The sequence below is a fragment of the Lactobacillus jensenii DSM 20557 genome (assembly GCF_001436455.1).
In the GTDB taxonomy this organism is placed as follows: domain Bacteria; phylum Bacillota; class Bacilli; order Lactobacillales; family Lactobacillaceae; genus Lactobacillus; species Lactobacillus jensenii.
Genome location: NZ_AYYU01000004.1, coordinates 57,672 through 99,591, shown reverse-complemented (window position 1 = coordinate 99,591; position 41,920 = coordinate 57,672). Strand labels below are relative to the sequence as shown.

The following is a 41,920-nucleotide window of genomic DNA, read 5'->3' as shown; positions in this document are numbered from 1 at the left end:
CATCCTTACACAAACTATTTTACGGTCTCAAGTTATCAAAATCGTTGTCAAAATATGTCATAAAGTTTCAACCCCTTGTGTATCAATATATTAGATTAATTATTAGCACTCTCACTCATCGAGTGCTAATCTTTAATCATCTTTAGTATAGCATCTTTTCCACAAGGTGCAAGATAAACGCTTAACTTTTTCCACATTTTTTTGGCTCTTGTGAATAAATAAAAAAGATGGCTATTTAGCCATCTTTTTATCTTCACAAACTATCTGCTTTTTCTAATCATTCTCCGATTCTGATTATCCTTTTGGAGGACGTATTGCTTAATCAGTTCAACTACTTGCTTATTTTGTGGCAAACTTGAATGCTGTGCGTCAAGTCCTGTAACTGTCATAGCCGTAAAATGAGCAACTTGTTTTTGGAAGACATATTTCGCCGCTTCCACACTATTTTCAGGAACTAAACCATCTGACTCATAATTTTCTCCACCAGAAATTGAATAAACCGTTAAGCTCTTAGGAATTTTAGACTTATATTTAATAAAGTCTGTTAACATTTGCGTTTTATTTTTTATATTACTTTCGCTAAAATTATACGGACTACCTAGGGTCATCAAAACTTTAATATTTATAATACTTGAATACTCACTATAGTAATGCTCTAACCAATAAGTCCAAATAAGGCCTCCATTGGAATGTCCAAATGCCTTAAAATTATTAAACTTGTATTGCTTTGATAAGGCGTTAAAGGCTATATTCAGCCATTTAGCTTGCTTTTTGATATTACTATAGCCATCATGATTATTTTTAAATCCCACTACAATAATTGGCTCCTGATCTTGTTTGCTGATGGAGCCAGAATATGTCAAGCTTCCATCCGTACCAACATTTACTTTTAACAAACTATGCTTACGATCGGTTTTTTGATTTAGTAATTTAACTAATTGATTAAAACGTTCCGTTGTTGCACTAGAGCCGGGCACCATAATTACTGGAGACACTTGAGAATTATGCCGCTGAGCTCGAATTTTATTAGCTGAATTCACCCAAATTATCGTTGGAATAGCTGTTGCTATTACCACTATTAGAGCAGACAATATCCAGCAATAATCTTTATTTAGTCGCATTTTTTGCATAAGTCTTTTCATTATTACCTAGCTCCTCTTTGATAATCTTTTTCCGTCCCTTAAAGCTGATTACCCGGCTATCTTGCAAAGCATCAATTTCGGCAATTCGCTTTTGCACATTCATATTTATTTTATAAAACGGCATGATGATATAAACATCCAAAATCACTAAGATAATTGTCATTAGTAATGCTTGCCATGAACCGTTAGTTCCAATATAGGGAATTAATACTCCTGGCGTTCCAGCTAAGACTGGATAAACGCTAACCGGAATTAAATGTAAGGCAATTGCTAATGAAGAAATTACAATATTAACTAATGGAATAACTAAGACTGGCAAGACTAAGAGTGGATTCAAATAAACTGGAAAGGCAACCCAAAGGCCGTTAAATACCCCAAACAGTGCTGGAAAAATCGAGGCCTTTGCTACTAACTTATTTTGCTTATTACGGTCTAGTAACAAAATCGCAATAATCAAACTAACAGTAAAAGCTGCACCTGACAAAGTTCCATATGATTGCACTAAGTTTGAACCTAAGTATTTAAAGGGCACGTTCCAACTAGAGCCATGAGTCAAAGCATAATTAAAATTAGCAGTTGCTGCACCACCATTTTGACCCGACATTGCTAGTTCCAGTGGTGTACCGATTCCTAGCCAATGCAAAAAAATTGCTAATAAAACTAAAGGAACGTTAATTAACAAGTTATTACTAGTAATAATCTTATCTGCAATTGTAGTAACAAGATCTGAATTAAAAATTTTAACCTGTAAAACATAAATAAAACTCGCTACTACAACCGCCATAAATAAAGAAGCAACAACTGGCTTTACCGCCGCAAAAGCACGATCCTTAATATCAAAAACGTGCTCAATTCTTTTTATAGCATGATCTTGCCCTAAGAAGCGAAATACTTGTCCAACCAAATATCCGATAAAAAGTGTGGTGAACATCCTTTTAATCGACAATAGTTGCAAATCAACGGCGCTAAAGCCATTATTCATACTTAAATTTGGACTTCTAATCAAAAAGACCGCAATAATAGCCGTAATTCCGGCAAGTTTTGAATCTTTGTTATAAATTCTGGCAGTATAAAGGGCCATAAAATAGGCAGCATAAACACCAAAAAGGCCAAAAATAGCGAAAATTACTCCACCACTAATAAAGCGAGCTATTTGGAAAACAATTTGTGGAAATACTTTGCTCAGATTTAAGATGTTAAAAAATAAACTATCACGACTTAACAAGATTTTTGAGAACATTTGAAAAAATGCCCCAATTAAAGCAAAAGGCATAATCATAGCAAATGTTCTTTGAGCTGCTCTGAAAAAGACACGCTCACGCATCCTTAAAAGAAGCTTTACTAGTTTTTGTTCCATTTATATCACTCCTAGATTTTATACACTGTAATTTTATCATTACTAGTGCCATAAGGCAGGTTCAAACGATTGATGTTATAATAAAAAATAAAAGGAGTGGGGCTTTATGACGAAAAAGATAGAATTAGACCCTGAAACTGAACGCTTAGTATCAACTTATTGCGAAAAGATGCACGTAGATTTTAATACTTTGACTAATAAAGCATTGAAATATTATATTGTTAATAAGTTAAGTTCAAAAGAAGTTCGTCAGGCAAAAAGAAAAAATGAAACTGACACTAAACTTATCAATGACTTATTCCAAAGCAACTATAGTCCTTGGATGAATGATTAAACTGCCTTTATTGACAGTTTTTTTTATGGATTTTTAGAAATTGAGGTGAAATTTTGGAGAAACGAATCGATCCTGTTAAATTACAATATTTACTCCTAGGAAGTTTAATCGCAAATACTGGCATTAGCTTTATTTGGCCATTAACTACAATATATTTGACTACTTATCTTCATGAAAGTCTAACAATGGCAGGGATTGTTCTCTTTTTAAACTCTGCTTTTACTTTATTAGGAAATTTATTAGGCGGCTTTTTATTTGATCGTTGGCATCCCTATCAAACAATAGCTAGCGGTGTATTTATTGCTGCAGCTTCTTCGCTTGCCTTAATATTTTGGCATGGTTGGCCTTTTTATGCGATTTTCCTACTAACACTAGGAATTGGAAATGGCATCCTTGTTACTTCACTTAACTCTATCGCTACTTTTATGAAGAGCCATAATCCTAGTTATATTTTTAATTGTCTTTACTTTACTCAAAATTTAGGTTTGGTTTTTGGATCATTAATTGTGGGTTTTGTTTTGCCGTTTGGTATAACTTACCTATTTATTTTAGCTTTTTTAATGTTTACAAGTTTTGAAGTAATTGTAATAACAAAATATCATGGCCTAAACTTAGTCCATGGTCATAATAATCAAACTAAATTAAACAAAGTTGCTAAAAATCATATGAATAAGGCTCAATTTTATCAAATTTTGGCAATATTAAATTGTGTGTTATGTGTTTGGATTGCTTATGAACAATGGAATTCTAACATTTCAACTTATATGCTGAGTATTAATTTATCAGTTCAATCATACTCTTTACTATGGACTTTAAATGCACTTTTAATTGTAATTTTTCAACCATTTTTAACCCACTTTGATGATTTTCTCACAGAACATCTTAAAGGGCGGTTATATTTAGGCTTCACATTATTTGCTGGTGCATTCTTATTATTGCTGTTTGCACGCTCATGGACAATTTTTGCTATATCAATGGCCTTATTAACTACAGGTGAAGTTTTATGTCTACCAGCTGTTTCAACATACGTTAATGACCGTGCTGATGACTCAGAAAAAGGATATTACCAAGGAATAGTCCAATCTGTTACATCAGCTGGTAGAGCCTTTGGCCCTTTAATTGGCGCCTTAATTATTGATAATTCAAGTTATTTAATTTTATTTATCTTTTGTACATTTATCGTTATAATATCTATCATTATATTTATGTTGAGTAATCAGTTAAAACTAACTCATCAAAGACGAAATGAGGTTTCAGATGGAACAAACTAAACAAGATCCTGTAAAAATTCGATTTTTACTTTTAGGATCCCTTATTTACAATATTGGGATTAGCTTTATTTGGCCATTAACCACAATTTATATGCACCAATATCTCCATCAAACTCTTACAGTAGCTGCTATTGTTCTTCTTTTATACTATGGCACTACTTTATTAGGAAATGCTATTGGTGGTGCTATTTTTGATAAAATCACACCATTCAAAACAATTTTACTTGGTGCAATAATAACTAGTTTTTGTGCACTTGCAATGTTTTTAATCCCTTCATGGCCATTTTATCCAATTTTTTTAGTTATTTATGGGATTGGTGACGGAGTTGTTACAACTGCAATTAACTCAATTGCGACTACAATGAAAACCCATGCTTCTTCGTTCTTCTTTAACTTGCTATATATGACACGAAACTTAGGATTAGTAATTGGTTCATTATTAGTTGGTATCATTACTTTTTTAGGTCCCCAAGCTTGGTTTGCATCAGCTTTTACTTTTTTTGTAGTATTTACTGGATTATTATTACTTTTCTTCAGAAAGCTAGATCAGGCTAATCTGGTACAGGCTGCACCAACACCTATCCAACGAAATTTTTCTAGTAAAAAGAACTTTTGGACTATCATTAGTCTTGTTATCTGCATGTTCTTCTGCTGGCTCGCATACGAACAATGGGATTCCAACTTATCAGTTCATATGCTCAACCACGGTATTTCGACAGCTGAATATAGTTTTTGCTGGACATTAAATTCTGCTTTAATCACAATTTCTCAACCTATCTTGACCTATTTCGATAGTTATTTAAGCAAAAAAATCAATGCAAGACTCTATATTGGCTTTACCTTATTTGCAAGTTCATTTCTTATTTTGATTGGTGCTAATAACTATTCGAATTATTTATTAGCAATGTTCATTCTTACTTGTGGTGAAGCATTAGCTTTTCCTGCCGTAAGTGCCTATGTTCACGCTCATGCACCTAAAAACCAAGCTGGCCGTTATCAAGGCTTAGTTTTGGCTGGCACATCCGCTGGTAGGGCTTTAGCAGCTTTATTTGGGGCAATTCTATTAAATCATATGACTATGCCTGTATTATTACTTATTTTGGCAAGTTTAATTATTATTTCTTTAATCAACTTTATTTTATTCAATAGCTTAAAACAAAAGGACGCTTAATGCGTCCTTTTGTTTCATTCAAAATTATATGAAGAAAAAAGCCCAATTCCACCAACATCGGAACCGGGCTCACACAGTGTTTATATACTGCTAAATTGACCACATAATCTCAATTTCGCTACCGAAGAAATAGAGAACAATATCTAGCAGTATATATAGATATTAGCATAGCTAGCTAGCTTTCTCAATGCTTGAGATATAATTTAAAGTATAAATTATTTATATTATTAAATTATTTGTTATACTAAGGTTAATTATTAATATGGAAAGAAGTTTTTGATTATGCGTGTTTTAGTAACTGGAGGAGCTGGATATATCGGCTCTCATACTGTTAATGCTTTACTTGAAGATGGAAATGATGTTGTTGTCTTAGATAATTTATATACTGGGCACAGACAAGCTGTTAATAAAAAAGCTAAGTTTTATCATGGAGATGTATTAGATACTAGCCTTGTAACTAATATTTTAATGGATGAAAAAATTGATGCAGTTATTCACTTTGCAGCATATTTATTAGTAGGTGAATCTGTTCAAGAACCACTTAAATATTACCACAATAATGTTTCTGGTATGATTAGCTTGCTTAAAGCTATGAAGACTGCAGGTGTTAAGAATTTAGTATTTTCTTCAAGTGCTGCAACATATGGCATTCCTAAAGATTTACCTATTAAAGAAACAGCTCCAACTAATCCAATTAACCCATATGGTGAAACAAAACTCATGATGGAAAAGATTATGCGTTGGACCGACAAAGCTGACGGCATTAAATCTATTGCATTACGTTACTTTAATGTAGCTGGAGCTAGCTTAGATGCTTCAATTGGTGAAGATCATGCCCCTGAAACCCACTTGGTTCCAAATATTCTTTTAGCTGCTAAAAATGGTACTGGTAACTTTACTATTTTTGGTAATGATTACAACACTCCTGATGGTACTAATGTACGTGATTATGTTCATGTAGTAGACTTAGCCCAAGCTCATGTTCTTGCATTACATTACGTTGTTAAGAACCAAAAGAGCGATGTATTTAACTTAGGTAGTGCAAATGGATTCTCTAATTTAGAAATTTTGCAAAGTGCTATTAAAGTTACTGGAGAAGATATTCCTTATACAATGGGTCCACGTCGTGGCGGTGACCCAGATTCACTTGTAGCTGACTCTACCAAGGCCAGAACCATTTTAAATTGGCATCCTCAACACGATAATATTGATGATATCATTTCCAGTGCTTGGAAATGGGTTCAAACACATCCAAATGGCTTTTCTGAATAATTATTACAGCTTTAATACTTTATATAAAAAAGGTCTAGGAAAAATCCTAGACCTTTATTTTTGTAGGGCAACCATCAATTGATCCATTACACTACGTAATTCATAAAAGTTACCTCTAACTTTATTTGTTTGTGCAATTATGACAGTTTTTGCATCTTTACTTGTCCTTAGAAAAGTGTAATACCCGTTATCTCCACCATTACTTCCAAAATAAGTATTATGAATATAAAAACCACCACTATAACTAATGTTAGCTGAATTATCCAAATTATATAAAGCTTTTATACTAGATTTTGATAAATAATTTCCAGCCAAAATATATTTAACACATTTGGATAAATCTTTATTATCCATTAATAATGAACCTGCTCCTAGTTCACCATGTATTTCATTTAAATCTAATTTTTGGGTAACAAATTTTCCATTCGAACTAAGTTGTTGCTGTCCCAAAACAAAATCAATCTTCTTTAAAGTCTTATTATTTGCCCAAGAAAAGGCTGTATGTCTCAATTTGAGTTTATTGATAAAACTTTTAGTAATTAATTTTTGATAAGACATATGATATACATCACTTAGAATATTACTCAAAAATACATAATTTAAAGTTGAATATGAAGCTTTACCTAACATTTTTTCATCAAATTTAGTATTTTTTATTGCATATTCTAGATTTTTTTTATCACTAATAAAAGGCTTAGTTCCCAATGCCTTATCTATCGTTAAACCAGATGTCATTTGTAATAAGTTTAAAATTGTCACTTGATTTGCACCTGGCACAGTTGGATAAAATTTGGCTAAGCTATCATTAAGACTTAGCTTTCCTTCTTGAACAGCTTTCATTATAGCTGCCCCAGTAATAAATTTTTGGACAGAGTTAATTAAATAACTAGTGTCAGTCTTATTAGCAGTTGCATAATTTAAATATGTTTTACCATTTTTAATGACTAAAACTGATCCTTCAAATCCAACATTATCAAGAGACTGGCGCACTATTTTTTTTTTGACCCTGTTGAAGGTACTACTGTCTTATTACTTAATTTAACAGTTTTTATACTTTCTACTTTAGTTCTATTTTGCCAATTCCTAGTAAAGAAATAGTTATCAATTCTATAATTTGTATTAGAATATGACTTCTGCATAAATGGCTTAACAGCTTTATCAACAGCAATCCAACCATTCCAACCTAGGTGAATAGTGTCTTGCATAAAGTATTTCTTTCCACCATCTTTAGATAAATCAGTTATATTACTAAACCCTTGGCTAGCAAGTTGGTACTTAATTTTCTTAACTGATTTTTGATACATCTTATTAGATAAGTGGGTGTACTTTGCCCATTTTGCGTTGATTGGAGGAATAATGAATAATACATCTGTATGTTCATGAGCAAATTGCTTAAGCATTAACTCAAAGTCAGAATATTCAACAGACTTAGTATAATCAAAATGTTTTTGACTTCCCTTTAACTTCTTCAATTCTTTTTCATTAAGACGTGTCTTGAAGAATGTATTATCAATCGCAAATTTATTATTAGTTGTGTGCAAGCTACCTTCTGCATCAGAAACCTTAGTCAAACCATTAATCGTATATTTATCTGGTAAAAGTTTTGCCTGAGCTTTAATCTTATTTACACGATCAGGTAATTGGAAAGTACTAAAGAATGTATCCTCATTAACTAACATTCTTCTCCGTGTTTGAAGTACTAGCTTTTGACTCTCTGATAGCGGTTGTCCTGACGCGACAGTCATCAAAGCATACTTAACTGTTTCACTAGACTTGCCACTTGGCATCTGCAAAAGACGGCGAGCAGCATATCTTGTAGCTATCGAATCTTTCGCATCTAATAAAAAGTTGATTGCTTGCAAATTAGAATAGTACAAGCTAAATGCATTTTTATCCTGCCCTTTTTTGGTAAACCATTGTGGTGAAATAATCACAACAGCCTTTTTATTTGTTAATTGCGATTTAATGCCTTGCATTCCATAAAAATGGGCTAAAGACTGACTTCCCTCGCCACCAAGTAAGAATGGAGTATAGTTTCTATTATATTTATACGCCAACACACTAGGGTGCAATGAATCCATTCGTGATAATTCACTGGAGCCAAAAAATGGAACATACTTACCTGCCAAGGCTTCTTGCTTCATTCTTTGCCCTTTGAAAATACGGTCAGATTGCGAAGTAGCTGCTTCAAAAATACTATTTGCACTATAAGTTCTATCCCAAGGGAAGAGCAATACTGCAATTAATAGTAATACCGCACAGATGACAGGGCCAAAGATTTGCCACAGTCTTCTTCTATTACTCATTTTCTAAACTTTCTACCTTTGCCACAATCTTGTTTGGAGTATCCCATTCTTCACGGTTAAATTCTGATACTGGAACTTGAATACCAGTTTCTTCTTGTAAGTTCAAAAGCATTTGAACTGTTGCTAATGAATCAAGCAAACCATTTTCAAAGATATTTTCATCCATTTGGTCACTTAAATCTTCACCAGTTAAATCTTCTAAAACGTTTAAAACAACTTCTTTTGTATCCATAATTAAATCTATCCCTTTCTAGTTACTTCCTAATGGTGCATTGGATGGAACCATAAGGTGTCTAAAAATCCTGAGAAAATCAAGAAACTAAAACAAATAACATTAAATGTAATAAAAATTGCTAATGCCTTAGTATATTTGTTACTTGGCAATTGCTTTTTATGCTTACGCTTAAATCTTAACCAATAATCATTGATAATAATAGCGCACGCATGGAAAATACCGTAAACAACGTAATACCAAGTTACCCCATGCCAAAAGCCCATAATTAAAAAGTTAATTAAATAGGCTACTTGTGAAAGGCGAATTCGATTTTTGAACAACTTTTTCTTCATAGCAAAGAAAGTAAAACGCATGAAGATAAAGTCTCTAAACCAAAATGATAAAGTCATGTGCCATCTATTCCAAAATTCCTTAATATTAGGCGAACTAAACGGCTTGTTAAAGTTCATAGGTGTTCTTATACCCATGAAACGTGAAATTGATACTGCAAATAATGAATAACCTGCAAAATCAAAGAATAAATACATACTATAGCAGTACATATATCCTACTAGAGCCCATGATAAGTGTAGACCACCATTAATTTTTCCATTAATGATAGCTGCTTGTGAAAGCTGAGGTAGCCAATAACTACCAAATAGCCATCCTAAAACAAACTTATACAAAAAGCCTTGGAAAAGATATTTAACAGCTACTGATAAATCATCTAAATACTTTTCTCGACTTGGAGCTTCATTATAATCCTTAACAAATCTTCGATAACGGTCAATTGGTCCAGATGAAATCACTGGGAAAAATAGTAAGAAGCGAGCATACATAATTGGATCCACTTCTTTTATTGTTCCATCACGTAATTCCATAATTACCTGAACTGTCTTAAACGTTAAATAAGAAATACCCAAAAAACCAATTGTAATCGGTTCGTTAGCTGGAATCACCGGTGCAACCTTAACCATAGTTAACGGAATTATGGCTAAAATAACAAATAAACTAAATATTTCTGTTTTTTTGCCACCATTTTTAACATACTTTTGGAAGCCAAAAGTTACTAAAAACTGATAAATGATATATCCTAACAAGGTTACACCTTGTTGCCACTTATCTCCTCCAAAAGTTAATACTAAGAAAACAATTGAAAAAATTGCTTCATAGACTTTAAAACGCCGGCCAAAATACAAACCAATAATTAATGGTAACAGTAAACCTATCAATAAAATAAAATATTGCGGATTACTGTATGGTTGTAAATTTATCAAGCGTTTACCTCCTTAATCACAGCCTTAATGTCAACTTTACCGTTTTGTGAGATTGGCATATCATCACGATAAACAAAACGTTGTGGAATCATGTATGGCATTATATTCTTAGCTAAATCTTCACGAATTAACTTAGTAATTTCAGCTTCTGAATATTTATCTTGAACGCCTTCATTTAATTCAATTTGAGCAATTAACTGTTTTACTTTATGTTCCTTATCATATTTAGGAGCTACAACACCGTAACGTACTAAATTGTTCTTACTTAGATAGAAATTAATTTCTTCAAGTTCAATTCGATAACCATTAAATTTAATTTGGAAATCAATTCTACCTCGATAAAAGAGCATGTCTCCATCAAAGAAACCAGCATCACCAGTACGATAACTGGCCTTCTTGTCATTATTAAAGAAAGCTGCTGCTGTTTTTTCTGGATTATGTAAATATCCCTTTGAAACACTTGGACCTGAAATTATTAATTCACCTTGACCCGGCTTTTCACCTTTACTTTCATCAATGGTAATTTCAGTATCTTCTTTTACTTTACCAATTGGTAAACGATCATACTTACTTAAGATTTCATCATTAATTTCAACTTGTGTTACAGCAACTGTCGCTTCAGTTGGCCCATAAGTGTTAAAAATCTTACTATTAGGAAATTTCTTTCGTAAAGTTTCAGCACATTTATGTGTCAACTCTTCACCACAGAATAAGAAGTGTGTTAAATCATCATGGTGATTACCATTAAAAGTAGGATCTAAAAAACACATTTGAGCAAATGATGGAGTTGAAACCCAAACATTAAATTTCATCTTAGGCAAGGTAGTAAATAATTGGCCTAAGTTTTCTGTAACATCATGTGGCAATATTACTAATTTTCCAGCACTTACTAAAGCAGGATATAAGCTCATTACTGATAAATCAAATGAATATGGTGCTTGCGCTAAAAAGCTAGGATTTTCAGGCAAATTATAATCAGCTAATTCCCAATTAACAAAACTCAATAGGTTTTTATGGCTAATTTGCACACCTTTAGGTTTACCTGTTGTACCTGAAGTGAAAATAATGTAATAGTTTTCCTCATCTTTAACAAACTTATCTTCATCAATTGAAAACTTCCCATTTTCAACTTCATCAGGCTTAAGAACTGCTAAATTCCCCAAATCAACATTTGGCAATTCATCAATTGCTATTACTAATGGTGATTGGGAAACTTCTTGAATCATAGTCAAACGTTCCGCATTAGAATAACTAGCAATTGGAATATAAGCATGTCCCGCCTTTACACATCCCAAAAAGCAAGCAATCATTTCAAAAGTTTGACCACCCCAAATCATAATTGGAGCATTTTCTTCTAGTTTTAAACTATCAATTTTATGAGCCCAATCATCGGAACGTTGCTTCAGCTCACCATAAGTATTTGTCTTACCCAAGTAGTCATAAGCAATTCTTTCAGGCTCATTGATTGCTATTTGATCAATTCTTTTAATAATATTAGTAATCACTGCTAAATCCTCTAACTAAAATTCATTATAAATAAAGTGCACTGAATCAATTCCGCTATATTCGTATAAATAAATCAATGCTAATAAAACTACAAAATAAAAAATAGTTTTCAACATAAAACTAGCTATAGCTTTACCTTTAGATGGCTTCTTTTCTGTTTCTTCTATTTTTTTCATCAGTTCACCCCTAACATTCTGTATGTTATATTACAACAATTTTACAAAGCATAGCAATATCTACAGCCTTCTTTACAAATATTTAGTATCTGTTACTTTTTAGGAAGTTTTTTCATTGCAAAGTAAAGTGGGATTGCTACAATAACCGATACAAAAAAGACTGAAAATATTACCCATCTTCGCATTCGACTCCTATTATAGCAAAGTTCGGTTATATCACTTAGCAAAAGAGACAAAGCAAAAGCAAAGATAATAGCCATCATCCCTAGTAAAAACAACTTAGGTTGATATCCTAATAAATATAATTCCCAGAAAATAGCTATTGGCCCAAAACATAACCAGCCAGCAAGTTTAGTTAAAAAGAGCACTTTTTTCTTAACAGTTTTATCCATTTTTTCTTACTTTCTATAATTATTAAATTCTAGTAACTAGAAAACAAAGCGTTAATATTTAATGATAATGTTCGGTCCATAATCATAATTTGTGAACGAGCATAATTTTTTGAACCCGATTCAAATATGCAAATTAGCTGACCATTTTCAACAGTAATTTGTTCTAAATATGGTGGTAATTCAATTACCCTCTCTGCATTCTTTTCATCAAGTGAATTTAATGCAGATACTGGAAAAATATAGAGCTTGGAGTTTTGACTACCATATGACTGACTTAAAAATATCTTATCTTGATAGAAAGCTATCCCCTGAATTTGCTTATCCATACTTGTTGAGCCTGTTGCTGTTGACCAAGCAGCAGAACCTGTACTTGCTTTAATCTCATCAGTAGTAATTGACCCTTTAAAATTGCCACTTCTAGCAATTGTATATCCCGAAACTGTTCCCTTTTCATACATATTGAAAAAGCCAACAAATAATTGATTATCAAAATAAGTAACTGTTGAAGCCCGCGATATTCCCGGTAAATTCATTTGATTGTTATACTTAATTGGCTTTTTACCTTTATTGCTTTTCAATTCCTCTAATGAAAAAGAAGCTAAAGCAGATTCTCCATTAAGTGAACTAGTTATCCAGATATTTTTAGCAACTGGATCATATGCAACTCCACCTAAATGTGGCTTACCTTTTATTTGTAATGTTTTGATATATTTACCTGTTTGTTTGTTTAGTACCCAGATAACTGAATTATGTTTATGCAAACCATCATAAGCTGTAATTAACATATATTTATCAGCAAAAGTTATCCCTTGTGGCGTCATATTAGTAGCTACATCTATTTTCTTTTTTGAAAAATTATAAGCTTTAGTAGAAACTAATCCTGGAATAGGTATATTTCTTCCTACATATGTTAAAGCGGGTGTATCAAATGAAAGAGTGTAAATCCATGGATATTGTTTGGATAACTTCTTTTCAAATTCTTTTTCCTTATACCAAGCCGCACTAATACTTGTGCCATCTTGAGCCTTTTTTAAAGTTGGCCTTTTAGCTAATAAAGTTTCATAAGTTTTATAATGTTCATATCTTTGATATAAATAATATGCTCCATAAAAAGTTGCCAATAGAAATAGACACAAAAAGCAAACTCGAAAAACTTTTTTGAGCCACTTCCCCACGAATATCACGTCCTCATCATGTATTAGTGTCTATTATACCTGAATATAAGAAAAAAGATTCCCGAATTAAGTTCGAGAATCTTTTTAGGCGTTTAATTCTAGTATTTAGCTTCCCACTTAATTGCCCTAATTGCAGCTTCAGCATCCTTAACACTGTCATCAGCTAGACCTTGCTTAATAGCAGTTTCGCAAACAGCTTTAGCGACTGTTTGAGTAAAGGTATGAATTTGTTTTACTGGTGGTAAAACAGCTGCGCCCGGCTTAGTAGTATCAACTAAACCACCGAGTGAATGAGCTGCAGCAGAAATCATTTCATCACTAACAAGTTTTGCCTTAGCAGCTAAGACACCCAAACCTACACCTGGGTAAATTAAAGCGTTGTTAGCTTGACCAATTTCGTAATTTACACCCTTGTATTCAGTTGCTTGAACTGGAATACCAGTAGCAATTAATGCGCGGCCATCAGTCCACTTAAGTAGGTCATTTGGCATAGCTTCAATCAACTTAGTTGGGTTTGAAATTGGGAAAATAATTGGTCTTTCAGTATTAGCAGCCATTGCTTTGATTGCACCTTCAGTAAAGGCACCTGGAGTAGTTGAAGTACCGATCATCACGCTTGGCTTAACTGCCTTAATGATAGCTTCAAGATCAGTTAATTCTTCACTGTTTTCAAATTCACTACGTTTTCTGACAAATGGCTTTTGTTCTGGAGTTAAACCTTCAGTATCTTCAAATAATAAGCCTTGCTTATCAACTAAGTAGAAGTGCTTTCTAGCTTCTTCATCACTTAAGCCTTGAAGTTTTAATTCCTTAAAGAGTAAGTTAGCAATTCCCATACCGGCAGTTCCGGCACCGAAAGTTAAGAACTTTTGATCAGTCAACTTTTGACCAGAAATTTCAAGTGCACCTAAAACACCAGCTAAGCAGACAATTCCTGTACCTTGAACGTCATCATTGAAGACAGGAATATCATTACGGTACTTATCTAAAATCTTGGTTGCATTGTCACGACCGAAGTCTTCAAAGTGAATGTATACTTCTGGGAAAAGCTTACGTGCGCTCTTAACGAACTTATCAACCATGTCATAGTACTTTTCACCAGTAACACGCTTATGCTTAAGACCTAAGTAAAGTGGATCGTTTAATAAAGTTTCGTTATTAGTACCAACATCAAGTGAAACAGGTAAAACTTGGCTTGGATCAATTCCTGCGGCAGCAGTATAAATCATTAACTTACCAACAGAAATGTTAACTCCGTTAGCACCCCAGTCACCGATACCTAAAATACCTTCTGCATCAGTAACAACGATTAAACGAATGTCACGACCATCAGCGGCATTCTTTAAACTTTCTTCAATTTCATCAGTATCATCGATTGAAAGGAATGCTGCTTCTTGTGGTAACATAAAGATTTCACTGTATTGTTCAATAGCAGGTGCAATTACTGGATCATAGACAATAGGAAGTAATTCTTCGATATGGTGACTCAATACGTAGTAAAATAAAGTACGGTTAGTATTAAATACTTCCATTAAAAACTTACGCTTTTGCATACCATCTGGTCTAATCTTATATTGGTCGTAGACTCTCTTGGCTTGTTGTTCAATAGTTTGAACATCACTAGGCAAGGTACCAATTAGGCCTAATTTTTTACGTTCTTCTTTAGTAAAAGCTGTTCCTTTGTTTTTAAATGGGTTGTGAATAATATCAATAGCTTTCATAAAACTCCACCTTTCTGACAATTTAGTCATATTTATCGCGTTTACAAGATGAGTTTATTATCCCCGATAATTTATTGTCAAAGACTATTCTTACCATAAATTTTATTTATATGAGGTACAAAATGAACTTACAAGACTTAAAATACTTTCATGAATTAGTAACGCAAAAAAGCTTTACTCGAACCGCTGAACGCTTTAACGTGAGTCAGCCAACTATCACTGCTGCAATTAAACGTCTAGAAGCACAATTTGGTAGCCATTTATTAATTCGGGACCAATCCCATAAAAAAATTATTATCACTAAAGCTGGTATGCAACTAGAACAACATGCTCAAGCCGTTATCAAAGAGATGGCAGTTGCCGAAACTGAACTAAAGCAGAATGCTGAAGAAGATATTTTATTTGGTTTACCACCTATTATAGGGGATCATTTCTTCCCACCTTTTGCAGGCAAACTATTAAAAGAAGATATTCTAAATCATTTAAATGTACTAGAATTCGGCTCAAATGAACTACTAAAAATGCTCTTAGCTGGTAAGATTAATCTAGCTTTGTTAGGCCTAGTTAACATTCATAGAAGTACCGATGTTAAACTAAACGTTTTAGCCAAATATCCTTTTAAAGTGATTGTTTCTAAAGATCACCCCTGGGCTAAGAAAAAAGGTGTTTACTTCAATGAATTAGCTGGCCATAATTTCATTAACTTAACAGAAGACTTCGTTCAAAATCGCGCTCTTCGCTATTTGCAAGAGCAAAATAAGGTTACATTAAAAACAATTTATCGCTCTCCTGATGTTGCAATTATTAAATCTTTAGTTGCCCAAAACCTAGGAATTTCAGTTTTAACTTCACTTGCAATTGATAATACTCGAGACTTAGTAGCTCTGCCTCTACTTGATGACAACACCCCTAACTTTAATGTCGTTATTGCAACTAGAAACAACTATCTTCTCAGCAAAAAAGAAGAACAATTATGGAACATTTTAGCCCTATCATAAAATAAAAATATTTTCTTTACATTTATTGATATATTTCATCAAAGTTTTTTCACAATTTGCTTCTATTATATGAACCATAGCAAACAGGAAATAATTCTTATTGCTATATTCCAACTTTTTCATTCTCCTCCAAAATATGAAAATCAACTTTAATCTATTCTATCCCCCAAAAAATAGATTACACATATTCCCCAAGGTATTGCTAATTAGCAATACCTTTTATTGTGAAGTAAACTATAAAATCATATTTTGGATATAAATAATTTACATTTTTTCAAATTTTAAATCACATTTTATTCACAAATATGCTCTAATATATAAACCATAGCAAGAGGAAGTAATCCTCCAAGCTATAACACCCCCAACTTTTTCATTCATTCTCCTCCAAAGTAATGAAAATCAACTTTAATCTATTTCCCTAAATAGATATTTCATATAATATATTCCTCAATGTCCCCGTCTATTAAGACGGGGTTTCTTTGTCTATCACGAACAAATGAGTTTAAAGATTATAAAGCTTTTCTTTAGCTTTTCTTAAATGTTTTGGCAAAATTTGTTCACAATTAATCTATATTATATAAACCATAGCAAGCAGGTAGACTTGCTATACTCCCACTTTTTATTTCATTCATTCTTACTCCTCCAAAGTAGATTGAAACCCTATAAGGTCCGCCTTCCCAGCGGACCTTTTTTATTGTCTTTAATATTTAATTTCAATACTTGGTACTATTAATTATAATGTTTTTCATCTATTATGTAAGAAAACGCTTTAAATTATTATAGAGGAGTTACTTATGTTCTCACCAACAATTCAACATTTAGTCGAGCAAAAATCTGGGGCTTTTTTAATTCCTGCTTCAAAAATAGCTTTTGTTCAGGAAGATGCACCTTTATATCATGCATTTTTAATTCTCACTAAAGTTAAATATGCAAAAATTCCTGTTTTAAACCATAAGCAACAAGTAGTAGGGCTACTTTCTTTATCTATGATTACTGAACAAATGTTAACCGAGTCAGATATTTCAATTGATCCATTATCTAATATGAAAGTTAGCGAAGTTATGCAAACAAAATTTACAACAATCAATTTTGTTAATACAACCATGGAAGCTCAGTTGCACTTGCTAATTGATAATCCCTTTATTCCAGTGGTGAATGATTCCGGAGTTTTTCAAGGACTTTTAACTAGAAGAGAATGGATAAAAGCCTTTAATTATATAAGCCATGAAATAGAGAAAAAATATGATATTACCAAAAAGTAGTCTATCTCGACTGCTTTTTATTTTATAATGATTATAATTTGAAATTTATAATCATTATAGTTTACATGTTAATGATTTGGTGTTACATTTTAAACAAGATATGATTGCAAGCAAAATTGGGGGTTTATTCATGAAACATCAATGGAAATTAATCGTTGCTCTAATTCTTGGAGTTGTAGGTGCAATTTTAGACTTTGCACTTCATATGCCTCATCTTACAGCCATTATTATTGATATTGCAGCATTATTAATGGCACTATCTATGCTTAGAGAAATGGTCATGGACTTAAAAGCTGGTCATTGGGGCGTTGATATATTAGCAATTATCGCCGTTATAAGTACGGTTGCTGTCAATGAATTTTGGGCTGCTTGGATGATTTTAGTCATGTTAACAGGTGGGGAATCCCTTGAAGATTATGCGACTAGTCAAGCTGATAAGGAATTGCGTAGTCTGCTTTCCAACAATCCACGCCTAGCTAGTAAATTAGTTGATGGAGTTGTTACTGAAGTTAAAGTTGATGATTTAAAAATTGGCGATCAAGTTTTAGTAAAGCCAGGTAGTCAAGTCCCTGTTGATGGTATAATCCTTACTGGTGATTCTAGTTTTGATGAATCATCTTTAACAGGTGAATCAGTTCCAGTTGAAAAAAATGTCGGTGACACTATAATGTCTGGTTCAATCAATGGCGATGCTGCTATAACAATGCAAGTTACTAAATTGGCTAAAGATTCCGAATACCAAACAATCGTCGCTTTAGTGCAGTCATCTGAAGCGGCCCCTGCTAAATTTGTTAAAATGGCGGACCGTTATGCTGTTCCTTTTACCATTATTTCTTTAATTATTGGTATTTCAGCTTGGATTAGTTCAGGCGATCCAACTCGCTTCGCTCAAGTAATGGTTGTCGCTTCACCTTGTCCTTTATTAATCGCTGCTCCTGTAGCATTAGTATCTGGCATGAGTTCTATGTCCAAAAACCACATCATAATAAAAAGTGGGACTGTTCTTGAAAAGCTTTCACGTGCTAAGACTTTTGCCTTTGATAAAACTGGAACTTTGACAAGAAATCAATTAGTTATCGACCGCATTGTTCCTGAAACAGGTATTGATAAAGATGAATTACAAATTTTAGCAGCAAGTGTTGAACAAGCTTCTAGTCATATCATTGCTACAAGTTTAGTTAAAGCTACACCAAAAGCAAAATTGCATTCTGTAACAGATTTAGAAGAAGTTACAGGCCAAGGTGTCCGTGGAAAAGTAGCGGGTAAAGTTGTCTGTGTAGGTAAGTTATCCTTTGTAGCTCCTGATAAAAAGTTAGAAAATATCAATTCAACTGCGATTTATATTTCTATAGATAATAAGTTTGCTGGATATATTACATTTGCAGACCAAATCAGACCTGAAACTCCTGACACAATTTCTTCTTTAAGAACCCAAGGTGCTCAACATATTATGATGTTGACGGGTGATAATTCTAAAGTTGCTCAAAAAGTAGCCGCAATTGCAGGCGTTGATGACGTCCGCTCTTCACTTTTACCAGCTGAAAAAATTGCTGCTGTAAAAGGTATTAAAGCTGAAAATAGACCTGTTGTTATGACTGGCGATGGGGTAAACGACGCACCTAGTCTAATGGCTGCAGATGGCGGTATTGCTATGGGAGCTAAAGGAGCAACCGCTGCTAGTGAGAGTGCCGACGCAGTAATTATGGTTAATGATTTATCAAAAGTTAGTGATGCTGTAGCGATTGCAAAACATACTATGAAAGTAGCTAACATTGATGTTTTAACTGCAATTAGTATTGTTATCTTAATTGAAATTGTCGCATTTACAGGTATTATTCCAGCAATGGCGGGGGCTATTTTACAAGAAGTTGTCGATTTAATTACTATTTGTCTGGCTCTTTTAGCAAAAACCACCCCTAAAATTATGCGTAATAAAAAGACCACTAATTTGCAAAAAAAGACAGAACTGCGTAAAATATTTAGCTAGTTAAATAGATTTTAGTGGTTGGAGTTTAAAAGCTTTCAAGATTTGCTTCTTTGGGTCAAGAAGCCCCTTGAAAGCTTTTTTCTTTACCATAGAAAGGTTAATATATGCATTTTATTGGTGAATTAATTTTAATCCTATTAATTACGACCTTGTTAGGCCAGCTGTTTACTCGGCTTAATTTACCAGCAGTCATCGGACAATTATTGTCAGGTATCTTATTAGGACCCGCAATTTTAGGATTAATTAAAACAAATAATACAATTACTTTGTTTTCTGAATTAGGTGTTATATTTTTAATGTTTTTAGCTGGATTAGAGAGTGACTTAGAGTTATTAAAAAAATATTTTAAACTTAGTTTTTCTGTTGCTTTTATTGGTGTTATCTTACCAGTTATCTTCATGACAATTGCCAGTCAATTATTTGGTATGAAATTTTTAGAAGCCTTGTTTATCGGAATAGTATTTGCAGCAACCAGTGTTTCTATTTCAGTTGAAGTATTGCATGATGCTAATCAACTCCATACTAAGGCTGGTACCGCTATTTTAGGAGCAGCTGTTGTTGATGATATTTTGGCAGTTGTCGTTTTAAGCTTATTTACTTCTTTCTCACATGAAGGTGGTAGTAACGGCTTAACCAGTAACTTAGCTTTAAATTTAGTAATTGAAGCAATTTATTTCGTAATTGTATGGATGATTTTTAAATTTATTGCTCCATATTTCATGAAATATGCTGAACAAATCGAAGTTAATTATTCCGTAGTCATTGCCTCACTAATCCTAGCTCTTGGATTAGCTTGGGTGGCCGATTTTACTGGTCTAAGCGCAGTAGTAGGAGCCTTTTTTGGTGGTTTAGCAATCAGACAAACTCCACAACATAAAGAAGTCAGTTCCGCAGTTAGTGCGATTGGATATTCTGTATTCATTCCTGTATTTTTTGCGGATATTGGACTTTCAATGACTTTTTCAAGTTTTACACAAGATTTAATCTTTATTATAGTAATGACTGTTTTAGCACTATTATCTAAGTTTTGGGCTGGAAAATATACCTGCGAATTATTCGGATTTAACAAAATTGATGCCAATATAGTAGGCGCAGGTATGATTTCACGCGGGGAAGTAGCATTAATTGTGGCTCAAATTGGTATTGCCCATAAACTTTTCCCTGAAGATATCTATTCTAGTTTAATCTTAGTAATAATCGTCACTACAATCTTGTCACCGTTCATTTTGAATCATTATCTAAAACAAAAAGCAACTGTTTAGTTGCTTTTTTCATACACTTTTATTCATTTTCTGCTATCTTAATCTTAATAAGATATATAGGAGGAAAAATATATGTCTATCGTAGATCATTTAGTAGACAAGCTTAATAATAACCCCGCCTTCGTTTTTACTTCCGTTATTTTAGTTATTATATCTACTCTTTTTCTTTATTTATGGATTAAAGAACCCCGGAGATTAATTACTGGCAATATTTTTGCATTAGTTGTCTTAATTTGGGGCTTTTGGTTAAGTATTTTAATTTTTAAACTAACTCCTCCAGTTATTCGCTATCTTTGGTCAGTAGCATTTGTAGTTGGTATTTTATTAATCTTATTACTATCATCATTTGCTTGGCTATTTTTACTATGGAACGCTTATTTTATCTGGAAATACGAAAGCCACACTCTGCCCAATATGTTAACCCTGCTTATGGGATTTGCCTTGATAGGATTATGGCTTTATCAAAAATTTACTCACTGGCTTCATCTTCCACCCTATTTAGCTCCTATCTTGGGTCTAGCTCCTACAATTGCAACCTATCTAATTATTGTAATGTTAAGTTTCATCATAAATGTTTTTCTTTATCAGTTTTATCCAAAAAAGTATTGTGAAAATTATTTAATCGTACTGGGCGCTGGGTTAATTAACGGGACAAAAGTTTCAACTCTGTTAGCAAATAGAATTAACGCAAGTATTAATTATGCTAAAAAAGTTAAAAAGAAAACCGGAAACTGGCCAAAAATAATAATGTCTGGTGGACAAGGTCCTGATGAAGAATTGTCAGAAGCTGCTGCAATGGCTGAATATGCAATTAAAGCAGGAATTCCCCGGGAAATAATAATTTTAGAAAACCAATCCACAACAACCTTAGAAAACATGACCTTTTCTAAAAAAATAATTGAAAAAGACACTAAAACTAAACCATACACATGCAAATTCTTTAGTAATAATTACCATATTTTTAGAGCTGCCATATTGGCAAAAAAAGCCAATTTAAGTGCTAATGGTGTTGGTGCTCCAACCCGCTTATATTACTTGCCTAATGCATTACTGCGTGAGTTTGCTGCTATCTTTGTTTTAAATAAAAAGAGACACATAATCGTTATTAGTTTATTAACTTTGATTAGTGTTATAAGTTTAGTAATCCAATTGATTTTTCACTAATGTTCGTATTTTAAAGGTATAAAGTCTATTATTTGAATAAAAAATAAAAATAGTTCGTTTTTCTTGTTGACGAACTATTTTTTTCTTGGTAAAACTAATACATAAGCTCAAAAAACATTTGAGTGAAGTTGGAGGTAAATATGAAGTTTAAGAAGATTGTTGTTGGGGCATTGGCTCTTCTTACAGCTACTGTAGCTACTGCTTGTTCAAGTAATAATAGTTCAAAAACTAGCTCAAGTACTGGTTATACACCTAAGAAAGTACTTAATGTTCAATTTGTACCTAGCTCACAAGCTAGCACTTTAGAAGCTAAGGCTAAGCCACTTGAAAGTTTGCTCAAGAAGGAATTAGGTATCCCTGTTAAAGTTACCGTTTCTACCAGTAATAACGCCTTAGTAGAAGCTATGAGTTCACATCAAGTTGATGTTGGTTTCTTACCACCTGATGCATATGTACTTGCACATAAGCGTAAGATTGCTGATGTTTTATTACAAGCTGAACGTTATGGCTATGATGAACCATCTGGTAAGATGAACAAAACTTTGATGGATAAATATCGCGCTATGGTTGTTGTAAAGAAGGGGTCTAAGATTAAATCTTGGAAAGACCTTAAAGGTAAGAAGATTGCTGTACAAGAATCTTCTTCAACTTCTGGCTATGTATACCCAGTTGCTGAACTTTATAAAAAAGGGTTAAACGTAGTTAAAGACTCAACTTTGACACAAGTTCAAGGTCATGACCAATCCGTTTTAGCAGTATATAACGGTGACGTTGATGCCGCATTTGTTTTTGCTGACGCAAGAAACATCGCTGCCAAAGATACTCCTCAAGTCATGAAAGATGTAGTTCCTATCTACTTTACCAAGTGGATTCCGAACGATACCATTTCAGTTCGTTCTGATATGTCACAAGCTTACCGTACAAAACTTAAAAAGGCTTTCAAGAACTTAATGAAGACTGAAAAAGGTAAGAAGATTATGTCAAGTATTTACTCACACATGGGTTACAAAGACTCAAAAGATTCTAACTTTGACGTAATTCGTGACTACGAAAAAACTATTGAAAAAGTTACTAAGTAGTAATTAAAAATCCGATTCGTATACATAATTTGTCTCTAAAGCTATCGAGAAATCGATAGCTTTTTTGTTATTCCTAAATTCACTTATCGAAGCTTGAGCCTTTGAAATATCGCTACAGTAAATACATTTTATAGTATCTCTCTTAAGATTATTTACCCAGATATTGTGCTTTTCCACTTTTCAACATTTTTATCCACAAGATATTGTGTTATTTTTTGAAAAAATCTATATATCGTGCCTAATCCTTACAGACTCAAAGCTTAGCAAGATTTATCACATTTTATAAACGCTGATATATCAAGGCTTTAGTGGATTTAGCTTGCTTTGACAGCTAATCAAAAGACTGTTAATGTTGATTGACGTTAAGAAAATTATTTGGGGAGAATGTAGATGCAATTGAAAATTAAAAAAGTTTTATCAATAAGTATCCTTCTATCAGCAGTTGGCTTGAGTATGGCAGCTTGTTCAAACAAATCTTCAAGCAGCAACGCTAAAAATGCTGATCACAGTATTGCTTTAGTCACTAACAACACTGGGGTTGATGATCATTCATTTAACCAATCAGCTTGGGAAGGTCTTAAACGTTATGGTAAAGCTCACGACCTACTTAAAGGAAATGGCGGTTACAACTACTTTGAATCTAGTTCAGCTAGTGACCACATTCCAAACATCGAACAAGCTATTAACGCTAAATATAAAACTATTGTTGGGGTTGGCTATGAATTAGGTGACGCTATTAATACCGAATCCAAAAAGCATCCTAAAAATAACTTCATCATGATTGATAATGTTATCAATCGTAAAAATGTTGCTTCTGCCACATTTAAATCTAATGATGCATCATACTTAGCAGGATATGCAGCTGCATACACCACTAAAACAAATGTTGTTGGTTTTGTTGGTGGTGCACACGGGGTAATCCTTAACTTATTTGATGCTGGTTTTGCAAAAGGTGTTGCCGATGCAGCAAAAGAACAAAATAAAAAAATCAAAATTATCAATGCTTATGTTGGAGACTTTTCAAGTGTAGATAAAGCTAAGGCTATCGCTAAAGCTATGTACGCTAATAAAGCAGATGTTATTTATCAAGTAGCGGCTACTGCCGGTGAAGGTGTTTTCCAAGAAGCTAAAGACATCAATACTAAAAAAGCAGCCAATGATAAAGTATGGGTTATCGGTGTTGACTCAGATCAATCAAGTCTTGGTGTATATAAAGATAAAGATGGTAAAAAATCTAACTTCACTCTTACAAGTACAATTAAAGGTATTGGTAAGGCTGTAGAAGACATCGCCAACAAGGCTTATGACGGCGAATTTCCTGGCGGTAAGCACTTTGTTTATGGCTTAAAAGGTAACGGTACTTATGTAGTAAAAGGCAATATGAGTGATTCTGCATGGGCTGCTGTTAACAAAGCTAAACAAAATGTTATTGATGGTAAGGTTAAAGTTCCTACTACACCTTCTAACTAAGTAAACAAATTTAATAAACGAACAATATATAAATAAGGAGATTGGATTTTTAATGAATTTGAAAAAAGTTGTTATTTTTGGTGTTGCTACTCTTTCAGCATTTGCAATGACTGCATGCTCAAACAAAACTGCTACTAATTCTAATGGTAAAAAGAATAAAGGGACTGTTGCATTAATCACTGATGGTAATGGGGTTAATGACCACTCATTTAATGAATCTGCATGGAATGGTTTCCTTGCTTATGGTAAAGAACATAACTTGACTAAGGGTTCAAATGGCTACCAATACTTCCAAACTAGCGGTGCAGCTGAATTTGTTCCTAACTTAGAACAAGCTGCTAAAAACTACGATACAATTTACGGTATTGGCTACCAATTAAAAGATGCAGTTTCTACTGTAGCTAAAAAATATCCTAAAAAGAATTTTGCCATTGTCGATGACGTAATCAAGGGTCAAAAGAACGTTGTTTCTGCAAACTTCTTATCAAATCAAGCCGCATATTTAGCTGGGGTAACTGCCGCATACGAAACTAAAACTAACGTAGTTGGCTTCATTGGTGGTGCACATGGTGATATTGTTGACTTGTTTGATGCTGGTTTTACTAAAGGTGTTAATGACACTGCTAAAAAATTGGGCAAAAAGATTACCATTTTGAACCAATACATTGGTAACTTTAATTCTAGTGATAAAGCTAAATCTATTGCTCAAACCATGTATGCTAAAAAAGCAGATATTGTGATGCACGCTGCTGGTGGTGCAGGCGATGGATTATTTGAAGAAGCTAAAGCTATTAACCAAACTAAAAAAGCTAGTGATAAAGTTTGGGTTATCGGTGTTGACACTGACCAATCTAACTTAGGTAACTACAAGTCAAAAGATGGTAAAAAGTCTAACTTTGTTTTAACTTCTGTTATTACTGGTGTTAATGTTGCCGTTAAAGATATTGCTGACCGTGCATATGAAGGTAAATTCCCTGGTGGTAAGAACTTAGTATATGGTTTGGATACTAACGGTGTTTCAATCACTAAGGGTCAAATTTCAAGCAAGGCTTGGAAAGCTTCAAGAACCGCTAGAACCGCTATTATCAATGGTAAGATTTCAGTTCCTAAGCACCCAAGCAAATAGTTTTATTCCTTACTTTTTAACTTATCTATCTTTCTATACATACTACTTAATAAGAAGGGCTTTTTAGCCCTTTTTATTTTTATATAATTCGGATTATATAAAAAAGATGAATCGTTCCAAATTTAATTGTTCTACGCTCTTGACATATATCAAACAAAGTTGTTATATTATCTCTATATTGTTCGTATATTTGTTTATGGAGGATGTTAACATTGATTAACGCTAAGTTAAAAAAAGTTATGGGAACTGGTTTAGTAATTGCTACAACCGGGTTAGTTTTAACAGCATGTCAAGGCAAAGGGGCAAAGACCTCATCTAGTTCTAAGGCAAATCATTCTATTGCACTAATCACTGACTCCAATGGGGTTGATGATCACTCATTCAACCAAGCTGCATGGAGCGGATTCCAAGCTTATGGTAAAGAACATGGTTTATCTCAAGGCAAAGGTGGATACCAATACTTCCAATCAAGTAGTGCCTCAGATTATGAACCTAACTTTACCCAAGCTGTTAATGCTGGTTACCAAACAATTTACGGTGTTGGTTACATGCTTTCTGATTCTGTTAAAACTGCTGCCGCCAAGTATCCTAAGAAAAACTTTGTAATTATTGATGATGTAATTACTGGTAAGAAGAACGTAGCTAGTGCAACATTCAAATCTAATGATTCTTCATACCTTGCTGGTGTAGCTGCTGCCTACACTACTAAAACCAACACAGTAGGCTTTATTGGTGGTGCTAAGTCTTCTGTAATTGACTTATTTGAAGCCGGTTACATTCAAGGTGTAAAGGATACTGCTAAGAAATTGAGTAAAAATATTACTATTTTGGATCAATATATTGGTGACTTCACTTCAACTGATAAAGCAAAATCCATAGCACAATCAATGTACGCTAAAAAAGCAGATATCGTATATCAAGCTGCCGGTAGTGCTGGCAACGGTGTTTTCCAAGAAGCCAAAGATTTAAACTCAGAAAAAGCAGTTAATGATAAAGTTTGGGTTATCGGTGTGGATATTGACCAAACCTCTCAAGGAAAATACACTGCTAAAGGTGGTCAAAAATCAAACTTTACTTTAACTTCTGTTCTCAAAGGTTTGAATTTTGCTGTTAAAGATATTGCTAATAAAGCATATGATGGTAAATTCCCTGGTGGAAAGCACTTAGTTTACGGACTACAACATGATGGTGTATCACTTACCAAGGGTAATTTAAATTCAAAAACTTGGAAAGCCGTGCAGCAAGCGCGTCAAGACATTATTAATGGAAAGATTAAGGTTGCAACTTCTCCAAGTAAGTAGCACAATATATAGTGTGTCATTTCTAAAACACTTCGTGATGATACGAGGTGTTTTTTTATAAATATCATATAGGGAAGGAAAGCCATGGAAAAAGAGAACACAAACATTATTGAGATGCGCCATATCGTTAAAGACTTTAACGGATTTAAAGCTAACAACGATATCAACCTCACGCTCAGAAAGGGCGAAATCCTGGCGCTTCTAGGTGAAAACGGAGCTGGTAAATCTACATTAATGAGTATTTTATCCGGTCTGCTTAAACCAACCTCTGGAGAAATCTATGTCAGAGGAAAAAAAGTTGTAATTGATGGTCCAAATGCTGCCAAAGAATTAAAAATCGGTATGGTTCACCAACACTTTATGTTGGCTAAGGCCTTTACTGTCTTAGAAAATATCATTTTAGGCCATGAAACAAAAAGAGGAATTAAGCTTGATTTCAAAACTGCTCGTAAGCAAATTATGGCTCTTTCCGAGAAATATGGGCTAGCAATTGATCCTGATGCAAAAATCGCAAATATTACCGTTGCCCAACAACAAAGAGTTGAAATCTTAAAGGTACTATATCGCGGGGCTGATATTTTAATTTTTGATGAACCAACTGCTGTTTTAACTCCTCAAGAAATCACTGAATTCATCAAAATTATGAAAAACCTTCGTAATGAAGGAAAATCAATTATTTTAATCACTCACAAACTTAATGAAATTCGAGAATCAGCTGATCGTGTTACCGTTATTCGTCATGGTAAAAGTATCGGGACAGTTGATGTTGAAGGAGCTACTGATGAAAGCTTAGCTGAAATGATGGTTGGCCGCCACGTTAACTTTAAGTTGCCTAAAAAAGAAGCTAAAGTTGGTAAGACTATTTTGTCAGTTAAAGACTTAATGGTTAACGAAGATCGTGGCACACTAGCTGTTAAGGGATTAACTTTTGACGTCCATGCTGGAGAAATTTTGGGTTTAGCCGGGATTGATGGAAATGGTCAAGACGAGCTAGTAGAAGCTTTAACAGGCTTACGTCACGTTAAATCTGGTCATTTCACTATTAAAGGTAGTGATATGACCAATAAACGCCCACGTAAAATTACTGAATTAGGTGTTTCTCATGTTCCTGCTGACCGTCAAAAATTTGGCTTAATTTTGGAAATGTCTTTAGCTGATAACATTGCTTTACAAACTTACTACCAAAAGCCATATTCAAATCATGGTATCATCAATCATAAAGCTATTACAGAGCATGCTAAAAAGTTAATTAAAAAGTTCGATGTCCGAACAAAAGACGAGAATCTTAAAGCTGGTGAATTATCAGGTGGTAACCAACAAAAAGCAATAATCGCTCGTGAATTGGATCGTAACAGCGACTTAATTATTGTATTCCAGCCTACCCGTGGTCTTGACGTTGGTGCAATTGAATATATTCATAAGCAATTATTAGCGCAACGTGATGCTGGTAAAGCTGTTTTGTTAATTTCATACGAATTAGATGAAATTATGCAATTATCTGATAGAATCATCGTTTTACATAATGGTCAAGAATCTGGTGAAGTATTACCAGAAAAGACTTCTGAAAGAGAATTAGGTTTATTAATGACGGGAGCCCACAAGAAAGAAGGTACCAATTAATGTTTAAGGTTAACGCTGAAACCAAAAAGATTTTAGTGCCCCTTATTTCCATCGTAGCCGGCTTTTTAGTTGGTGCAGTTATTATGCTACTTTGGAGTTACAACCCTATCCTTGCTTACACTTCAATGTTTTCAAGTGCTTTAGGCAATATGAATGGCTTAGGTGAAACAATTAGAGAAGCTACCCCACTTATATTTACTGCAATCGGTTTTTCAATTGCAAGTAGTGCTGGGTTCTTCAACATTGGGTTATCTGGACAAGCACAAGGTGGCTGGTTAGCTGCTATTTGGATTGCCCTTGCTAATCCACACATGCCTAAATACATTCTTTTACCTTATGCAATCATTGTTGGCACCTTAGTTGGTGCTGCTATTGCAGGTATCGCAGGGGTTTTAAGAGCTTATTTTGGAACAAATGAAGTTATCGTAACTATCATGGTTAACTATATCGTTTTATATTCATGCCAATACTTGATGCAAAACGTTATGAATAAAAACTTACGTGTTTCAACTGACGCCACTAAAACAGTATCTAATAATGGTACTTTACGTTTAGATTGGTTAAGTAACATTTTTGGGGGATCAAGAATTAATGCTGGTATCTTCCTAGCTTTAATTGCCCTAGTAGTCTTTTGGTTTATTATGAAAAAGACGGTTACTGGCTTTGAAATTAAAGCAGTTGGTCTTAATCCGTTCGCTTCACGTTATGCAGGAATGAGTGCTAAGAAAAATATCATTATCTCAATGTTATTATCTGGTGCATTTGCTGGTTTAGGTGGCGTAGTTCAAGGCTTAGGAACATATCAAAATTACTTCACTCAAACCACCAGCGTTGATATTGGTTTTGATGGCATGAGCGTTTCATTACTTGGTGGTGGTACTGCTTTAGGTATTTTGCTTGCTGCCCTACTTTTCTCAATCCTTAAAATCGGTGGATTAGGTATGCAAACTTTAGCTGGTATTCCTTATGAAATTGTTTCAATCGTTATTGCCGCTATTATTTTCTTTGTCGCAATTAATTATGTAATTGGGCTTTTATTCGAAAAGAAAAAGAAAAACTACAATCAACCAGAAACTATTGCTAAAATTTCGAATAATAGTGTAGATGGTCCGGCAGTCAAAGTCGGAAAAGGAGGAGAAGTTTAATGAATATCACAACTATGCTAGCTTTGATCGTTTCATCAACCCTAGTTTATTCCGCTCCTCTTATCTTTACCGCTTTAGGTGGAGCATATAGTGAACATAGTGGAATTGTTAACGTTGGTCTTGAAGGGATTATGACAATTGGGGCTTTTTCAAGCATCGTCTTCAACTTAACCTTTGCATCTACCTTTAAGAGTGCCACTCCATGGTTAGGGGTTATCGTGGCCGGTATTTGTGGCTTGATTTTTTCACTACTACATGCTGTAGCAACAGTTAATTGGCGTGCTGACCATATCATTTCTGGTACTGTTCTTAATTTAATGGCACCACCACTTGGGGTATTTTTAATCAAAGCAATGTATGACAAAGGGCAAACAGAAAATATTTCTGCTAACTTCGGTTATTACAATATCCCTGTTCTTTCTAATATCCCTGTTATTGGCGATATTTTCTTCAAGAACACTTCCGCTCCAGCTTGGGTAGCAATTATTCTTTCCATTGTTCTTTGGTGGGTACTTTATAAAACACCATTTGGTTTACGCCTCCGTTCAGCAGGTGAAAATCCACAAGCTGCAGATACAATGGGTGTTAATGTCTATAAAATGCGTTATGCTGGTGTTTTAATCTCTGGTTTACTCGGCGGTATCGGTGGTGGTGTCTTTGCCCAAGCCATTTCTGGTAACTTTAGTGTTTCAACAATTGTTGGTCAAGGATTCATGGCCTTGGCTGCCATGATTTTCGGCAAGTGGGACCCAATTGGTGCAATGCTCAGTTCACTATTCTTTGGCTTTGCACAAAGTTTAAGTATCATTGGTAGTCAATTACCATTCATTTCTCATGTACCATCTGTTTACTTACAAATTGCACCTTACGTAATTACGATTATTGTTTTGGTAGCATTCTTTGGTAAAAGTGTTGCTCCTGCTGCAGATGGTCAAACTTACATCAAGTCTAAATAACAAAAAAGAAGCTTTCGAAAAATCGTAAGCTTCTTTTTTGACTTTTGGACTATACCGGTATACAATGGGCTATACCAAAGAGAGAGGAGTAATTATTTATGAAAATTATTGTAACTAAAGATAAAATTACTGGTGCTGCAAAAGCTTTTGAAATATTTTCCCGGGAAATAAAAGCCGGAGCAAAAGTATTAGGTTTAGCAACAGGTTCATCTCCGATTGAGTTATACCAAAATATGACTAATAGCGACTTAAATTTTTCTAATTTAACTAGTATTAACTTAGATGAATATGTTGGCTTAGATCCCCACAACAATCAAAGTTATCACTACTTCATGAATAAACACCTCTTTAAAGATAAGCCTTTTAGACATTCTTATCTTCCTAACGGATTAGCTACCGATACTGTAGCTGAAGTTAAACACTACGATCAAATAATCAAAGAAAATCCAATTGATATTCAACTTTTAGGAATCGGACGTAATGGACATATTGCCTTTAACGAACCTGGCACTTCCTTTGATAGTACTACCCACGAAGTTGAGTTAACTCAAAGTACAATCGAGGCTAATGCCCGCTTCTTTGATAACATTGATGATGTGCCTAAATCTGCCATCTGTATGGGTATTGCTTCAATTATGTCAGCTAAAAAAATTGTTTTATTAGCTTATGGTGAAAAAAAGCGTTGGGCAATTAAACATATGATTGAAGGACCAATCACTGAAGAAATGCCAGCTTCTATTCTTCAAAAGCACCCCGACGTAACGATTATTTGTGATGAGGCAGCCGCACAAGATTTAGATAAAAAATATCTAAATTAATAAAATTAAATAACAAAAAAGGGCAAGTAGATGAGCCTTTTCTACTTGACCCTTTTTTCTTTGTTATTAAATTAAAAAAAGACTTGTAGCTCCCCATATCTTGAATTACACTATAGAAAGCAAACTATATGTTGTGATATTAAAGAAAGAGCGTGATGACAGTTATTGTATTAAGTGGGCCAATTGGAGCCGGTAAATCCAGTTTAACATCTATTTTAGCGGAGCATTTAGGGAGTAATGCTTTTTATGAAGACGTTTCAAAGAATCCAGTTTTGCCTTTGTATTACAAGGATATGAAACGCTATACTTTTTTGCTTAATACCTACCTGCTCAATAAGCGTTTAGCACAAATTAATGAAGCTTTATCTGAAAACAATCCAAATGTTGTTTTAGATCGGTCAATTTATGAAGATGCCTTGTTTTTTAAAATGAATGCTGACAGTGGTATTGCTGATCCAACTGAATGTGATATTTACGTTGATTTAGTACATAACATGATGGAAGATGTCCCCGGAAATCCTCATAAAAAGCCAGATTTACTTATTTATATTAATGTATCGTTAGATAACATGCTAAGTCGTATTAAGCGTCGTGGTCGTGAATTTGAGCAACTTGAAACAGATCCTAGTTTAAAAGAATACTATGCACGCTTGCGTAATTACTACGGACCTTGGTATGAAAACTACTCAGAATCACCAAAAATGGTAATTGATGGCGATAAATATAATTTTGTCGATAATGAAGATGACCGCAAGGCTGTTTTAGAATTAATCGATAATAAGTTAAAAGAATTGGGTAATTTATAATTTATCTAACAAAGAAGGAACGTGATGACAGTTATTGTATTAAGCGGGCCAATTGGAGCCGGTAAATCCAGTTTAACCTCTATCTTATCTAAATATTTAGGCACTCAACCTTTCTATGAAAGTGTTGATAACAATCCAGTTTTGCCTTTATTCTATAAAGATCCAAAGAAATACGCATTTTTACTACAAATTTTCTTTTTAAATACGCGTTTTCATAGTATTAAAGCCGCATTAACTGACGACAATAATGTTTTGGATCGATCAATTTATGAAGATTCACTATTCTTTCACATGAATGCAGATATTGGTCGTGCAACCAAAGAAGAAGTTGCAACTTATGATGAATTACTAGATTCAATGATGAAAGAACTTGAACACATGCCAAAGAAGCATCCAGACTTATTAGTTCATATTGATGTATCATACGAAACAATGATTAAGCGTATCCAAAAGCGTGGTCGCGAGTTTGAACAACTTGATTATGATCCAACTTTAGAGGATTACTATAAGCGCTTATTAAGTTACTATGAACCTTGGTATGAAAACTATGATTACTCACCAAAAATCAAAATTGATGGTGACAAGTTAGACTTTATGGCAAGTGAAAAGGATCGCCAAGAAGTTTTGGATACAATTGTTGCAAAACTTAAAGAAATGGATAAATTACCTGAAGATTGGACACCTAGTCATAACTAATAGAAAAGCTGATATTATCTTCTGCTTGAGGATATATCAGCTTTTTATTTATTCAGTTTTAGCAACAAATAACTCTTTAATTCGCTTATCAAATGGAATTATATATTTATTTTTAATGTTTTAAAAATATTTTTATTATGATAATATATTTATAACTTAGCCCATCATCTAGCCTTTTATTGGGAGGTGTTTTAATGAGTATTATTAAAATAAGCAATCTATCATTCAGCTATGACAATAGCGATAAAGTTATTTTTTCTAATTTAAATCTTAATTTAGATAGTTCTTGGAAACTAGGCTTAGTTGGTAGAAATGGTCGTGGAAAAACAACATTCCTGAACTTACTGCGAGGCAAACTCAAAGGAAGTGGCGAGATTTCAACTAATCTAACTTTTTCCTACTTCCCTATCCAAATTGCTAATCCAGACAATCTAGTTTTATATGAACTGCAGAATCAAGTTAACTTCGAAGTTTGGCAATTAGAGCGCGAACTAAACTTAATGCAGCTTAATCCCGATTTACTTTGGCAGCCATTTAATACCTTAAGTGGTGGCGAGCAGACGATGGTTTTGTTAGCTTTATCGTTTGTTAGCCAGAATTCTTTTGCCTTAATTGATGAACCAACTAACCACCTAGATGTAGCTAACAGAAGGCAAGTTGCCAACTACCTAAAAAAGCACAAAGAAGGTTATATTATTGTCAGTCACGATCGTGACTTCTTAAATGAAGTCAGCAATCACGTGCTGGCAATTGAGAATAATGAAATTCACTTATATCAAGGTAATTATGCTAGTTATGAAGCAACTAAAGATAAGCGAGACAAATATAATCAAGAAAAAAATCTTAAGCTAAAAAGCGAGATTGCTTCACTCAAAAAGAGCGCTAGACAAATTAAGAGTTTTTCTGAAAAATCGGAGAAAAACAAAAATGCTGCTGCCCATAAAAATGAAATTCACGCTGATATCAATAAGGGTTTTTATGGTCATAAAGCTGCCAAAATAATGAAACGCTCAATCACTATGCAACAACGAGTAAATAAAAAGATAACTGAAAAAGAAGGCCTTTTAACTAATATTGAAAAGGCGCCAGACTTATTAATGAACTTTAGCCCTAATTACCATCAAACTCTCCTAGAACTGCAACACTTAAGTTTAAAAATTGATAATAAACCTTTATTTCAAGACTTAAACTTAATCATTAAAAATCATGGTATTGTTGCCCTAGAAGGGAAAAATGGTTCTGGTAAATCTACCCTACTAAAATTTATTCTGAATAAGTCTAAGGCTGAAGCTAGTGGCAAAATGATACTAGCAAATGGGCTAAAAATTTCCTACTTGCCACAGACTTTTTCAACATATACTGGCACCTTAAAGGAGTTTTCTGAAAAAAAACACATTACATATTCTGATTTGCTGAATAATTTGAAAAAAATGGGCTTTCTGCGAGCTGACTTTACCTTAAAAATTGAAGATATGAGCATGGGCCAGCAAAAAAGAGTCGCGCTGGCAAAATCATTAGTTGAAGACGCTGACTTTTATTTATGGGACGAACCCGCAAATTATCTAGATGTTTTTAATCAAGATCAATTAATTAAGCTGCTAAAGCAAACTAAGCCAGCTATGATTCTAGTTGAGCATGATAAATATTTCATTGAGCAAGTTGCCGATAAAAAGATAAAGTTAACTAGTTAGTTTGCCAAACAAAAATAGCATCCATGTGGATGCTATTTTTTATGCCTTAGTTAACTTCAATTCACGGTCGAATAACTTATGCATTTCAGGAGTTAAATTATGGGCAATAAAGATGACAGTGGCGGGNAATTCACGGTCGAATAACTTATGCATTTCAGGCGTTAAATTATGAGCTATAAAGATGACAGTGGCTGAACTTTGCAATAAATTCTGCAAAATAATTTGCGTATTCTTAGAATCAATGGCACTAGTTCCTTCATCAATTAAGACTAACTTACTTTCATAAACTTGGGTCCGGGCCAAGACTACCTTTTGTCTTTGCCCACCTGATAAGTTATTTTTATCTAAATCAACCTTAGTTTTAATTCCACATATTATCTAATGCTCTTTTCTTCCAAATAACAGCCCCAATACCTACTACAATTAGGATAGTTATTTGTAGAGCAAGAGTTTGATAATCTCCTTTGTAATCACCTTTATAAAGAATTGACGAAGGTAATAAATACCATACTTTTAAAAGACCTGTCAGCATATTAACGAGAGTGTGGGCAGCAAACATAAGGATAATAGTTACTATTGACTTAAAATAAGTGTTAAATAAATATGTTATACAAGCAATCATAGCCATTGCAATAATGGATAGGATAAATTTTTGAATCATAATCTTAGTATCTAAACTATCAATCGTTGATACAGCCATACTCGTTTTAGTTATCAACAAAACATATGAAATATAAGATATCAATAAAAAGAGGACTGCAAATAATAGTATTAGCACCAGTTGAGCAATTAACTTAGAAATAATTATTTTCCAATTATCTTTCACTTTGGTTATTTCATAAATTATTTGTCCGTTTTCTTCTTCTTTTTTATTTGACTCAGATGTTAAATATATAACTACTAATTGTGGCAAAAAAACCGCCCATAAAAACTGCCACATCGACAATCCAAATGAGATACTTGAAAATTCCCCACTTATATGTAAATCTTTTGGATTAATATATATAATTATTGCAAGAACTAGCGGAAGAAAGGCAATGAGAATTGGGAGAATATACATTTTTTTCTTTATTAATTTAAATAGTTCTGAACGTACAAGCATTTTAGTACAACTCCTTTTGATACTCGAAGTTTCTTTTTACTTTTTCTACATTGCCGTGAAGCTTGTTAACCTCATTTATGACTTTTACTAATTCCTCATCATTGTTTACAACCACAATGTTTTTATCTATTATTTTTGCATTAGTAGATTGAGAAAGAGTTCTAGTTTTATCTTCATTCCAATTCTCTGAACTCAAAATTATTTCAATTTTTTTGTCAAATATATCTTTACGTTCAATTAATTGAGCGTCTTTTATCAACAAATAGCGTGTTACTACCGTATCAATTTCTTTTAATTGATGGCTAGAAATTATAAATGCTGTCCCTTCTTCATCAGCTAATCTTTTTATTAATTTATAAAAAATATCTATTCCTTTAGGATCCAAGCCAACAGTTGGTTCATCAAGCAATAATAATTTTCTCTTTTGTAACATAGCTATTGCTAATCTAAGTCTTTATTGCATACCAAATGAAAAAGCTTTAGCTTTTTTAGTGGAATCCGGAGACAGCTCTACTAACCTTAATAGCTTGGCAATTTCTGCTTCTGACATATTTATATTTTCATACATTGCAATCAATTTTAAGTTATCTTTAGCAGATAAATATTCAAATACAGGAATCTCAAGTAAAAAGCCAATTTCTTTTTTAGTTTTGCAGAAGTTAAATAATCTTTTCTCCCACAATATTCAACATATCCTGTATTTAATTTGCTAACACCTAAAATTGATTTAATAAAGGTGGTTTTTCCTGACCCATTCTTGCCAACTAGACCAACGATTTCTCCAGTATTTATTACAACATTGACATTTTGCCATAATATATGAGTATCATATTTTTTACTTGCATCTACCACTTTTAATAATTCTGACATTCCAAACCACTTCCCCTCTTTTCTGTAGGGCATGTAAGCCTTTTCAATTAAATTTTATCATAAAAAAAGCAAATATTTAAGTTTGCCAAACAAAAAGAGCTTTACATATAACACGTAAGGCTCTTTGAGTAGATAGTTTGTTTGAGTTGTTTATTATAATATTTTTCTAATGCTTTGATGCACCAGTTGCGGCATCTTGTGTGCCTTCCATTTGATTTTCTTTAGTTACAGGATATGCTCTGCGAACTGAAGGATCAGTATTTGAAGGTAAGTTGTCAGCAGTATAATTAATTTGGCGAATATCTGCATGCTTAACATCTTCAACAGTCTTGCAACCAGTTAATTGCATCAAAATCTTGAATTCATTGTTGATTTGGTTAATTACACTTTCAACACCCTTCGCACCGCCAAGTGCTAATCCATATAAGAATGGACGACCAATTCCAACTAAGTCAGCACCTAAAGCTAAAGCTTTAAAGACATGAGATCCACGACGAACACCAGAATCAAGGATGATTGGAACTCTACCATTAACTGCAGCTGCAATTTCTGGAAGCATGTCAATTGTTGCAGGAGCAGTATCAATTTCACGCCCACCATGGTTAGAAACGACAATCCCATCGGCTCCTGCTCCAATTGCCATATATGCATCTTCAGCATTCATAACGCCTTTAACAAAAACAGGTAAGCCAGACATTTCTTTAATCTTGGCAACATCTGCTGGCCCTATCTTCTGTGCTGAATTTGCATACATTTGTGCAACGCTCATCCCTTCCCCTTCAGCACCAACATATCTAGTAAAGAAATCTAATGGCACTGGGAAAGTAAAGTTGGTTCTTAAATTGGCTTCACGATATCCTGAAACAAGTGCATCAACCGTTAGCATAATCCCTTTATAACCAGCTGATTTTACTGCATCAAAGACCATCTTGTTGAAGTCCCAATCTTTACTTAAATAAAGTTGGAAAAACTTAGGTGAGTCACCAGTTGCAGTTGCAATATCTTCAACACTTCTGTTAGCATAAGTACTTGAACTAAATAGTGCACCTGCGGCCTTAGCCCCTTGTGCAGTAGCAACTTCTGCATCCTTATGTGCAATCCCGTGACAAGCAATTGGACAAATCATAATTGGTGTCTTTAAATCCATCCCCATAAACTGGGTCTCAGTTGATGGATTATCCATGTTGGTTAGTGAGCGTGGAACGATTTGAAAATGATTAAAGGCTGCCGTATTGTTACGCCAAGTCCACTCATTTTCAGAACCCGAAGCAATATAGTAGTAAGCTGCTTCTGGCATCACTTTTCTTACACTATCTTCTAGTTCATCAACATTTACCATCTTTATCGCTTCATTACGATCACTTTGCGGAAAACCTTTGTAATATACAGTCATTGTATTTGACCCCTTTACTATAAATTAGTAACAGCTTATCTATAATTATAGACTCCATATTAAGCGCTTTCAACAATTTGCAATTGTTATTTAGTGAGCAAAAATAATATTTTTAAATATTATTTTGATAATATTCGTATTTACAACAATAATCAAGAATGATAAAGTTTAATAGTCAGGTTATTTGAGTAAATACCCGAATTTTAATCACTTAGGAGTTAGAAATGAACATAATTAGAAACCACTTCGATTTAGATAAGCTCGGTACTAATATTAAAATTGAATTTTTGGCCGGACTTACAACTTTTGTAAGTATGTCTTATATCCTTTTTGTTAATCCAAATGTTTTAGGTGTCAGTGGAATGGATAAAGGAGCTGTCTTTACAGCTACTGCCTTAGCTAGTGCTTTAGGTTGTTTTATTATGGGACTAGCTTCCAATTATCCTATCGCTACTGCGCCAGCATTAGGAATTAACGCTTTTTTTGCTTATACCGCTTGTTTAGGTATGCATGTTAAATGGCAGACTGCTTTAGCTGCAGTTTTCGTTGCATCATTTATTTTCATTTTAATTACTATGTTCAAATTAAGAGAAAAAATCATTGATGCTATTCCTGTTGATTTAAAACATGCAATTAGTGCCGGAATTGGATTATTTATTGCTTTTTTAGGTCTAGCAAATGCCGGATTAGTTGAAGCAAGTAAATCTACTTTTGTAACAGTCGGCAGTCTTAAGAATCCTACTGTTTGGATTGCCATTTTTGGATTATTTGTTACTATCATTTTAATGATTATGGGTATTCCTGGTGCAATTTTTATCGGGATGGTTTTAGCAGCGGTCTTTGGCATTTTAACTGGCCAAATCAAATTACCATCAGCTATTATTTCATCAGCTCCAAGCATTGCCCCAACTTTTGGTCAAGCATTTAAGCACATTGGTGATATTAATACAATGCAAATGTGGGTAATTGTCTTAACCTTCTTATTAGTAACCTTCTTTGATACCACTGGTACTTTGATTGGTTTAGCTAGTCAAGCTGGTTTAATGAAGGATAACAAGATGCCACGTGTTGGTCGCGCACTTGCTGCAGATTCTGGTGCAATGATGGCAGGATCAATTTTAGGTACTTCACCAGTTGGTGCTTATGTAGAATCAAGTGCCGGAATTGCTGTTGGCGGTAAGAGTGGTTTGACTGCGGTTTTTGTCGGAATTTTCTTCTTAATTTCTATGATTTTCAGTCCATTACTTAGCGTAATCACTACTCAAGTTACTGCTCCCGCCTTGATTATTGTTGGGGTCTTAATGGCACAAAATTTAGCTAAGGTTGATTGGACTAAACTAGAAATTGCTGTTCCTGCCTTCTTAATCGTAATTGGTATGCCACTTACTTATTCAATCTCTGATGGTCTTTCATGGGGAATGATTACTTACCCTATTACTATGATTGCCGCAAAACGTGGTAAAGAAATTAGCCCAATGATGTGGGTACTATTCTTTATTTTCATTATTTTTATGTGGGTACTTAACGCTTAATCTGAACATATATATTCAGTAAATAAATTTAGGCTCGTCTTTATGTTAAACTAATGTATACTAGATACATTAGTTTTTTTCATATGGAGGGAATCATGAAAAATATTAATCGTTTCTTTAAGCTAGATGAACAAGGTACTAGTTTTAAAACTGAACTAATTGCCAGTTTAACTACCTTCGTTAGCTTGAGTTATATGTTATTTGTTGTACCCAATATTTTAACTGCTAGTGGCATGGGAAAAGGTACTGTGTTTACCGCTTTAGTTCTCGCAAGTGCCTTAGGTAGTATAGTAATGGGACTTGTTGCTAATTACCCTATTGCGTTAGCACCTACTTTAGGAAGCGCTTCATTTTTTGCTTATACTGTATGCCAAGGAATGAAAATATCTTGGGAAACAGCTTTAGCTGGTGTGTTAGTTGCTTCACTATTATTTGTTTTAATAACTATTTTCAAATTAAGAGAAATCGTTATTAATGCCATCCCCCAAGATTTAAAATATGCTATCAGTGCTGGAATTGGGATTTTTATTGCTTTTATCGGTCTACAAAACGGTAAATTAATTGTTAACTCTGATTCATCATTAGTTGGTTTGGGTAGTTTTTCTAATCCGGCCGTTTGGATTGCTGTATTCGGACTATTGGTTACCATTGTTTTAATGTGTCTTGGGGTGCCTGGTTCTATTTTTATTGGGATGGTTGTTACCGCAATCTTTGGAATTTTAATTGGCCAAATTCCTTTACCTAAAGAATTTATTTCTATGCCACCTTCAATCGCTCCTAGCTTTGGTCAAGCAGTTACTCACTTAGGTAATGTTAATACCGTTCAAATGGCTATTGTTGTTATTACTTTCTTATTAGTTACCTTCTTTGATACTGCTGGTACTTTAATTGGTATGACTCAACAAGCTGGTTTAGCAAATAAAGATGGTAAAATTCCTAGAATCGGTAAAGCTTTAATGAGTGATTCTATTGGAATGATTATCAGCTCTATTTTCGGTGTTTCACCTCTTGGAACTGTTGTTGAATCAAGTTCAGGGATTGCTATGGGCGGTAAGACTGGTTTAACTGCAGTCTTTGTTGGATTTTGGTTCTTAATCGCTATGTTTTTCAGTCCATTGTTAACAGTAATTCCAACTACTGTTACCGCCCCTGCTTTAATCATTGTTGGTGTTTTAATGGCAAGTAATTTAGCTAAAATCAATTGGGATAAGTTCGAAGTTGCTTTACCTGCATTCTTAATTGTCTTAGGTATGCCACTTACTTATTCAATCTCTGATGGTTTGGCTCTAGGTATGATTACTTATCCTATTACTATGCTAGCTTCTAAAAGAGGTAAAGAAGTTTCACCAATTATGTATGGATTATTCTTCATTTTTATTATTTATCTTTGGATTATTAACATTTAAAACAAAAAGACAGTTTCACGTGAAACTGTCTTTTTTATTTTTGCATATCTTTTATTTGATCATAGACCTTGCTTCGGCATTTGCTGTCGACTTCTAAAACAACTAAGTCACCAGCTAAAAGCTTAGTCTTTCCAAATGGAATAATATCATGAGCTCCTCGATGAATTAACTTCACCAAGGTCTTTTCTGGCCATTTAATTTCTTTTACTTCTTTATCAGCTAACTTACTATCTTCAAAAATAGTTACTGTCAATTCATCGACGTTGTCGGCATATACCTCAAGGCTGGCTGTTTCCATCCGATCAGCTAGACTTTCATAAATTGGCTTCCCGCCAAGTAAGTCATTAACTAAATAAGCTACTAAAGCCAAAACAGCTAGTGGCATCAAATGAAGTAGTGACCCTACCATTTCAGTAATTAATAAAATCGCAGTAAAAGGTGAACGGACAATTCCACTGAATAAACCGGCCATGGAGAAAATTACCAAGTTAACAACCAAGCCCTCTGGTAGCATCCCCAATCTAACCATAATCAAGCCATAAAGTTCACCTAAAATCGCTCCCATGGTCAGAATCGGTAAAAAGATGCCCCCTGGCAAGCCTGAGTCATAAGAGATAATCGAAAAGATAATTCTAACAATGAAAATTATACTTAAGAGCTTAATTGCATTAATTGAATGCCAACTCAAAATTAATTCATTACCCCCACCAATTATTTGCGGCATGATAAAGGCAATTGGAATTAACAAAAACAAAGGAATTAAGCCATGCATAAATCTAGGAATAAAAGTTAACTTATCATAAATCTTTTTACCATTAAGAAGGCCCCATTGATAAAAACGAGCCACTAATCCCAAGATAATCCCTAAAACAATCAAGTGACCATAAAGATGAACATCAAAGGGATGATTATATGGAATGGC

Annotated in this window: 38 protein-coding genes, 1 pseudogene and 1 other annotated feature (1 of these 40 running past the window's edge); of the genes and pseudogenes, 22 read left to right on the top strand and 17 right to left on the bottom strand. The window is 33.8% G+C overall.

Features of this window, described 5'->3' with window-relative positions; all coding sequences use genetic code 11:
- Positions 1-260: 260 nt before the first annotated feature.
- Both FC45_RS02210 and FC45_RS02205 read right to left on the bottom strand, forming a co-directional pair.
- Positions 261-1,142 carry an alpha/beta hydrolase gene (locus tag FC45_RS02210; protein ID WP_006585337.1) on the bottom strand — a complete coding sequence of 294 codons (882 nt, stop codon included), beginning with the start codon at positions 1,140-1,142 and terminating at the stop codon, positions 261-263.
- The gene (locus tag FC45_RS02205) at positions 1,108-2,499 is read right to left on the bottom strand and encodes a PTS sugar transporter subunit IIC (RefSeq protein WP_081036990.1); all 1,392 of its coding nucleotides are present in this window, start codon (positions 2,497-2,499) and stop codon (positions 1,108-1,110) included. Before FC45_RS02205 ends, FC45_RS02210 begins: the two co-directional genes overlap by 35 nt.
- Before the next feature lie 106 nt (positions 2,500-2,605).
- Here FC45_RS02205 and FC45_RS02200 point away from each other — a divergent pair, with 106 nt between their 5' ends.
- The 4 genes from FC45_RS02200 (at position 2,606) to galE (ending at position 6,547) form a co-directional block, all read left to right on the top strand.
- Positions 2,606-2,833: a hypothetical protein gene (locus tag FC45_RS02200; RefSeq protein WP_006588155.1), complete on the top strand. Its 228-nt coding sequence runs from the start codon at positions 2,606-2,608 to the stop codon at positions 2,831-2,833.
- 50 nt (positions 2,834-2,883) lie between these two features.
- Entirely contained in the window at positions 2,884-4,104 is a 1,221-nt protein-coding gene (locus FC45_RS02195) for an MFS transporter (RefSeq protein WP_180753779.1), read from the top strand.
- Positions 4,091-5,275 (top strand): MFS transporter, encoded by a 1,185-nt coding sequence (locus FC45_RS02190; protein ID WP_006588157.1) that lies wholly within the window; start codon positions 4,091-4,093, stop codon positions 5,273-5,275. The genes FC45_RS02195 and FC45_RS02190 overlap by 14 nt, the downstream gene beginning before the upstream one ends.
- A 282-nt stretch (positions 5,276-5,557) precedes the next feature.
- Complete coding sequence (gene galE, locus FC45_RS02185) at positions 5,558-6,547, top strand: UDP-glucose 4-epimerase GalE (protein WP_006585340.1); 990 nt, start codon at positions 5,558-5,560, stop codon at positions 6,545-6,547.
- Between the two features lie 54 nt (positions 6,548-6,601).
- On the opposite strand, the gene FC45_RS02180 is transcribed toward galE, so the two are convergent.
- From FC45_RS02180 to FC45_RS02145, 9 genes are all read right to left on the bottom strand, one after another.
- Entirely contained in the window at positions 6,602-7,537 is a 936-nt protein-coding gene (locus tag FC45_RS02180) for a serine hydrolase domain-containing protein (RefSeq protein WP_006585341.1), read from the bottom strand.
- Complete coding sequence (dltD, locus tag FC45_RS02175; RefSeq protein WP_057706346.1) at positions 7,537-8,853, bottom strand: D-alanyl-lipoteichoic acid biosynthesis protein DltD; 1,317 nt, start codon at positions 8,851-8,853, stop codon at positions 7,537-7,539. The genes FC45_RS02180 and dltD overlap by 1 nt, the downstream gene beginning before the upstream one ends.
- Positions 8,846-9,085 carry a D-alanine--poly(phosphoribitol) ligase subunit DltC gene (gene dltC, locus FC45_RS02170; protein ID WP_006588159.1) on the bottom strand — a complete coding sequence of 80 codons (240 nt, stop codon included), beginning with the start codon at positions 9,083-9,085 and terminating at the stop codon, positions 8,846-8,848. Before dltC ends, dltD begins: the two co-directional genes overlap by 8 nt.
- Positions 9,086-9,114: 29 nt before the next feature.
- Positions 9,115-10,344: a D-alanyl-lipoteichoic acid biosynthesis protein DltB gene (gene dltB / locus FC45_RS02165; RefSeq protein ID WP_006588782.1), complete on the bottom strand. Its 1,230-nt coding sequence runs from the start codon at positions 10,342-10,344 to the stop codon at positions 9,115-9,117.
- The gene (dltA, locus tag FC45_RS02160) at positions 10,341-11,849 is read right to left on the bottom strand and encodes a D-alanine--poly(phosphoribitol) ligase subunit DltA (protein WP_006585344.1); all 1,509 of its coding nucleotides are present in this window, start codon (positions 11,847-11,849) and stop codon (positions 10,341-10,343) included. Before dltA ends, dltB begins: the two co-directional genes overlap by 4 nt.
- A 15-nt stretch (positions 11,850-11,864) precedes the next feature.
- Positions 11,865-12,026 (bottom strand): teichoic acid D-Ala incorporation-associated protein DltX, encoded by a 162-nt coding sequence (locus FC45_RS07655; RefSeq protein ID WP_006585345.1) that lies wholly within the window; start codon positions 12,024-12,026, stop codon positions 11,865-11,867.
- Between the two features lie 92 nt (positions 12,027-12,118).
- Positions 12,119-12,418, bottom strand: coding sequence for a hypothetical protein (locus FC45_RS02155; protein WP_006585346.1), 300 nt, complete (start codon positions 12,416-12,418; stop codon positions 12,119-12,121).
- A gap of 29 nt (positions 12,419-12,447) precedes the next feature.
- Positions 12,448-13,593 (bottom strand): YncE family protein, encoded by a 1,146-nt coding sequence (locus FC45_RS02150; protein ID WP_006588160.1) that lies wholly within the window; start codon positions 13,591-13,593, stop codon positions 12,448-12,450.
- A 98-nt stretch (positions 13,594-13,691) separates the two neighbouring features.
- Positions 13,692-15,314, bottom strand: a complete 1,623-nt coding sequence (locus FC45_RS02145) for a malolactic enzyme (protein ID WP_006588161.1) — start codon at positions 15,312-15,314, stop codon at positions 13,692-13,694.
- Positions 15,315-15,436: 122 nt separating this feature from the next.
- On the opposite strand from FC45_RS02145, the gene FC45_RS02140 reads away from it, so the two are divergent.
- The 16 genes from FC45_RS02140 (at position 15,437) to abc-f (ending at position 34,695) form a co-directional block, all read left to right on the top strand.
- On the top strand, positions 15,437-16,312 hold the full coding sequence (locus FC45_RS02140) for a LysR family transcriptional regulator (RefSeq protein ID WP_034535668.1): 876 nt from the start codon (positions 15,437-15,439) through the stop codon (positions 16,310-16,312).
- Positions 16,313-17,106: 794 nt separating this feature from the next.
- Positions 17,107-17,574, top strand: coding sequence for a cyclic-di-AMP-binding protein CbpB (gene cbpB / locus FC45_RS02135; RefSeq protein WP_006585349.1), 468 nt, complete (start codon positions 17,107-17,109; stop codon positions 17,572-17,574).
- A gap of 130 nt (positions 17,575-17,704) precedes the next feature.
- On the top strand, positions 17,705-19,561 hold the full coding sequence (locus tag FC45_RS02130) for a heavy metal translocating P-type ATPase (RefSeq protein ID WP_057706344.1): 1,857 nt from the start codon (positions 17,705-17,707) through the stop codon (positions 19,559-19,561).
- Between the two features lie 16 nt (positions 19,562-19,577).
- Positions 19,578-19,625 (top strand) — a sequence feature (sodium ion sensor (DUF1646 type); this cis-regulatory element may regulate processes involved in with the transportation of sodium ions).
- Between the two features lie 40 nt (positions 19,626-19,665).
- Positions 19,666-20,823: a cation:proton antiporter gene (locus tag FC45_RS02125; protein WP_006585350.1), complete on the top strand. Its 1,158-nt coding sequence runs from the start codon at positions 19,666-19,668 to the stop codon at positions 20,821-20,823.
- Between the two features lie 72 nt (positions 20,824-20,895).
- The gene (locus tag FC45_RS02120; RefSeq protein WP_006588166.1) at positions 20,896-21,987 is read left to right on the top strand and encodes a YdcF family protein; all 1,092 of its coding nucleotides are present in this window, start codon (positions 20,896-20,898) and stop codon (positions 21,985-21,987) included.
- Positions 21,988-22,127: 140 nt separating this feature from the next.
- On the top strand, positions 22,128-23,066 hold the full coding sequence (locus tag FC45_RS02115; RefSeq protein WP_006588787.1) for a phosphate/phosphite/phosphonate ABC transporter substrate-binding protein: 939 nt from the start codon (positions 22,128-22,130) through the stop codon (positions 23,064-23,066).
- A gap of 390 nt (positions 23,067-23,456) precedes the next feature.
- Complete coding sequence (locus FC45_RS02110; protein ID WP_006586022.1) at positions 23,457-24,536, top strand: BMP family lipoprotein; 1,080 nt, start codon at positions 23,457-23,459, stop codon at positions 24,534-24,536.
- Positions 24,537-24,588: 52 nt separating this feature from the next.
- Positions 24,589-25,662 (top strand): BMP family lipoprotein, encoded by a 1,074-nt coding sequence (locus FC45_RS02105; RefSeq protein ID WP_006588168.1) that lies wholly within the window; start codon positions 24,589-24,591, stop codon positions 25,660-25,662.
- A 239-nt stretch (positions 25,663-25,901) separates the two neighbouring features.
- A complete protein-coding gene (locus FC45_RS02100; RefSeq protein WP_162257465.1) occupies positions 25,902-26,963 on the top strand; it encodes a BMP family lipoprotein in 1,062 nt (353 codons plus the stop codon).
- Positions 26,964-27,047: 84 nt separating this feature from the next.
- Positions 27,048-28,583, top strand: coding sequence for an ABC transporter ATP-binding protein (locus FC45_RS02095; RefSeq protein ID WP_006588169.1), 1,536 nt, complete (start codon positions 27,048-27,050; stop codon positions 28,581-28,583).
- On the top strand, positions 28,583-29,728 hold the full coding sequence (locus tag FC45_RS02090; RefSeq protein ID WP_006588170.1) for an ABC transporter permease: 1,146 nt from the start codon (positions 28,583-28,585) through the stop codon (positions 29,726-29,728). The genes FC45_RS02095 and FC45_RS02090 overlap by 1 nt, the downstream gene beginning before the upstream one ends.
- Positions 29,728-30,684: an ABC transporter permease gene (locus FC45_RS02085; RefSeq protein ID WP_006585355.1), complete on the top strand. Its 957-nt coding sequence runs from the start codon at positions 29,728-29,730 to the stop codon at positions 30,682-30,684. The genes FC45_RS02090 and FC45_RS02085 overlap by 1 nt, the downstream gene beginning before the upstream one ends.
- 98 nt (positions 30,685-30,782) lie before the next feature.
- Positions 30,783-31,502 (top strand): glucosamine-6-phosphate deaminase, encoded by a 720-nt coding sequence (gene nagB, locus FC45_RS02080; protein WP_006585356.1) that lies wholly within the window; start codon positions 30,783-30,785, stop codon positions 31,500-31,502.
- Between the two features lie 152 nt (positions 31,503-31,654).
- On the top strand, positions 31,655-32,308 hold the full coding sequence (locus FC45_RS02075; RefSeq protein ID WP_006585357.1) for a deoxynucleoside kinase: 654 nt from the start codon (positions 31,655-31,657) through the stop codon (positions 32,306-32,308).
- 24 nt (positions 32,309-32,332) lie between these two features.
- The gene (locus FC45_RS02070) at positions 32,333-33,004 is read left to right on the top strand and encodes a deoxynucleoside kinase (protein WP_006585358.1); all 672 of its coding nucleotides are present in this window, start codon (positions 32,333-32,335) and stop codon (positions 33,002-33,004) included.
- Positions 33,005-33,198: 194 nt separating this feature from the next.
- Positions 33,199-34,695 carry a ribosomal protection-like ABC-F family protein gene (gene abc-f, locus FC45_RS02065; protein ID WP_006588172.1) on the top strand — a complete coding sequence of 499 codons (1,497 nt, stop codon included), beginning with the start codon at positions 33,199-33,201 and terminating at the stop codon, positions 34,693-34,695.
- 127 nt (positions 34,696-34,822) lie between these two features.
- On the opposite strand, the pseudogene FC45_RS02060 reads toward abc-f, so the two are convergent.
- The 5 genes and pseudogenes from FC45_RS02060 to FC45_RS02040 all read right to left on the bottom strand — a co-directional run.
- Positions 34,823-35,064 (bottom strand): annotated as a pseudogene (locus FC45_RS02060) (ATP-binding cassette domain-containing protein); the annotation flags it as partial.
- Positions 35,057-35,797, bottom strand: a complete 741-nt coding sequence (locus FC45_RS02055; RefSeq protein ID WP_006585361.1) for an ABC transporter permease — start codon at positions 35,795-35,797, stop codon at positions 35,057-35,059. The pseudogene FC45_RS02060 and the gene FC45_RS02055, both read right to left, overlap by 8 nt.
- A gap of 1 nt (position 35,798) precedes the next feature.
- Positions 35,799-36,236: an AAA family ATPase gene (locus tag FC45_RS02050; RefSeq protein WP_308193008.1), complete on the bottom strand. Its 438-nt coding sequence runs from the start codon at positions 36,234-36,236 to the stop codon at positions 35,799-35,801.
- Between the two features lie 140 nt (positions 36,237-36,376).
- Entirely contained in the window at positions 36,377-36,667 is a 291-nt protein-coding gene (locus FC45_RS02045) for an ATP-binding cassette domain-containing protein (RefSeq protein WP_162257464.1), read from the bottom strand.
- A 166-nt stretch (positions 36,668-36,833) separates the two neighbouring features.
- Positions 36,834-38,060 (bottom strand): lactate oxidase, encoded by a 1,227-nt coding sequence (locus tag FC45_RS02040; protein WP_057706341.1) that lies wholly within the window; start codon positions 38,058-38,060, stop codon positions 36,834-36,836.
- A gap of 224 nt (positions 38,061-38,284) precedes the next feature.
- On the opposite strand from FC45_RS02040, the gene FC45_RS02035 reads away from it, so the two are divergent.
- Positions 38,285-39,592, top strand: coding sequence for an NCS2 family permease (locus FC45_RS02035; RefSeq protein WP_006585362.1), 1,308 nt, complete (start codon positions 38,285-38,287; stop codon positions 39,590-39,592).
- Positions 39,593-39,687: 95 nt separating this feature from the next.
- Positions 39,688-40,998, top strand: a complete 1,311-nt coding sequence (locus FC45_RS02030; protein WP_006585363.1) for an NCS2 family permease — start codon at positions 39,688-39,690, stop codon at positions 40,996-40,998.
- Positions 40,999-41,032: 34 nt separating this feature from the next.
- Here FC45_RS02030 and FC45_RS02025 read toward each other — a convergent pair whose 3' ends face one another.
- A protein-coding gene (locus FC45_RS02025; protein ID WP_006585364.1) for a ClC family H(+)/Cl(-) exchange transporter crosses the window boundary here: on the bottom strand, positions 41,033-41,920 show its 3' portion. It continues 624 nt past the right edge of the window; only the last 888 of its 1,512 coding nucleotides appear in the window; the start codon falls outside the window, past its right edge — the gene reads right to left on this strand; the stop codon is at positions 41,033-41,035.

Coding starts and splice junctions, on each gene's coding strand:
- FC45_RS02210 (WP_006585337.1), bottom strand. CDS start 1,142: ATGAAAAGACTTATGCAAAAAATGCGACTAAATAAAGATTATTGCTGG.
- FC45_RS02205 (WP_081036990.1), bottom strand. CDS start 2,499: ATGGAACAAAAACTAGTAAAGCTTCTTTTAAGGATGCGTGAGCGTGTC.
- FC45_RS02200 (WP_006588155.1), top strand. CDS start 2,606: ATGACGAAAAAGATAGAATTAGACCCTGAAACTGAACGCTTAGTATCA.
- FC45_RS02190 (WP_006588157.1), top strand. CDS start 4,091: ATGGAACAAACTAAACAAGATCCTGTAAAAATTCGATTTTTACTTTTA.
- galE (WP_006585340.1), top strand. CDS start 5,558: ATGCGTGTTTTAGTAACTGGAGGAGCTGGATATATCGGCTCTCATACT.
- dltD (WP_057706346.1), bottom strand. CDS start 8,853: ATGAGTAATAGAAGAAGACTGTGGCAAATCTTTGGCCCTGTCATCTGT.
- dltC (WP_006588159.1), bottom strand. CDS start 9,085: ATGGATACAAAAGAAGTTGTTTTAAACGTTTTAGAAGATTTAACTGGT.
- FC45_RS07655 (WP_006585345.1), bottom strand. CDS start 12,026: ATGAAAAAAATAGAAGAAACAGAAAAGAAGCCATCTAAAGGTAAAGCT.
- FC45_RS02155 (WP_006585346.1), bottom strand. CDS start 12,418: ATGGATAAAACTGTTAAGAAAAAAGTGCTCTTTTTAACTAAACTTGCT.
- FC45_RS02145 (WP_006588161.1), bottom strand. CDS start 15,314: ATGAAAGCTATTGATATTATTCACAACCCATTTAAAAACAAAGGAACA.
- FC45_RS02140 (WP_034535668.1), top strand. CDS start 15,437: ATGAACTTACAAGACTTAAAATACTTTCATGAATTAGTAACGCAAAAA.
- cbpB (WP_006585349.1), top strand. CDS start 17,107: ATGTTCTCACCAACAATTCAACATTTAGTCGAGCAAAAATCTGGGGCT.
- FC45_RS02130 (WP_057706344.1), top strand. CDS start 17,705: ATGAAACATCAATGGAAATTAATCGTTGCTCTAATTCTTGGAGTTGTA.
- FC45_RS02125 (WP_006585350.1), top strand. CDS start 19,666: ATGCATTTTATTGGTGAATTAATTTTAATCCTATTAATTACGACCTTG.
- FC45_RS02120 (WP_006588166.1), top strand. CDS start 20,896: ATGTCTATCGTAGATCATTTAGTAGACAAGCTTAATAATAACCCCGCC.
- FC45_RS02115 (WP_006588787.1), top strand. CDS start 22,128: ATGAAGTTTAAGAAGATTGTTGTTGGGGCATTGGCTCTTCTTACAGCT.
- FC45_RS02110 (WP_006586022.1), top strand. CDS start 23,457: ATGCAATTGAAAATTAAAAAAGTTTTATCAATAAGTATCCTTCTATCA.
- FC45_RS02105 (WP_006588168.1), top strand. CDS start 24,589: ATGAATTTGAAAAAAGTTGTTATTTTTGGTGTTGCTACTCTTTCAGCA.
- FC45_RS02100 (WP_162257465.1), top strand. CDS start 25,902: ATGGGAACTGGTTTAGTAATTGCTACAACCGGGTTAGTTTTAACAGCA.
- FC45_RS02095 (WP_006588169.1), top strand. CDS start 27,048: ATGGAAAAAGAGAACACAAACATTATTGAGATGCGCCATATCGTTAAA.
- FC45_RS02090 (WP_006588170.1), top strand. CDS start 28,583: ATGTTTAAGGTTAACGCTGAAACCAAAAAGATTTTAGTGCCCCTTATT.
- FC45_RS02085 (WP_006585355.1), top strand. CDS start 29,728: ATGAATATCACAACTATGCTAGCTTTGATCGTTTCATCAACCCTAGTT.
- nagB (WP_006585356.1), top strand. CDS start 30,783: ATGAAAATTATTGTAACTAAAGATAAAATTACTGGTGCTGCAAAAGCT.
- FC45_RS02070 (WP_006585358.1), top strand. CDS start 32,333: ATGACAGTTATTGTATTAAGCGGGCCAATTGGAGCCGGTAAATCCAGT.
- abc-f (WP_006588172.1), top strand. CDS start 33,199: ATGAGTATTATTAAAATAAGCAATCTATCATTCAGCTATGACAATAGC.
- FC45_RS02055 (WP_006585361.1), bottom strand. CDS start 35,797: ATGCTTGTACGTTCAGAACTATTTAAATTAATAAAGAAAAAAATGTAT.
- FC45_RS02045 (WP_162257464.1), bottom strand. CDS start 36,667: ATGTCAGAATTATTAAAAGTGGTAGATGCAAGTAAAAAATATGATACT.
- FC45_RS02040 (WP_057706341.1), bottom strand. CDS start 38,060: ATGACTGTATATTACAAAGGTTTTCCGCAAAGTGATCGTAATGAAGCG.
- FC45_RS02035 (WP_006585362.1), top strand. CDS start 38,285: ATGAACATAATTAGAAACCACTTCGATTTAGATAAGCTCGGTACTAAT.
- FC45_RS02030 (WP_006585363.1), top strand. CDS start 39,688: ATGAAAAATATTAATCGTTTCTTTAAGCTAGATGAACAAGGTACTAGT.